Below are 55,826 nucleotides of genomic sequence, written 5' to 3'. Positions count from 1 at the left end.
TGATAAAGTTCCTCGTGCAGGGTTTCGGCATCGCCGTCTTCGGTGTCGTGCTTATGCGGCGGATAGCCCGACCAGCAGCCCTCGCCGGCATAGAGCTCGCTCACCAGCAGATTGCCGCAGCGCCCGTTCTGCCCTTGGCCGAGCAGATGGACGATCCGCCGCTGGCTGTGCGTATCGGGCGAGCCGACATTGACCGCGTCGACCTCCTCGGGCGTGACGCGGAACGGGGCGTAGCGCCTGTCGCAGATGCCGCCGGCAATCGCGACTTCGGCCGGGCCGCCACGAGCCGATACCCGGACGTTGGCGTTGACGGGCGCGTAAACCGAGTCCGCATCGCCTTCCCAGATATCGGCTCGCCGGCCCACCGCCCCGAAGCTGACGTCATCCACCTCGATATCCACCTGCCCCGACAGCACGACGTAGAGGCTTTCGTGCAAGGGCAGCCGCCGCGTCTCCCGGCCATCCAACGGAAGCGCGAGGAGATCGAAGTAGATGAGATCGAGCGTCCTGGAGGAGGTATCCACAATGGGACGCTGCTCGGAGCGTGGAATGAATTCGGGCATCAATTGAACTCCGGAACGATACGGTCGGCAAAGGGATTGAGCGACAGGGATTCGGCGTAGTGACAGGCGGCCGCGTGCCCATCGGCCGTCACGGCGCGCAGCGCCGGCACCTCCTGCCTGCAAAGCTCGGTTGCGTAGCGGCAGCGCGGATGAAATGCGCAGCCGGGAGGCGGATGAGCGGGGTCGGCGACCTCGCCCGCCAGTCGGATGCGCTTGCCGTGACGGCGCATCCTCGGATCGGCGATCGGCACGGCCGAAAGCAGCGCTTCGGTATAGGGATGGCGCGGGCGAGAAAAGATCTGCTCCGTCGGCGCCTTTTCGACGAGGCGGCCGACATACATGACGGCAATATTGTCCGAGATGTGCCGAACGACCGAGAGGTCGTGGGCGACGAAAAGATAGGTCAGGCCGAACTGTTCCTGCAGATCCTGCAACAGGTTAATGGTCTGGGCCTGCACGCTGACATCGAGCGCCGAGACCGCCTCATCGGCGATGACAAGGCGCGGGTTGGACGCCAGCGCCCGGGCAATCCCGATGCGCTGGCGTTCGCCGCCCGAAAAAGCATGCGGGTAGCGGCGCATATATTCGGGCCGCAGGCCCACACTCTGCATCAGCTCGGCGACCCGGTGCTCGAGTTCCCGGCCCTTGGCGATGCCGTTGACGCTCAATACCTCGCCGATAATGTCGATGACGGGAAGACGCGGATTGAGCGAGGATTGCGGATCCTGGAACACGATGCGCAGGTCACGATGGACTTCATCGAGGGCGGGACCGGAGAGGGCCGCGAGATCCACCGTGCCGCCGCTGCGATCGCGATAGCGGATCTCGCCGCTGGTCGGCTGGTAGATGCGCAGCACGGTGCGGGCGAGTGTGGACTTGCCGCAGCCGGATTCACCGACAATGCCAAGCGTCTCGCCGTCATCGACGCGAAGCGAAACGCCGTCGACCGCCTTGACGTGGCCGACGACCCGTCGGAACGCGCCCTTGCGGATGGGGAAATGCATCCTGAGATCGTTCAGTTCGAGCAGCGGGCTTGGCTGCGTCATGGGATCGGCCATCATTGTCTTCCCTCGTAAAGCAGGCAGCTGGCGACGTGCCCGTCACCGATGACGACGGATCCGGGGTCTTTCTGATCGCACAACCCCGCCCTCGCCTGCCTGCATCGGGGATGAAAGCTGCAGCCTTCGGGCCGGTCGAAACGCGAGGGCACCATGCCCTCGATGGTCGCGAGCCGTTCGGTCGGTTGCCCGTGCATGCGCGGCACCGATTGCAGCAGGGCCTTGGTGTAGGGATGAACGGGCGCATGGAAGATCGTGTCGACGTTACCTGCTTCCACCACCCGGCCGACATACATGACGACGACCTCGTCGGCGATTTCGGCCACCACGCCGAGATCATGGGTGACGAACAGTACCGAAAGCCCGAATTCGGCCTGCAGCGAGGCGAGGAGATCGAGGATATTGGCCTGGGTGGTCACATCAAGCGCCGTGGTCGGCTCGTCGGCGATCAAGAGTTTCGGGCGGCAGGCGAGAGCCAGCGCGATGCAGACGCGCTGGCGCATGCCGCCGGAAAACTGGAAGGCATAGCTTTCCATGCGTTCGGCCGGCCGGGGAATGCCGACGAGAGCCAGCGTCTCGATCGCATGCTCGCGCGCTTCCTTCTTTCCCATTTTCAGATGCAGGCGGATCACCTCGATCATCTGGTTGCCGATCGTATGGACCGGTGAAAGAGCTGCCATCGGCTCCTGGCTGATCAGGCCGATCTGGGCACCGCGGATCGCCCGCATATCGCGGCCGCGCGGGTCGAGCGCCGCGAGATCGATCGCGGGGGCTGCCGGATCGGGCCGGTAGCGGATCGCGCCCGAGACGATCCGCCCGCCGCGCGGGACCTGGTTGAGGATCGAGCGACCGGTGATGCTCTTGCCCGAGCCGGATTCGCCGACGACGCAGACCGTCCTGCCACGCGGGATGGAGAAGGAGACGCCGTCGACCGCCCTCACCGTGCCCGCGCCGCCGAAGAAATGGGTCCTGAGCTCGTCGACCTCGATCAGCGGGTCGCGATCCCCCTGCCGGCTGCCGGCCGCGGCGAAATTGGCGTCAGTATTCATAGGGATCTGCAGCATCGCGTAATCCATCACCAAGGAAATTGAGGGCAAGCACCGTGACGATCACCGCCAAGCCCGGAAGAAACAGCCAGGGTGCGCTCGTGACGGCGAGAATGTTCTGCGCCTCCTGCAGAAGCACGCCCCAGCTGACCACCGGCGGGCGGAGGCCGATGCCGAGGAAGGAGAGAGCGGTTTCGGCAAGGATCATCGTCGGGATGGCGAGCGTGACCGAGGCGATGATGTGGCTCATGAAGGACGGGACCATGTGCCGCCAGATGATGCGCATCCTGGAGCAGCCATCGAGATGGGCGGCAATGACGAAGTCTTCGGTCTTCAGCGACAGGAAACGGCCGCGCACCACACGTGCCAGGTCGGTCCAGCCGATCAGCGACAGGATGATCGTGATCCAGAGATAGACCAGGATCGGATCGGCGCTGATCGGCACGGCAGCCGCAAGCCCCATCCACAGCGGGATGGTCGGGATCGAGTTGATGAGCTCGATCGAACGCTGAATGACATCGTCCACCCAGCCGCCGTAAAGACCGGAAATACCCCCCAGGATGATGCCGAGGACGAGGCTGATCGCCACGCCGATCAGCCCGACGGACATGGAAACTCGCGTGCCATGCACCGTTCGGCTGAAGACGTCGCGCCCCAGCCGGTCGGCGCCGAACAGGTAGAAGGGTTTGCCCGCCTCGATCGGGCCGATCAGATGCCGGTCGAAATCGAACAGTCCCCAGAACCGATAGGGCTCACCTTTGACGAAGAAGCCGACGGGAATGACGACGGCCGGATCAGCGACGTAATTGCGGCTGAGCGCGATCGGATCGACCTTCATCGAATAGCCGTTGACATAGAGCGGATGAAACTGGCCGGCCGCGTCGTAGCCGGCGACTTTGAGCCGCTGGGGCGGCGCATAAGTGTAGCGGGAATCGTAGGTCTGCGATGAAACGGGAGCGATAACCTCGGCAAACAGGGCGACTAGGTAAATCAGCAGGATGACGACGCCAGCCCCAAGCGCCAGCCGGTGGCGGCGGAAGCGGCGCCAGATGAGTTTCCACTGGCCGGCGACCGCATCGAAATTGCGAACACGTTCAGGTATCAGTGCGATGGCTTGATCGGTCATTGGTATCGTTCCTCAGCCATTGCGAATGCGTGGATCGAGCCAGGCGAGCAGCAGGTCTGAGATCAGCGTGCCGATCAGCGTCAGCATGCTCATCAGCAGGATGAAGGTGCCGGCGAGATACATGTCCTGGGCAAACAGGGCGTTGAGAAGTAGCGGCCCCGTGATCGGCAGGCTGAGGACGATGGAGACCACCACCGAGCCCGAAACGAGGTGCGGCAGCACCCAGCCGACTGTGGAGACGAAAGGATTGAGCGCCACCCGCACCGGATATTTGAGCAGCAGCCGGATTTCGCTCAGGCCCCGGGCGCGCGCCATGTCGACATAGGGCTTGTTGAGCTCGTCGAGCAGGTTGGCACGCATGATGCGGATCAGCGCCGCCGTCGCCCCGGTGCCGAGTACGACGACCGGGATCCACATATGCGAAATGAGATCCCCGAGCTTGGCCCAGCTCCAGGCAGCGTTGATATAGAGGGGCGAAAACAGCCCGCCGACGCTTTGGCCGAAATACTGCGCCGAGACAAACATCAGCACCAGCGCCAGCAGGAAGTTCGGGATGGCGAGACCGAGAAAGCCGAAGAAGGTGGCGAAGTAGTCGCCGAGCGAATATTGCCGCACGGCCGAATAGATGCCGATCGGAAAGGCAACCGACCAGACGAAGAGCAGCGTGGTGACCGAGACCACCATGGTCAGGCCCATGCGCGCCCAGATCAGCTCGCTGACCGGCTTGTTCCAATCGAGGGACTGGCCGAAATCGCCATGCAGCAGGATGCCGCTGATCCATTTCCAGTATTGCACCGCCCAGGGCTGATCGAGGCCATAGCGTTCGCGCAGTCCGGCGATGACGCTGGGATCGATGGTTTCGTTCTGCGAGGCGAGACGCGCGGTCATCGCAGTCAGGAAGTCGCCCGGTGGCAGCTGAATGATGATGAAGGTCACGACCGAGATCGCGAACATCATCGGGATCATGTAAAGCAGACGTCTGATGATGAAGCCGGCCATGTTCAAGCTCCTTCAACCGGTGATCGCCGGTCGCAATGGGTGATTGGGGCGGGGCTGTGCCTTGCTTTGGGAACGGCGCCCAGGGACGCCATTCCGCCGATCACGTGGCTTTACTGCTGGTAGTAGAAAGTCTCGGGCTTCGCCGGTCCCGGCGTCATGTAGAATGACGTGCTGGGGATGACCTTCGGAACGTTGTGCATGTTGGTCTTGACGATGCCGACACGATCCGGCTCCAGGTTCGTGCCGATCACGTAGAACTCGTCACGGGTGATCGCCAGCAGTTCTCTCATGGCGGCGAGCTGCTTTTCGAGCGTCGGCGCTTCCTGCACCTGCCGGTAAAGATCCATCTGCTTCTTGGCGGCAGCGCTTGGCTCCTGCGCGTTCGGATCCTTGGGGTTCTGGTAATAAAGGCCCCAAGCGGTGGCGAAGCTCGATTCAAATTCGTGCGGAAAATACCATTTGGGATCGAGCAGGCCGAGGAAGTCGTAGCCGCCGCCGCCGACCCATCCGAGGCCATCATTGTCGTTGTTCTGCAGGCGCGAGAAGATCAGCGAGCGTTCGGCTGGGCGCGGCTGCATGTCGATGCCGACGGTCCGCCAGTAGCGCTGGATCATCTCGAGGGCGTCGACCTGGATCGGGCTTCCGGTCAAGGCGTCGATGGCAAAAGTGATCCGCTTGCCGTCCTGGCCGAGACGAAAACCTTCGGCGTCGCGTTTGGTCAGGCCCGCCTTGTCGAGATATTGATTGGCGAGATCGACGTTATAGTCCAGATATTGCGTCGCCATCTTCTCGTCGTAGAGCGCTGATCCTTCCCGGGGTGCGGCCTGATAGGGCTTGGCCTGCCCGGCATAGATCAGCTGGTTGAGCTCCTCGCGGTTGATGGCGTGGCTGAGGCCGATGCGGAAATCCTTGTTGGAGAAGGCCGCGCGCAACGCCGGGTTCTTGTGGGTCTGGTTCAGCGTGATCAGCAGCGCGTTCGACCATGCCGGCCGGGCGATGAACAGTCCGTAGCCGCCCTTCTGCTGGTTCTGCACAATGACCGTGCGGGCGTCCGTCGTCTCGATGAAGCGGTTCTGCATGTCGATTTCGCCGCTGATCGCCTTCAGGATGATCGCCTGGGTATCCTGCATCACGTCGATGGTGATGCGATCGAAATAAGGCAGCTGATTTCCCGCGGTATCGACCTTGGCATAATAGGGATTGCGTTCGGCAACGACCTGGGTGGTGCCGTTATAGGGCGCCGTCAATACCCAGGCATCAAGCGTCGGGCGGCCGAGATCGCGCCAGCGACCGGGAAATCCGATCTTGTTGTTGAAGAGCTGGACCCAGTCTGTCGCGCCTGCCGCTTTGACCAGGGCGTCGATGCCGTCGGGATTGAAATCCTTGTGGAACTGCTTGAGGTAGTGCGCGGGTGCCGCAGCCAGAATATCGGAGCCGCGCACCGTCGCCATATTCATCAGGAACAGGCCGTTCGGCGCGGCGAATTTGAAGACCACCTTGTCGTCGCCGATCTTCTCGACCCTGACGGTCTGACCACCCGCGGTCAGCCAGTTCGGCGCAGCGGGCGTGATCTTGGTGTTGCGAAGCACGTTCTCGTTCCACCAGACCAGATCGTCGGCAGTAAAGGGTTTGCCGTCCGACCAGCGCGTGCCTTGCCGCAGAGTGAACGTATATTCTGTGGCATTCGCATTGACTTCGACGCTCTTGGCAATGTCTGGGATCACCTCGGTCCATTCCGGGTTCCAGCGGACAAGCCTAGTATAACCGATCGAACGTTCGATCTCGCTGTCCCCACCGCCGAAGGTGGCCGTGCGCCAGGTGCCGCCATAGGCGCCGACCGATTCAAGCGGCGTGAGCACCAGCGGCTCCTTGGGCAGCCGCTGGTCAACCGGCGGCAACTTGCCGGCATCGACGAGTGCCTTGAGTTCCGGCGCTTCCTGAAAACCGAGCGCGGCGCCGGCCCAGCCCGCACCGATGAGGATGGCAGCGGCAACGGTCGAGACGACCTGCCGTCGTAGAGTTCTTGTTATTGCATTTTCTCCTCCCAAGGATCTCGCCGTAGGTTATCGTTAACGTAATCTCCTCTTCTGGTTACGTTAACGTTACCGCTCAATCTTGTCAAAAAGATTCTCGGTATCGGATAATCAGCCGGAGGATCCTTGGATTTTCCCGAGGTTATGATAGTTATCGTTATCGCAAATTATCGCCCCCACTTATGAGACAGCCCCTGTGAGCCGCCCCAAAGAGCCAGAATTCAAGATAACCATTGCCGATGTCGCGCGCGCCGCAGGCGTGTCGCCGATGACCGTGTCGCGCGTGCTCAACGACCAGGGGGGAGCCAGCGCGGAAACCACCCAGCGAATTCTTTCGGCGGCGAGCCAGCTCAACTACCGACCTAATCCTTTCGCGCGCGGATTGCGGTCCGATCGCTCGAAGACCATTGGCCTTCTCGTTCCTGACATCACCAATCCGTTTTTTCCCGAAGTCATACGGGGGGCGGAGGATGCGGCGAGCGCGGCCGGCTACAATTTGCTTCTGTCCAATGTCGTCGAGAACAGCAAGCGGGAGGAAGAACTCATCGAGGCATTGCTCAGGCATAGGGTCGACGGGATCATCGTCTGCAGCCCGCGGCTGCCAGACGCCGCACTGCACAAGGCGCTGGCGCCGCACCGCGCCGTCGTGCTCATCAACCGCGAGGCTCCAAACGAGATCGCGGGAACCATCGTTACGGACTATGAGATCGGCGCATCGCGCGCCATCGACCATCTGGTAGAGCGCGGACGGCGCAAGATCGCGATCATCGCCGGGCCGCGCAGCTCGTTCGGCGGCAAGAGCCGTCTTATCGGTTTCCGCAAGACACTGGCCGCCCACGGAATTGAGGCGCAGGCGATCGTCCATTGCGACCCGACCGCGGCCGGCGGGCAGACGGCCGCCGCGCAATTGCTGGCAGAAATCCCCGGCATCGATGCCCTGATCTGCTACAACGACCTCAACGCTATCGGCGCCATGAAGGCCTGCCGGGCTGCCGGCATTTCCATTCCCGAACAAATCGCGCTGATCGGCTTCGACGACATCCCGGCGGCCGAATTGCTGTCTCCGGCGCTGACGACGCTGCGGGTGCATAAGCGGGAAATGGGCGAGGAAGCCGTGCGCCTGCTGCTCAGCCGCATCGCCACCAAGAACCGTCAGCACGGCATCGTCATCGTGCCCGAACTCATCATCCGCGAAACGACCTGAAGAACAGGAGGAGTATCCGATGGATGCCGACAATCTGCAGGCACTGGCCCTGCCCGAGGAGAAGAAGGCCTGGTTCGTTCATGACCGTTTCGGCATGTTCGTGCATTGGGGGCTCTATGCCCTGCCGGCGCGGCATGAATGGGTCAAAAGCCGCGAAGAGCTTGATGACGCCGACTATCGGAGATATTTCGATCATTTCGACCCCGATCTCTACGACCCGCGCGAATGGGTAAGACGCGCCAAAGCCGCGGGCATGAAATATGTCGTGCTGACGACCAAGCACCATGAAGGCTTCTGCCTCTGGGACACCAAGGCCACTGACTTCAAGGTGACCAACACGCCTTATGGAAAGGATCTGCTGCACCCCTTCGTCGACGCCTTCCGCGCCGAAGGCCTGAGGATCGGCTTCTACTACTCACTGATCGACTGGCATCATCCCGATTTCACCGTCGATCCGCGCCACCCGCAGCGCAATCATCCCGATGCGGCGAAAATCAACGAAGGCCGGGACATGCAGCGTTATGCCGCCTTCATGCGCGAGCAGGTGCGCGAACTGCTGACCGAGTTCGGACGGATCGACATCATGTGGTTCGACTTCAGCTACCCGCAGTGGAAGCTCGGCGAACTTGTGGGAAAGGGCCATCGGGACTGGGAAAGCGAGAAGCTCGTGCGCCTGGTGCGCGAGCTTGCCCCCGATATCATCATCAACAACCGGCTCGATCTTGCCGGCCTGCAGCCCGACATCGTCACGCCGGAGCAATATATGCCACGCGCCTGGCCGAAACGCGACGGCCGGCGCGTCGTCTGGGAAGCCTGCCAGACGCTCAGCGGTTCCTGGGGCTATCATCGCGACGAGGACACCTGGAAAAGCACGGAGCAGCTGGTGCAGATGCTGATCGGCACTGTTGCGATCGGCGGCAATCTGCTGATGAATGTCGGGCCGACGGCACGCGGCACGCTCGACCACCGTGCGATATCAGCCCTTGCCGCTTATGAGGAATGGATGGCGCTGCACGAACGCAGCATCATCGGCTGCACCCAGTCCAACTTCACCGCTCCGCCCGATTGCCGCCTGACCCAGAATGGCGACCGCCTCTACATCCACCTGTTCAACTGGCCCTATAGGCATCTGCATTTCGATGCGCTGGCGGGCAAGATCGAATATGCGCAATTCCTGCATGACGCCAGCGAGGTCACCTGGCTGCGCCGCTCCGCCAATACCCTATGGGCAAACACTCAGTTCCCCGTGGCCGAAAATGAACTGACCTTCGTGCTGCCCGTGCGCCGCCCCAAGGTCATCGAGGTCAAGCTCAAGGCAGGGAGTGCTGCTGGCCTTCAGGATTGATGCGTGCGTTCTGTCCTGATCGGTGCCTCAAGATAGGCTGATCGCCACCGGCCGGTCGAGGTCGCGGGCAATATAGTCCTGGATCTGCCGGACGATTTGGCCGGCATGAGCGATCGCCAGCCGATCGGCGCGATCGGCGTCGCCAGCCTCAATCGCGGCGATGATTTCCTCATGTTCATCGACATACTGACGCGGCAGGCGGTCGTCGAAGGTCGAATAATAAAGGCGAAGGATGCGCCGGCCTTCATCAAGGAGCCTGGCGAAGAAGGCCGTGTAATAGGGATTGCCGGCAAGCTCGGCGATCGCCACGTGAAATTCGCGGTTCGCCTCGATCATCGCATAGGCGTCGCGCGCCGCGACGGCATCAGCAAAATCCTTCTGATGCTGGCGGATCATCTTCATGATTTCGCCGTTCCGCCTCGCAGCCGCCCCGCGCGTCGTGACCCGGTACATCAGCGTCAGGGCTTCGAAATAGGTAGGCAGGCTGGGAAAATCGATCGGCGCGACGATCGTGTTCCGGTTCGGCAGGGTCGTAACCAGTCCGTCTGCGGCAAGCCGCAACAGCGCCTCGCGGATGGGGGTGCGCGACATGCCGAAACGCTCCGACAGCCGCACCTCATCGAGCGGACTGCCCGGCTCCAGCGCCATCGACAGGATTTCCCGGCGCAGCGCCGCATAGACGCTCTGCGTGCCGGAACCACGCACCCGCACATTTTCAGCCTCGTTCTGCATCCGTCCCTCCCCTTCATGAGAGCCTTGTATTGCGTTTCGATCGGTTTCTGCAACGGTCTGATAAAGCCGGTTGAGTTATGTCGACAGTTTGTATATAACGATCCTAACTTCAACGGGGTTCAAGCGATGACGACAGGATGGAAGGGCGTATTTCCCGCCGTAACGACACAGTTCAACGAAGATCTTTCCGTGGATCTGCCTGCGACCCAGCGCGTCCAGGACGCGCTCGTCAATGACGGCGTCAATGGGCTGATCGTCATGGGCACATGCGGCGAGAACAATTCGCTCGATCCCGATGAAAAGCGCACGATCCTCAAAGCCGCCGTCGAGGTCGTCAACGGCCGCGTCCCGGTTGTAACAGGCGTTTCCGAATTCGACACGCGCCGCGCTGTCGCCTATGCCCGTGACGCCGAAAAGCTCGGCGCCGACGGGCTGATGCTGCTGCCGGCCATGGTCTATGTGCCGAAGCCAGAAGAGCTGATCGCGCATTTCCGCACCGTCGCCGAAGCGACCTCGCTGCCGATCATGCTTTACAACAACCCGCCTGCCTATCGCGTCAATATCGGCGTCGACGTGCTGAAGGTGCTGGCCGACGTGCCGAATATCAAGGCCGTCAAGGAAAGCGCGCCGGATCCGCGCCGTTTCACCGACCTCATCAATGCCTTCGGGGATCGTTTCGATATTTTCGCCGGCCTCGATGACGTCGCGCTCGAGGGGCTGATGCTCGGTGCCAAGGGGTGGGTGTCGGGCCTCACCAGCGCCTTTCCGGAGGAATCCGTGCAGCTTGTCGCCGCCGCCGAGCACGGCGATTGGGAGACAGCCCGCGAGATCTACCGCTGGTTCATGCCGCTTCTGCATCTCGATGCCGAACATGACCTCGTGCAGTCGATCAAGCTCGCCGAACAGATCATGGGCCGCGGCTCCGAACGCGTCCGCATGCCCCGACTGCCGCTTTCGGGCGCACGCCGCGCCGAGGTTACCGCCATGGTCGAGAAGGCAGCGGCCACACGTCCCTCGAAACTCGGCAAGGCCGCCTGAGATTGCGAGGCCGGCAAGCGCACAGCGGCTGCCGGCCTCCCATATCTTCTAAGTGACCGGAGCGTTGGAGCGGGTCAGGCTGTTGCGGCTGACCAGCGACGGTATCTGAAAAATATGCTCGGCGCCGATGCGACCCTCTATTCTCGAAATCAATGTCCGGGTGGCGACCTGACCGAGTTCCCTGCCCGACTGATCGATGCTTGCGAGATTAACGAGGCCGAGCGCTGCTGTCGACGAATTGTCATAGCCGATGACGGCAAGATCCTCGGGCACACGCACACCCATTTCCATCGCCAGGCTCAGAAGGGTGATGGCGTCGAGATCGCTCCAGCAGAACACGGCGCGCGGCCTGTTCTTCCTTGACAGGAACTTTCGCATCGTTTCCTCCCGTTTGGGCGGCGCTATCGGAATTTTAGTGATCGGCGCAGACGATCCGGGCCCGGCGCGCTGCATTGCTCGGCGGAATCCGATCTCACGTTGGCGAACGACGGAGACCTGATGTCCCTCGCGCTCGCCGAGGCTCAGCATTTCGATATCGCGATAGCCGCAGGCAAGCAGCGCCTCCACCGCGATCTCCGCGCCCCGCTGGTCGTCCGCATTCACCGTATCGAAGGCCGTGGCGCCGGCATCGTGATAGCCGACCGCGACGATCGGTATCTGAGCTGCGAATTTTGCTATGATTTCCGAGGGCAGGCGCGGCGCAACCAGGATCAGCCCGTCCATCTTGTAGTCGATCATCGACTCGATCAGCGACGTCTCCAGCTGCACGCGCGCATCGCTGACGCCAATCATCGCCTGATAATGCGAAGGCGCCAGCACACCGTTCACGCCGGCGATCACTTCCGGCAGAAAGGGATTGCGGATGTCGATCAAAAGCACGCCGATGGTGAAACTGCGGCCGCGAAGGCCCCGCGCCGCCCGTGAGGGGCGATAGCCAAGCGCTTCAATAGCTTCGGTCACCCTCGCCCGCAGCGCCTCACTGACACCGTAAGCGTTTCGCATCACTTTGGAGACCGCAGCCACCGATACGCCTGCGTGCTTTGCCACCGTGCGGATCGTCACGCGATCGTTTCGTTGCGGTTTTTGTTTCTCTTCGATCGACATGAAATCTCTGGGATTACTCTGCAGGCCGTCACAATCGCCCGCAAAACACCATGGCAGACTGGCGACGAAATTTCTATTGCGCTTCCTAAAAAAATGTAGAACGTTATATGGAGAACGTTCTACATTATCGAGGAGGTGTTGATGAACTTTCAGCCGGCAGCCATCAGCGGCGATCGCGTTTCGCGCGCTTGGTCTGGAGACATGATCGCACCACTGTCGGACCGCGGCCAGGGAACGGCCGCAAGCTTCGTCTCCAAGACCTTCGATCACGAAGGTGCCGGCCTTCCGATCGAACTCTTCATCTCGGCGCTCGGCCTTTATCGCTGCTTCATCAACGGCACCCGCGTCGGGAACGACGTGCTGACGCCCGGCTGGACGAATTACGACGACCGCATTGCCTATCAGCGCTATGACATCTCGAAACTGTTGAAACCCGGCCGCAACCGGATAGAAATCTGGCTTGCGGACGGATGGTACCGCTCGCCCATCATGTGGGGCGCCAAGGCTATTCCCAACTGCTGGGGCGACAGGATCGGCGCCATTGCGGATTTGGTCGGCCCTAGCGGTCCCCTACTTTCCACCGATACGACCTGGCAAAGCGGTCCTCTGCCGATACTGAAGTCGGGGATTTATTTCGGCGAGATTTTCGACGCACGTCTCGAAAACGCCGCGGAAACGCATGGGGTCGAGCGATTGCCGTTCGACAAAGGACTGCTCGTCGCGCATGAGACGGCAGCGGTGCGGGAGTTACAGCCGCTCGCCCCGATCGACAGCTGGAGCGATGATGAAGGCAGGACGATCTATGACTTCGGCCAGAATGCCGGCGGCTATGTCAGGTACAGGGTCCGCGGCGCAGGCGGCGCCGAAGTGCGGGTGGAGCATGCGGAAGTCCTCGGCCCCGATCGCCATTTCGACAATCGCAACTATCGTGCGGCCGCAGCGCACACCCTCTATACGCTGCGCGGAGACGGCGACGAGACCTATGCGCCGCATTTCACCTTCCACGGCTTCCGTTATGCGCGGGTCACGATCAACGGCAATGCAAAAATCGTCGAAATCGCGTCGATCCCGATCTCGTCGGTGCCGGAACCCGCCGGTGGCTTCACTTCAGGCAATTCTCTCGTCAATCGCCTGGTGCAGAACACCATCTGGTCGCAGCGCGCCAATTTCGTCGAGGTACCCACAGATTGCCCGCAGCGCGACGAACGCCTGGGCTGGACGGGCGACGCGCAGGTCTTTGCCGCAACCGCGTGCTGGCTGAGCGACAGCCAGTCCTTCCTCAGCAAATATCTGCGCGACGTGATGGTCGACCAGCGCGAGGACGGGGCCGTATCACATTTCTCGCCGGATCCCACTCGCCTGCATCCCGCCGACTTCCCGGGCTATGCCGGCTCGACCGGCTGGGGCGACGCGATCGTCGTCATCCCCTGGGTGCTCTACACCCACTACGGCAATCGGGCCGTTCTTTCGGAATGCCTGGATCCCATGGTGCGCTGGGTCGATTTCGTCTGGTCCATTTCGGATGGTCCGATCGTGCGTCCGCCGTCGCACTGGGGTGCGCGCGGCTTCACTTTCGGCGACTGGCTGCAACCGGTCGGCGACAACAGAAAGCCGCGCCCGACGATCGCCGACGATTGTGCGGCCACCATCTACCACTTCATCTCGACAGATCTTCTGGCAAGGATCGCCGCCGTTCTCGGCGAAGAGGCGCTTGAAGAGCAGATGAAGCGGCGCGCCGGAGAAATCAGGCTGGCCTTTGCCAACGAGTTCATCACGCCGGCGGGACGGCTCGCTCACAACGACCAGACCTCCTATGCGCTCGCTTTCCTCTACGATCTGATACCGGCTGAGCACAGGCAAGCCGCACAGCAACATTTCCGCAAGGTCATCATCGATGCCGACTACAAGATCGGCACCGGCTTCATCGGCACCCCTGCCCTTTTGCCGGCGCTGACGAAGCTCGGAATGGACGATCTGGCCGAAAAGGTCTTCCTGCAGGAAGACGTGCCGGGCTGGCTCTATCAGGTCTCGAAGGGAGCGACGACGATCTGGGAGCGCTGGGATTCGATGGCGCCCGACGGTACCATCTACGAGCCAGACATGAACAGCTACAATCATTACGCCTATGGGGCGGTCTGCCAATGGCTGTTCGAATGCGTCGCCGGCATTTCGCCGAGCCCGGAAGCGCCAGGATTTGCAGAAGTGATTGTCGATCCCGCGCCGATCCCGTCGCTTTCCCCGGTTTCAGCCTATCACGATATCAGCCAGGGGCGCATAGAGGCCGGTTGGCACTGCACCGGCAGCGAGATCACCTATGTGCTGACGCTCCCGGAGGGTTGCGTCGGCCGCTTCCGGCCCGGCCGGCGGCACCAGAACCTGACGCTCAATGGGGAGCCTGTCTTCGAGGATGCGGTTCTTCCCCCGGGCACGCACCGGCTGGTCTTTTCCCTACCCGATTCCTGAGGAGCATACAGGTCACATCGTTCAGAGGAGGAACGTCATGACACATCGGATAAGGCTCATTCTCGCCGGCGCATCCACGCTTCTGGCGCTGGCAGCGGCCAACCCGTCGCATGCGGAAGTCACCCTGTCATTCCTGATCGACAACAGTCCCGATACGGTTGCAGCCGCCGAAGCACTGGTTGCCGCCTACCAGGCCAAGGCGCCTGATGTAACAATCGAAATCGAACAAAGGCCGGGCGGCGGCGAAGGTGACAACATCGTCAAGACGCGTCTAGCGACAGGCGAGATGCCAGACGTGTTCCTCTATAATTCCGGCTCGCTGCTGCAGGCGCTGAAGCCTGCTCAGACGCTTGTCGATCTCAGCGGCCTTCCCTCGCAGGCAAAGGTGGATGACGGTTTCAAATCCGTCGTCCGCGCCGGTGACAAGCTTTACGGCGTTCCCTTCGGCACAGCGATGGCGGGCGGGATTCTCTATAACAGAAAGATCTATCAGGATCTCGGCCTCTCCGTTCCGAAGACATGGGCGGACTTCATGGCGAACAACGAAAAGGTCAAGGCTGCGGGCAAGGTCGCCGTCGCGCAGACCTATCGTGACACCTGGACCTCGCAGCTCTTCGTTCTGGCCGATTATTACAATCTGCATGCCGCCGTGCCGAATTTCGCCGCCGACTATACCGCCAACAAGGCGAAATATGCCGAGACGCCGGAGGCCATGAAAGGCTTCGAGCGGTTGAAGGATGTTCACGACGCCGGCCTGATGAACGACGACTTCGGCGCGGCAAGCTATGACGACGGCCTGAAAATGGTAGCGACCGGCGAGGCGGCGCATTACCCAATGCTGAGCTTCGCAGTCGGCGTGCTCAAGCAGAACTATCCGGAAAACCTCGGGGATGTCGGTTTCTTTGCGCAGCCGAGCGACGACGCCGCTGTCAATGGCCTGACGGTGTGGATGCCACCTGCCCTCTACATTCCCGCCGCCAGCCAGCATATCGAAGAAGCGAAGAAGTTCGTCGACTTCGCCGGAGGCGTCGAGGGCTGCAAGATCATGGTCGAGACCAACACAGTTCAGGGGCCCTCGCTGGTCGATGGTTGCGATCTGCCTGCCGATGTGCCCCCTGTCGTCAAGGACATGCTCCCCTACTTCGAGACCGCGGGCAAAACGACGCCGGCGCTGGAATTCGTATCACCGGTCAAGGGACCGTCACTGGAGCAGATCACCGTCGAAGTCGGCTCCGGCATTCGCCAGCCCGTCGATGCGGCGAAACTCTATGACGACGATGTGCGCAAACAGGCCAAGCAGCTCGGTCTGCCTAACTGGTAGCGGTCTTTCGGGCCATATAACCTCGCTTCCGATGGGGCGAGGTTCCACCCGATCGAAGAGGTAGTCATGACCGAGACACGCCCCCGCTCGCGCAAATCGCCCTACCCGCTGTGGTTTTTCATTCCGGCTGCCATCATATACGGCGTGCTGTTTCTGGTTCCCACGGTCTCGTCTCTCTGGTTCAGCCTGACGCGCTGGGATCTTTCGACGGCCGAATTCATCGGGTTCGAAAATTTTCAGCAGTTCTTCTCCGAGCCGTTCCTGATCAAGGGACTGATCAACACCCTGATCTATGCCGTGACGACATCCGGGCTGAAGACGGTCTGCGGGTTGCTGCTGGCCGTGCTCCTGACCGGCAATATCTTCGCCCGCGGCTTTTTGAGAACGCTGGTCTTCTTTCCTGTCCTGGTCTCGACGATCGGAATCGGCATTACCTTCGCGGTGATGATGCATCCAACGAAGGGCATCATGAACGTCACGCTCGAGACGCTCGGCATTCCTGGGCCGGGATGGCTGACCAATCCAGCGCTCGCGCTCTTCTCCGTGGCCTTGGTCGACGTCTGGAAGGGTGTCGGTCTTGCCACGCTGATCTTCATCGCCGGTCTTGCTGCGATCAGCCCTGACTATTATGAGGCCGCCAGGATCGATGGCGCCACGCGGCTCCAGCAATTTCTCCGGATCACCCTGCCGCTCGTGCGCCCGGCCACCGTCATCGTCGTGACATTGTCGCTGATTGGCGGGCTCCGTTCATTCGACCTCATATGGGCCATGACCCGCGGGGGGCCGGGTTTCTCCTCCGATGTGATCGCCTCGGTCATCTACAAACAGTACCAAGCTGGTTTCTATGGTCTGTCGACGGCCGGAAACGTCATTCTGTTCGCGCTGATTGCCGTGATCATCCTGCCAATCACCCTGTGGTTTAACCGGCGCGAGGTCGAGGAATGAGAAGCGTCCGCCCCTATGTAACGGGCGCCATAGCCCTTGCCTTTGCGGCAGTCATCTTCGTCATGCCTTTCGTTTTTGTCGCTCTCCAGGCGGTCAAATCCAAATCCGAAGCGTCCCGCCTCGATTTCGAACTCCCTGAGCATTGGCTGTTCTGGGATAATCTCGTCGCGGTCTTCAAGGCGCGCGACTATCAGCTCGTGCTCGCCTATTTCAATTCGACGCTGATTACGGTCGTTTCCGTTACCATCCTCATCCTGCTTTCGGCGATGGTCGGTTACGTCATGCAGCGCCGCAATACCGCCTGGAACCGTGTGGCCTTTGCTGCGCTTTTCATGGGCCTGATGATGCCGCCGGCCGTTGTCCCCACAATAGGCCTCTTGCAGGATATCGGTCTCTTCAAGACCATGACAGGGATGGTCCTGATCCAGGTCGCCTATAACCTCTCCTTTTCGATATTGCTCTACCGCTCGTTCATCTCGACTATCCCGCGCGATCTCGACGAGGCGGCGCTGATCGACGGCGCCAAGCCCCGGCAGATCTTCTTCCGGGTGGTCCTGCCGCTTCTGAAGCCGGTAACGGTGACCAATATCGTCGTGCAATCGATCGCGATCTTCAACGATTTCACTAACCCTCTCTACTACTTGCCGGGCAAGGAGAATGTGACGGTGCAGCTGACGCTCTATAATTTCCAGAGCATGTATTCGAGCCAGTACAATCTCCTCTTCATGAACATTCTCCTCGTGACGATCCCGCCGCTGATCGTCTTCATCTTCTTCAACCGCCAGATCGTCGCCGGCATGACGTCAGGCGGAGTAAAAGGGTAGCAGAATGGCTGAGCTCACTCTCAAACAGGTTCGCAAGAGCTTCGGCGCCCTTGAGGTCATCAAGGGGGTCGATCTGGAGGTTGCCTCCGGCGAGTTCGTCGTTTTCGTCGGCCCGTCGGGATGCGGAAAGTCGACGCTGCTACGCATCATCGCCGGCCTGGAGGAGACGACGTCAGGCATGCTGACCATCGGCGGCAAGGACGTAACCCATGCCGAACCCTCCGAGCGCGGCATTGCCATGGTGTTCCAGAGCTATGCGCTCTACCCGCATATGACAGTCGCCGAGAATATCGGCTTCGGCCTTTCGCTCGCCCGCCGGTCGAAGGTGGAAATCGCCGCCAAAGTCGCGGCGACAGCGGAAACGCTGCAGCTCACGCATCTGCTGCAGAGAAAGCCGAAAGCGCTCTCCGGCGGCCAGCGGCAGCGCGTTGCCATCGGCCGGGCGATCATCCGCAATCCCAGGGTGTTCCTGTTCGACGAGCCGCTTTCCAATCTGGACGCGTCGCTCAGAGCCCAGATGCGCCTGGAGATCTCCGACCTCCACGCCCGGCTGAAATCGACGATGATCTATGTCACCCACGACCAGGTCGAAGCGATGACGATGGCCGACAAGATCGTCGTGCTGAACGGCGGAGCGGTCGAGCAGATCGGCAGCCCGATGGAGCTCTATCGCAATCCCGCCACCCCCTTCGTCGCCGGCTTCATCGGCAGCCCGAAGATGAACCTCTATGGTGGTGAGACGGCGCGGCGAATGAATTGCACGATCTACGGCATCCGTCCGGAACATATCCGCCTTTCGGCAGATGCCGGGCAATGGCAGGGCAGAGTCCGCCACATCGAAAGGCTCGGCGCCGATGCAATCCTCTATCTCGATGCCGCCGATCTCGGCGAAATGGTCGTGCGCACCAATGGCGAGACACCGTTTGCGCCTGGGATGACGGTCTGGGCAGATCCGATTGAGGGTGCAGAACACAGGTTCTGAAAATGGAGAAGCGAGCCATCGTCCCGCGCTGCCTTTTGGCGGCGCGCATGTTGCCCAGCGCTTTACGCCGGAATTATCTTGAATCACTGTAATCCAATTAATATGCAATCAGATCAATGGAGATGGATATGGCAAGCATGACCATCCATGGTCTGGACGATGGGCTGATACAGAGGTTGCGCATGCGCGCCGCAGCACACGGCCACTCCATGGAGGATGAAGCGAGGCATATTTTGCGCACCGCGCTTGCGTCCAGCGAGCCAGTGGCCCGCAATCTCGCAGATGCCATTCGCACCCGCTTGCTCTCGGTCGGCGTCGTCGAACTCGACATCCCGTCCCGAGAGCCAATCCGTGAGCTTCGGGACTTCACCCCGTGATCGTTCTCGATAGGAATGTTATTTCGGAGCTGCTCACCCCCGCTTCGAATGCGTCATCATCGACTGGCTCGCAACAGCATCCTTCTTTGAGGGTCGTGCCGACGCGATCTGGAGGCAGCAAATTTCCGATTCAGCGAGGACGGGGGCGCCTGCCATTCACGGCTGCTTGCGTGAGAGAGCCGCCAAGTCCTCTTTCAGCCGGAGAGACAGATTCATCCGTTCGTAAAGAATGCTGATGATGCCGAGATCACCATTCTCGAATCCCGCCAGACGTTGTGGAAGTTGTCGCCAGTCGATCCCCGCATAGGCGCTGCAAATAAGCATGCAACCCGAGAATGTAAGCGTCCGCCTGCTTTTGTCCCCATGCTTCGAAGGTATCGCGCCAAATCTTGTCTTGCGCGGCTTCGGCGCGCGGATAAAATCGATAAGCCCGCATGACTATCGGCGCTTGTTGCGGCGGATGACGTCTTCAGCCGAAACGGCGACAAACTCGCTGCCGTCGGCCCGCATCGCGGGCGCAAGCTCTTTCTGCAGCATATCCCACGCCTGCAAGTCGCGCCGGATCAGAGCACGAATGTATTCGCTGGCATTTTCATAGAGGCCCTCGTCGCCGATCTGCTGCTGGATATGATCCTGCAACTGCCCACTGACGTTCACATGAATGCTACCCGAGGCCATCGGCAATGCCTTTTCGTTCCCCTCATGGCTAGCGTAGCAAATATTGTCAATATTCATCACATTCTGCCCTCGGACAACGGAGCTGCCAGAGGCCGGGTAACAGCGTTTCAGGCACCCCGTGAGGCCGGCGTCCAGAAGGTAATGCCGGGGAAATGGCCAGAGTTCGACCGTCCGTCCGGGAACGGCGGGGATGTCAGAAAGATAGCAATACTCACGAGAGGCATGCCGATCTTTCATTGCCCCTGCGCGAGCGCTAGCCTCCCGTCTGAAAGACCGGCGGCGCTGGAACGCAAAGGTTGAAGGTCAGGCTATACCGCCCAAGCATACATATTTGAGCTCGGTATATTCGTCCAACCCGTGCCTGGATCCTTCGCGGCCGAGGCCGGACATCTTGACGCCGCCAAACGGCGCCTCCGCGGTGGAGACGAGACCGGTGTTGACCCCGACCATTCCATATTCAAGCGCTTCGGCCACGCGGAAGACCCGCGACAGATCGCGCGCATAAAAATAGGAAGCAAGGCCGAACTCGGTGTCATTTGCCTGCTCGATGACGTCCTGCTCGTCCCGGAACCGGAAAAGCGGTGCAAGGGGGCCAAAGGTTTCTTCACGCGCGACCTGCATACCGGCAGCAACGTCACGCAGAATGGTCGGCTCGAAGAAATGGCCGCCGAGCGCGTGGCGCTTGCCTCCCGTTACGATCCCGGCGCCCTTTGCCAGAGCGTCCTGAATATGGCTTTCGACCTTGGCAACGGCATTGTCGTCGATGAGCGGGCCAAGCACGACGTCACGCTCCAGACCGTTGCCGACCTTCAACTTCGAAACGGCCTCGGCGAGCTTGCCGGCAAATGCCTCGTAGACGCCGTCCTGGACATAAAGCCGGTTGGCGCAGACACAGGTCTGGCCGTTATTGCGGAATTTGGCGATGATGGCGCCTTCGACCGCCGCGTCGAGATCGGCGTCGTCGAATACGATGAAGGGTGCATTGCCGCCGAGCTCGAGACCGAGCTTCTTGATCGTCGGCGCACATTGCCGGTAAAGCAGCTCGCCCGTCCGGGTGGAGCCGGTGAAGGTCAGGACCCGGACGTCGCGGCTGGCAGTCAGCGCCCCGCCGATTGCGGCTGCGTCACCGGTGACAATGTTGAGGAGCCCCGGCGGCAGGCCGGCGCGCTCAGCGAGGACGGCGATCGCGATGGCGGAGAACGGTGTCTGCAGCGCCGGCTTGAGAACGACGGCACAGCCGGCAGCAAGCGCGGGGCCGATCTTGCGCGTGATCATCGCGTTTGGAAAATTCCAGGGCGTGATTGCCGCCACGACGCCGGCCGGCTGGCGCAGCACGAGGATACGTTTGTCGGGTTGATGCCCCGGTACGATCTCGCCGTTGATGCGCCGTGCCTCTTCGGCAAACCATTCGATGAAACTCGCACCATAGGTGATTTCCCCCTTGGCTTCGGCCAAGGGCTTTCCCTGCTCCAGCGTCAGGATCATCGCCAGATCGTCACGGTTTTCGATCATCAGGCGATGCCACGTCTTGAGCACGGTTGCGCGCTCGCCGGCGGTCTTCTTCGCCCAAAGCTTCTGGGCGACGACGGCGGCCCGGATGGCATCTTCCGTTTCCGCCGCGCTGAGGTCAGGGACCGCACCCAGCACTTCACCTGTCGCCGGATTGCGGACCATGGCCGATGCGCGACCTTCCGCTTCGATCCAGCGATCGGCGATGGGACATGCCTGACGGAACAGCGAGGGATCATTGAGTTTCATGGGACAACTTTCAACAGAATACGTGAGCGGCGCCGGGATCGAAATCGAGATGGACTATATCTCCACGATTGAGCCCGGCAATAGCCTCATGACCGAACGGCAAGCGAACCGAAAGCGCCTCGCCTGTCGCCGTCTCCGTGGAGACGTGGATGTTGTTGCCGAGAAAGGTAATGTCGCTGACAGTCGCGGCAAGACCTGCGCCCGCGGCTCCTGCGCGCGACAGCCGAATGCGCTCCGGCCTCAGCATCAGCGCCGCCCTTGCGCCGGAGGTCCCTTTTCCATGCACCGGAATCTGGTTGAAAATGGTTCCGCCTCCGAGCGCGATGGTGGCCTGTCCGCCGGAGGACGACACCAGGTCGCATGAAATGAAGTCGCTGTCGCCGACGAATTCGGCAACGAAACGCGTCTTGGGATTTGCGTAGAGCTCCGGGCCCGTCCCGATCTGATCGATGACGCCCTTGGAAAAGACGGCAATGCGGTCGGAGAGCCGCAGCGCCTCCTCCTGGTCGTGCGTGACGTAAAGGATCGTCACTTCGGTCTGCTGATGGATGCGGCGGATCTCGTGCTGGATTTCCTCGCGCAGCTTCTTGTCGAGCGCCGACAGCGGTTCGTCCATCAAAAGCACCGGCGGATCATAGGCTAGGGCCCTGGCAAGAGCGACACGCTGCTGCTGGCCGCCGGACATCTGCGCCGGTTTGCGATCCTCGAAGCCTTCAAGCCGGACGAGGCGGAGCATCTCCTTCACCTTGCTGTCAATCTCGGCCTTCGATTTACGCCGCACTTTCAGCGGAAAGGCGATGTTTTCACCGACGGTCAGATGCGGAAAGAGGGTGTATCGCTGGAATACCATGCCGATGTTGCGCTTGTGCGACGGCGTGGCGAGCAGCGTCTTGCCCTCGAGCGTGATGTCGCCTTTCGTCGGGTTTTCAAAGCCGGCCAGGATGTAGAGCGTCGTGCTCTTGCCGGATCCGGAGGGGCCGAGGAAAGTCAGGAATTCACCGCGCCGGACATCGAGATTGACGTCGTGCACGGCGACGACAGGGCCGTATTCCTTGCGTATTCCGCGGATCTGAAGGAATGCATCGTTCATTGTTTCAGTACCTTACGCACGACGGCAACCAGCGCCATCAAGATGATCGTCAAAATGATGAGAAGGGTCGATGCGGCAGCGACAACAGGCGTCAGGTCTTGCCGCAGCGTCGCCCATACCTTTACCGGCAGCGTCTGCAGGGTCGGGCTGGACATGAAGATCGCCACCACGACCTCATCCCAGGATGTCAGGAACGAAAAGACGGCGGCAGAAAACAGCCCATGGCTGATCGCCGGAAGAGTGACCCTGATCTTCGCTTCTAAAGGCGAGGCGCCGCAGAGCACGGCCGCGTCCTCGATCGACTTGTCGAAGCCTTCCAGCGCGCTTGATATGGATAGGATCGAGAAGGGCAGCGCCAGCACGAGGTGCGAAATGACGAAGCCCGTCAGGGTGCCGCCAAGGCCGATCCGGAGGAAGAAGGCGTAGAGGGCAACGGCCAGAACGACGACCGGCAGGATCATCGGCGTCAGAAACAGCGCCTTCAGCGCATCGCGGAACATGAAGGAACCGCGCACCAATCCGAAGGAGGTTACCAGTCCGAGCAGCACCGACAGGATGGTGACGATGACCGCGATCTTCAAGCTCGTCAAAGCCGATTCCAGCCAGCGCGGGTCGGCGAAGAGTTCATTGTACCATTGGAAGGTCCAGCCCGGCGGCGGAAAGATCAGCCATTGCGAGGAGCCGAAGGACAGGGCCGCGATGAAGACGATCGGCAGCAGCAGAAAGGCCGCGGTCAGAAGCGTGATCGCGAGCAGGACGTATTTCCACCAGCCGAGACGATCGAAATTGAGCAGCATAATCAACGTCCTCCCGGGTTCGGGTTGCCGAAGAAACGCAGCTGCACGGCATAAAGCGACAGCGTCACCACCAGGAGCACCAACGCCGCTGCACCGCCCATTCCCCAATTGACCAGCGACTGCACGAATTGCGCGATCAGCTCCGCGAGCATCATGTTGGCGGTACCGCCGAGAAGCGACGGCGTGACGAAGTAGCCGAGCGACATGACGAAGACCATGAGTGCGCCGGCCGCCATGCCGGGCATGGCGAGCGGCAGGAGAACACGCGTCAGGCACTGCCAGCGGTTGGCGCCGCAAAGGGCTGCCGCCTGCAGCGTCGACGGGTCGATCTTCTTGATCACGCCGTAGAGCGGCAGGATGATGAAAGGCAGCATGATATAGGTCATGCCGATCGTCACGCCGGTCAGATTGTTGACGAGCGCCAGTGGCTGGTCGATCAGCCCCATGCCCATCAGCATCTTGTTGATGAGGCCGGTGCGTTGCAGAAGCACCATCCAGGCATAGGTGCGGGCCAAAAGGTTGGTCCACATCGAGAGCAGCAGGATCGCAAAGATCACCGTGCTCAGCCGACCGGGCATGATCGCCAGCGCCCAGGCGACGGGAAATCCGATCGCAAGCGAAATCACGGTGACGAGGCCTGAGACGATGAAGGTATTGGCGAAAATCTTGAGATAGGTGGCAGAGCCGATCAGCTGGGCATAGTTTCCAAGGCCCGGAACGGGCTCCAATACGCTGCGCAGCAGCAGTATCGCCACCGGCGCGACGAAAAAGATGCCCACGAAGGCAAGAGCCGGAACAACCCCGCCAAGTCCTGTTGCCCTGCGTATCTTTGGCAGAGGCATGATTGCGCCGGAGGCGTCGCTATACGTCGACATGACAGTCCTTCCCACCCGTCAATTTCCGCAGCGGCGAGGTCCAATGGACGGGTACCGCCGCTGCAGGAGACACGGCGAATTTTCGCCGTGCCCGTTCATCTCCAGTTTCGGACTATTTCGCCTGCCAGGCGTACCACTTCTCGCCGATGGCATCGCGATTATCAGCCCAGTAGTTCATGTCGGCATTGACCTGGCTTGCGGTCTGCTGATCCGGCAGGGTCTTGGCGGTTTCCGGGTCCATCAGCTTGGCCGAGTCAAGATTGATCGGCGCGTACCCCGTAGCCTTTGCAAGGGCAGCCTGCGGTTCGGCCGAGGTTGCCAGCGCGATGAACTTCATCGCCGCCTCGGCATTCGGCGCGCCCTTCGGCACGACGAGCGCATCGGCAGCCGTGATGTTCTGCTCCCAGGAGGTTTCAACCTTGATGCCGGTCGCCGCAAGCGCCGTCATGCGGCCGTTCCAGACGCTGCCGAAGGGCGCTTCGGCGGAGGCCAGCAGCTGCTGCGACTGGGCGCCGCCCGACCACCAGATGATATCCGACTTGATGGTATCGAGCTTCTTGAAGGCGCGGTCGAGATCGAGCGGATAAAGCTTGTCGGCAGGCACGCCGTCGGCAAGCAGTGCGGCTTCGATCACGCCGGGAGCCGACCACTTGTAGAATGTGCGCTTGCCGGGAAACTTCGTCGTGTCGAACAGGTCGGCCCATGTCTTCGGGCAGGCTTTGACGGCATCGACATTGCAGCCGATGACGAAGGAATAATAGAAGCTGCCGACCGAATAGTCGGTGACGAAGCGCGGATCGAGCTTGGATTTGTCGATGACGGAAAAGTCGAGTTTTTCGAGCTGGCCGTTCTTGCCGGCCTGGGCGGCATAGTCGCCTTCGACGTCGACGACATCCCAGTTGACTTCGCCGGCCTCGACCATGGCCTTGAGCTTGCCGTAGTCGGTCGGGCCGTCCTGGACGACGGTGATGCCGGTTTTCTCGGTGAACGGGCTTGCCCATGCCGCCTTCTGCGCATCCTGGGTCGTTCCGCCCCAGCTCGAGAAGACCATGCTGTCGGCGTGCGCCGGCGCGGAGACCGCCACGAATGCGGCAACCGCCGCGAAAGCAAATGTGGTTTTCATGTTCCCTTATCCCTGTTGTGGTTTGTCCTACGGGTTATGCCTTATGTCGTCAGCGCGCCTCGCTCGGGGAGAGAAGCTTGCCGGCTTCATAATCTTGTTTTCCGCCACCTCGATGAGGTCGCGGATCTTGGGCAGGAAGGCCTGCCACCGGGGATCGGCCAGAAGCCGCTGGCGTCTCGCCTCCCGGTCGTCCAGGCTCGTAAAGGCCCAGATGTGGACGATTTCGTTGATCGTGCCGATCTCCGAGAAGAAGTAGCCGACCAGCGCGCCGAGATGGCTCTTCTGGATTTCGATCCCTTCTTCCTCGACGACCTTGAGATATTGCGGGATCGTTCCGTTCTTCAGCCGATAAGTGCGGATTTCGTAAAACATCGCGTCACCTCATCACGAAAGGATCGGGGATCGGATCGTCCGAGGTCCGGAGCCAGATCGTCTTGGTGCGGGTATAATCGAGCGCCGCGGCCATGCCGCCTTCCCTGCCGTGGCCCGACAGGCCGAAGCCGCCGAAGGGCGCGATCGGCGAGACGGCGCGGTAGGTGTTGACCCAGACGATGCCGGCGCGGATGCCCTTCATCAGCCGGTGCGCCCGGGTGAGGTTCTGGGTGAAGATGCCGGAGGCGAGGCCATAGCGGGTATCGTTGGCAAGCCGCAGCGCCTCGGCTTCGGTCTCGAAGGACACGACGGAGAGGACCGGCCCGAAGAATTCCTCGATCAGCGACGGCGAAGCGACATCATCGCAATCGAGGATCGTCGGCGGGAAATAATAGCCTTCGCCGTCGATCTTGCGGCCGCCGGTGACGAGGCGGGCGCCGCTTGCGATCGATCTCTCGACGAGGGCGCCGATATTGTCCTGCTGGCGCTTGGTGGCAAGCGGCCCGACTTCGGTCGCCATATCGAGCGGCGCGCCGATCCGGATCGCTTCCGCCTTCTGGCACAGCAGGGCAACGAACCTGTCCTTGACGCTGCGCTCGACGATCAGGCGCGAGCCGGCAACGCAGCTCTGTCCGGTCGCCGCGAAGATGCCCGCGACCTGGGCGTTGGCGGCACTTTCGAGGTCGGCGTCGGCAAAGACGATGAAGGGCGACTTGCCGCCGAGTTCGAGCGAGGTGGAAGCGAGGTTTTCGGCCGAGTTGCGCACGACGTGCCGGGCGGTTTCGGGTCCGCCGGTAAAGGCGACATGCGCGACCTTCGGGTGGCGGCCGAGGGCCGCGCCGCAGGAGGCGCCGAAACCGGTGATGATGTTGACGACACCGGCGGGAAAGCCCGCCTCATGCACCAGGCGGGCGAATTCGAGCAAGGGCGCCGGCCCGTCTTCCGAGGCCTTGACCACCATCGTGCAGCCGGCTGCGAGCGCCGGGCCGATCTTGACAGCCGACAGGAAGAGCTGGCTGTTCCACGGCACGACCATGGCGACGACGCCGATCGGCTCGCGGCGAAGCCAGACATCCATGTCAGGCTTGTCGATCGGCAGGTAAGAGCCTTCGATCTTGTCTGATATCCCGGCATAATAGCGATAATATTCGGCGACATAGGCGATCTGCGCTGACGTTTCGCGGATGATCTTGCCGGTGTCGCGTGTCTCCAATTCAGCGAGGACCTGGGCGTTGGCGGCAACCAGGTCGGCGAGCTTGTAAAGCAGCTTGCTGCGTTGGGTGGCCGTCATCTTTGCCCAGGGGCCTTCGTAGAGCGCCCTTTCGGCAGCGTTGACAGCTCGATCGACATCATTCTCGCGCGCCTCGGGCATTTCCGCCCAGACCGTGCCGGAAGCCGGATCGATGCTCGGATAGGAAGCCTCGCCATCCGAGAATTCGCCGTCGATATAATGCTGGAAACGCCGCATGGTCCTACTCCTGAAATGCCGGCATGACTTCGGCGATGAAACGCTCGAGCGACGCCTTCTTGCGCTCGAAACTCATGCCGGTGTCGATCCAGAAGGAATATTCGTCATAGCCGAGGGCTTCATAGGCCTTGAGCCGGTCGATGACGGTCTGCACGTTACCAACGACGTTGTTGGTGCGCATGACCTCGTCCGAAAGCATCGCGTTTGCGCGGATCTGCTCCTCCGGGATCCGCTCGATCAGGCCTTGCCTGATCGGTTTCTCGTTCTTGAACCAGGCGAAGAAGTAGTTGTAGTAAACGCTGAGTTCATGCGCGGCCTGGGCGACGTCTTCTTCCGAGGAGCCGACATAGGTGTGGCGCAGCAGCATGATCTTCGGCCGTTCAACATCGGGGTTCTTAGCGCAGGCATCGTTGAAGCGGTCCATCAGCGACTGGACCTCGTCATCACCCTGCCAGAGCGGCGTGACCTGAACGTTGCAGCCGTTGGCGACGGCAAATTCGTGCGAGTTCGGGTCGCGCGCCGCAACCCAGATCGGCGGGTTCGGCTGCTGCAGCGGCTTCGGCGCCGAGGTGGTCGCGGGGAATTTGAAGAACTCCCCTTCATGGGCGTAGTCGCCGGCCCATATACCCTTGACCGCGGGAATGAGCTCGCGCATGCGCTGGCCGGCGCCCCAGGCATCGAGCCCGGGCAGCAGACGCTCATATTCGAAGGAATAGGCGCCGCGGGCAATGCCGATATCGAGCCTTCCATCGCAGATGATGTCGGTCATCGCCGCTTCGCCGGCAAGCTTGATCGGATGCCAGAAGGGGGCGATCACCGTTCCCGTCCCGAGCCTTGCCCGCGACGTGCGGCGGGCGAGATCGGCAATGGTCACGAACGGATTGGGGGCAATGGTGAAATCCATGCCATGATGCTCGCCCGTCCAGATCGCATGCATGCCGCCCTTGTCGGCGATCTCGCAGAGCGCGACGAATTCCTCATAGAGGCTCTTGTGGCTCTGGCTGGCGTCGAGCCGCTCCATATGGACGAAGAGGGAGAATTTCATGCTTTTGCGCCCTTGGCTGGAATGGGATGAATTTTGCCGCCGGTCTCGTCGCCGAAATAGACGCCGAAATTGCCGATCGAGCTTTCCATCGCGAAGCGGTTGACGATATCGGCGGTCGAGCTGGTCTTGAACTTTGCTGCAGCCAAGGCGTCAGGTTTTACGAACCTGCCGCCGGCTGGCTCGCCCTCGCCGGCAACGGCGTGATAGACAATGTGCTGCTTGCCGTCGCTCTTGCCCTCATAGACCGAATAGAGAAAGCCGATGCTGACCTTCAGCCCGGTGAGCGTCTCCAGATATTCTTGCAAAGCATCGGTCGGGTTGCCGTCATGGGCGTCGACGCTTGGCAGGGAGAGTACATCCTCGCCCAGCAGCAGAACTTCTCCGCGGCGCTCGACGACGGCCGCAAGTTCGATATTGCCCTCAGCTGCCGCGGAAACCGCCTTGCTTGCGAGCGTCGGCGTGAAATAGCCGCCGCGCGCATAGCCGAGACCGTTGCGGCCGCTATTATCGAAAGCCTCGATGCGCCCCATCAGGATGACATGGTCGCCGGCCTCGATGACCTGTTCCATGGCGCATTCGAACCAGGCCGCGACGTTCGAGAATATCGGGCAGCCGGCCGATCCCTTGGCCCATTCGACCGCCGCGAACCTGTCTTCGACCGGCCGCGCAAAGGTGTTCGACACGTCCTTTTGCGTTTCCGAGAGCACGTTGATCGCAAAATGCGGCGCTCCGGTCATGATCGCGAAATTGCGCGAGGTCTTGGCAAGGCAGACGAGCAGCAGCGGCGGATTGAGCGAGACCGAGGTGAAGGAGTTCGCGGTGAAACCGATCGGATTCCCCTCCCCGTCGCAGGCGGTGACGACGGTCACGCCTGTGGGAAAAGCACCGAATGCATCTCGCAATGCCCTTGGGTCGACAGTCTGGATTGTCATCGTTCATCCTCCCCGAACGACAGCCACTCGGCGAGCAGCGAATTGACGATATCAGGCGCGGTCAGGTTCACCATGTGACGATGGCCTTCGACGATGCGGACCCAGCCCTTGGGCGCGAGCGCCGCCATCTGCTCCGCCATCAGGGGCGTCGAATTCGGATCATCGGACCCCGTCAGGAACAGGGCCGGACCCGCCACGTCTTTCCAGCGATCGGCATAGGTCTCGTCGCCGCCGGCGAAGGCGGCGTAAGCGACAGCATAACTCTGGGGATCGACGAGGTTGAGCCATTTCCGCGTCAATTCCCGCGCAACAACGCTGTCTGCATCATCGCCGAACCAGCGCGCCAGGGGACCTTCCTTGTCGACGCCCGTCACCGGAATGGCCGCGGCCCGTGCGAGCACGGCAGCCTTTGCTTGCTGGTCGCGCCTGTAGACGCCGTTGAGGTAAGCGACACGGCTGATCCGGTCGCCGAACGTCGCCGCCGCGCCTCCCGATACCAGCGCCCCCATCGAGTGGCCGGCAACATTCACCCTATCGATCGCCATCTCGTCGAGAAAGCAGCCGAACCAGGTGACGAACTCCTCAAGACGGCTGCCCGCCGGCAGCTGCGCGCTCTCGCCATGTCCCGGCATGTCGACGGCGATGACGCGATGGCCGGCCGACAAAAAGGCGATCTGCGGCGCCCAGGCCTCGAGCCGCATGCCGACACCATGAATGAGGACCAGCGGCTCACCGCTGCCGGCCTCGTGATAGGCCGTTCCGCCTGCCGTCTTCTTTCGCGGCAAGTCACCGGCGGCGCTCTTTGCTGCAGCGGCGCCTGAGATCGATCCGGCTGTCAGCATCTCAGCGCCCACCCTTTCAAACGCCCGCAGGGTTGGCGACGTCCTGCCCGAGATCTTTCAGATCCTGGTAGCGGTCGCCGATGCGGTGATGAGGACGCCCGCCCACCGAAGCGCCAAGAGCCACGACGATCTCGTCGGCGGCAGGCGCGTCGGGGATTGCCGTTTGGATGGTCAGATAATGTGAACGGCGGCCTTCATCGTTCTTGTCCATCAGCGGGATCATGATCGGCGCGTTGGCGGGGCCGCGGGTGTTGCAGAAGGCGAGATAGGACTTGGCACCGACGGCCTGGCGATAAAAATTGCCGAAGCGCAGCGTGTGGATGAGCGCGGAGGCATGTTCGATCTCGCCATCCAAACCGACGACGGCGGCCTTGCCGTAACCTTCAACCGCATCGCCGGAACCGACCGCATCGATGATCATCCTGGTCAGCAATTCGCCGAGAACCGGAGCGCCGGCGTGAATCTCGGGCTTGAGATCTTCGACAAAGCCGCGGCCCGCCCAAGGGTTCTTCACCACCGCGAAGGCAGTAATCAGCTTCAGCGGCACCGCTGCGGCCTTGCCGCCTTCGATCAGCGTCGTTTCGATCTGCAGTCCCGTCTTGCGAATTTGGATGGCCATGGAACACCTCATCTCTCTATTTTGTATTATGGTATACCATAATATCTCGGTGTCAAGTTTGTTTCTGCGTTGGCGCAGTTGAGTTCGATCCTCGAAAACTCCCAATTGGCAGGGCTCCTGATCGCTCGGAAGCGCGTTCATTTGTCGTGTCGCTTGGAGCCAGTCGGCAACCGCCTCCCCAGCAATGCGGCACCCGGTCCATATTCGCCTATATTACTGATTATGGCATACCATCACATCGAGCGAAGACGGATGTCAAGCTAGAGCGGGCGCTGGTCGTGGAACGGGCGAAAGTCGGGCTCAAGCGGCTCGTGCGACCCTTTAAGATGACACCGCCTGCGCCTTGGCCCCGCTGCAATAGGACTGCCGGCGACGAGGGTCGTCAATCGTTACGAAGACCTCGGCGTGACCAGGCAAACGCTGTCTAGATTGGCCCAAAAACGCGAATTTCGAGCCAATGGTTAAAAAATGCTCGCCCGTCACTAGCGTGGAGTTTGAGTCATGCGGGACAGAGAACTTCGCGCCTTCTCCGGCCGCTCCCGACCCGGGGCGAACTGAAGTCGTCAGTGTCAACGGCAGGTTTGCGCCCTCTCGGGCCGTTATCTACGCTGCGGAAGTTCTTGAGCGCGCGATCTGCTCAGTCGCCGTAAGGCATTGAGGCAACGATCCAGTACATTGCCACAGCTTCCTCATTCAAATAGCGGCTTCTCGCGATGGCCATGCTCCGCCTACAAAGTCGGCATGGATTACGAGAGATCGCGCCTAGCATCAACGCGTGCTCCGACGAAACGCCGCTTGTTCCTATGACGGCCGAAGGCGACATCGATTGGCCATTCGGCCCAGACTTCGTATCACGTAGCTAAGCGCTGCGGGGTTGCCAGCCCTTCCACCAGAGTGGCAAGGGCTGCCTCCAGCGGTGCAGATCCGACCTTTTCCGGCACCAGAAGTCCATCGATTGCGAGCATGGTGATGCCGTGAATGAGCGCCCATGCGGCCGCGGCCTGTCCCCTGACTGGCCGCTTGCGAATGCTCCCTGTAGCCTGACCGCGCCCGAGCATTTCAAGCACTACGTCGAATACCGCGAGTGCCCTTTCGTCGAGATGCATCCCTACGGCCTGTCCCTCCTCCGCGCTGAACATCAAACGATATAAGGCCGGGTTATCGGTTCCGAACGCGACATATGCACGAGATATCGGAGTAATTTCCTCGATCAGAGATGGTGGCGCTTCGGGTTTCGCCTGCGCCAGTGCCTCGCGCAGACGGTCAAAACCTATCAAGGCGAGTTCGACAAGCAGAGCAGTTTTATCCGAAAAGTGCTTGTAGGGCGCAGCGTGGCTGACGCCAGCCCGCCGAGCGACTTCCCGCAACGTAAACTGCCAGTTCTTGTCATCTCGGAGCATGTTCAGCGCAGTTTCAATAATCGTGCGGCGGAGATCACCGTGATGATAGGGGCGGTTTTGGACGTCTGTCATGGCGATAAAGTTTCTCGTGGATACATTGTTGACAGTGACTACATTGCCGCCTATATAGACCTCAATGTTTCTTTTGTCTACATCGGAGTTTGTCATGAACGCTATAGCGAAAATTCCCGACGAGCAGGCACGGTGGAAGATCGTGAAACACTCACCGGACGCATCTTGAGCGTCCTGCTCCGGTGAAGGATCGATTCTGCACGGGCGAACAAGGCCGACATCTGTCAGCTCCGCCGAAACAGCCACGCAATTGAAAGGAAATCAGATGCAACACGTTGCCAACGCGGAAACGCAAACCTTCATAGGAAAATTGAACGGTGCCGCAGCGAAGCGGGCCCTGATCACCGGTGCCTCCAGTGGCATGGGTCTCGAATATGCCGAACTCTTGGCAGCGCAGAAGGTAAATCTCGTGCTCGCCGCTCGGCGGAGGGAGCCGATGGAGAAGCTCGCCATAGAGCTTCGACAGAAATATGGTGTCGAGATCGTTGTTGAACCGATCGATCTTGCAGTCCCTGGTGCTGCCGCTCGCTTGAAAAGCAGTCTGGACGATAAGTCGCTGCAGATCGATATTCTGGTGAACAATGCCGGGTATGGGTTGCATGGGGACTTTCTGGACACCCCGCTGGAGCGCACGACCGATATGATACAGCTCAACATCACGGCGGTAACGGAACTGAGCTTTATCTTCGGACAGGATATGGCAACCCGCGGGTCGGGACAGATACTTCTCATAGCGAGCATCCTGGCATTCCAACCCGTCCCTGGTTTTTCTGCCTATGCAGCAACGAAGTCTTACGTGCTGTCTTTTGGAGAAGCTTTGTACGACGAACTCAGCCCTCGAGGCGTGACCGTCACCTGCCTTTGCCCAGGACACACCGAAACCGGATTCGATTCGGCCGCCAGCGCCCCTGTCTCGCGCATGCTGCGTATTCTGACGATGAAGCCCCGTCCGGTCGCCGAAAGCGGTCTCCGCGCGCTGTCACAGGGCAAGGCCTCCGTAGTTGCCGGGTTCATGAACAAGATAATTATATTTTCAAATCGCCTGACCCCGCGTTCGATGCAGCGAGCCGTCATGAAAAGCGTTACGGGGGGATAGAGTTGCAGTCGACCGGCGACGGAAACGTCCGTTGCCGGCCGGTCTAGCTTGCCGGCGGTCGCCCAGCGGTCGTTAGCGAATTGAATGAGACGCGTTTAAGGAATTATTCAGCAGGTTTCTGGGCGGACAGTACCGCTTCGGCAATTGCGCTGGCGGCTGCGACATGATCCATCGCCGCCTGCTGGGCTCCCTCACCGTCGCCGCGGCGGATGGCGTCGACGATCTTCGACATCTGTGCCGGGCCCTCGATGCTGCGCCGTTCCGTCTTGATCGTCATTGAGCGCAGATGGTTGATGCGTACGGTGAGCAGGTTGACGACGCCCCAGGCGACATGCCGGTCGACCATGGTGAACAGTGTTTGATAGAAGGAAGAAGTATTGGCCAGCACGCCGGCCATATCGTTGTCGCGATAGCTGTTGCGGATTGCGCTCAGGGATTCCTCGAGCGCGGCGACGATCTCCGGGCTGCCGCGTTCTGCGCACAGCCGCGCCGCCATGCCTTCGAGCGCACCGCGAATTTCATAGATCTGTTTGGCTTCCTCGATATCCAGCTGGGCGACGATCGGTCCCTTGTTCGGCAGATTGGCGACCAGCCCTTCCGATTCCAGATGTCTCAGTACCTCGCGCACGACCGTCCGGCTGACGCCGAGCTGGGCGCAGAGGTCGCGCTCAACAAGCCGGTCTCCCGGACGGAAATATCCGTTCACGATGGCCTCGCGGACCTTGTCGAGCGCCAGTTCCCGCAATGTCTTCGCAGGACGCTCGACCCTGATTGCTGCGTCCTTCAGAGCACCGCTCATGCTGTACCTCAGTGTTGGATTGACTTCGCAGGCTCAAGCTTTGCTGCGGCAGCCGAATTCAGGAATCGTATTATGGCCTACCAAATACTGTAGCTGTCGGCGGCCAGCAATTCAACAGCACCGTGCCGGTCCCAAGTTTGTCAGCCTAAGCGCCGGAGGCGGGCCTCGCTTTGACGATCTCTTCGGCCACAGCCTTCGCCTGCACCCGGATGTCGGGGACGGCGGTGATCTCCCAGAATTGTCCCGCCGTCAAGGCGCCGACGGCAAACAGCCGCGCGGGCGAGATCCGGGACGGAGCCGTCACTTCTGAAGCCGCATTCACCTGGATGCCGAGGCCGAGAGGATCGGGGACGATCAGCTGAAAGCGGCTCATTTCCTTCAGAAGCGGCGAATGGCTGATCCCGGCGCGCTCCATTCCCGTGCAGTTGACCAGCCAGTCCGCCCTGATCTCGGCGATCTCACGCTTGGCCCTGACCCTGTAGCCGGCAATGAGCCTGCCTTCCCTGGCCTCGAGCGATTTCAGGAAGCCCGCGTGGAAGCGAACGATTCCGTCTAAGACCAATTTCTCAAAGCCGGCGAACACGTCGGGCGCGACCCGGTGCCGGTGGATATTCCACCAGGGAAGCGCATGCCTGAGGAATCGTGCCCGCTCCTCGTGCGAAAGCCGCTGCCAGAGAGCCTGCGTGACCGGCCTCAGGCCGTCCATCACGCTCCGCCAGTCGGCGACCGACCTGGTCTTTTCCCGCAAGATCTTCAACAGCCCGCTGATCGTAGCGGGAAGCGTGTGAACGTTGATCGGCAGCGGCGCCGGCGGCGTCCTTGCATGGCCGAGCGGTGCCAGGCCGCGCCGCGAAAGCACGTCGATCCTGCCTCTGTGGCCATGGGCGCGAAGTGCCAGAACCTGATCGATCATCGTCAGGCCGGAACCGAGGATGCAGACCGCATCGGATGGTGCGACACGCCTCAGCCATGAAAGCCGCCACGGGTTCTCGACGATCCGCGATCGCAAAAATGGCGGGATGCCGGACGGATCGACCGGAAGGTTCGCGTTTCCGACGCCAAGACAGAGCACCACATTCTTTCCGGCAATCTCGTCGCCATTGCCGAGATGGAAGGCGAGCGTGCTGGTGTAGCGCTCCACGCATCCGGCCGCCTTGGCCCTGATGAAGTCGACCCGGCACCGGCCATCCCGCTTTCGAAGCAGCCGCGCAAGCGTATCCCTGACATAAAGGCCGTAATCGCTGCGCGAGGCGAAATCGCCGGCCTGCATAGGGCGTCCATGGGCTTTCAGCCAGTCAACGAAGTCGTCGGGATGATGGGGCAGCAGGCTCATGCGGCCGGCGGGAACGTTGAGGCGATGGAGGTAGAGCTCTGTCCTATATGCCGTCCCGCGTCCGAATCCGGCATCGTCGCCGACGACCGCAATCTTCGCTGAAGCGGGAAGCAGCTCGACGAGATTGCAGGTCACAGCGATCGCTGAAAAACCGGAACCAACGACGATCACATCGTATGTCAAACCATTCTCCCTGAAGCTCAGGTAACGCCGCATCTTGTCACTCACCGCCGCGGAGATGGCACAAGCGGCAGAATCACGGAAACAAATATCTCCATAGTCTATAAATATAGTTTGTTATTCCTCCCGCCAGCCCCTTCTCGGCGATTACCCTTTTGCAGGTGAGATCAAGGGGCCGGGTGGCCCTCGAACAAAGGGGCTCAAGATGAATTTCAGAAATTTGCTTGCCGCAATCGCCGTCGGCGTCGGCACTCTCGCAACGGCGATCGCCGCCGAGGCGGCGGACAAGAAGGTCGTCGTCGGCTATCAAACCGACGCCCTTCCGTCTTCCGTGGCAATCGCCAACGGCGAATTCGCCAAGAAGACCGGGTATGACATCGACTTCCGCAGGTTCAATTCCGGCGCCGAGATATTCGCGGCCATCGCCTCGGGCGACGTTCAGGTCGGCTATGTCGGCTCCAGCCCGTTTGCGGCTGCGGTATCGCGCGGGCTCGAGGTCAAGGCTTTCTACCTCGCCTCCATCTCGGGCATCGACGAGGCTCTCGTCGTCCGCAACGGCTCGGGCATCGAAAGCCTGAACGATCTGAAAGGCAAGAAGCTTGCCGCCGCGCCCGTCTCCACGGACCACTATCAGCTTCTGGCGCTGATCAAATCGCTTGGCCTGACCGAGAAGGACGTCCAGGTCTTCGCAATCCCCCAGCCTGAGATCGTGGCGAGCTATAACCGCGGCGATATTGACGGCGGTTTCGTCTGGGATCCGGCGCTCACCGAACTCAAGAAGAACGGCAAGGTTCTGGTGACCTCCAAGGATGTGGCGGACAAGGGTGCGCCGACATTCTCCGCCTGGGTCGCCACCTCGAAGTTCGCGACCGAGAACCCGGAATTCCTGAAGGGCTTCGCCTCGGTCGTCACCAAATACTATGCGTCCTTCGCCTCGGACAAGGCCGCCTGGGGGCCTGACAGCGACAATGCCAAGTCGCTTGCCAAGCTGCTCGGCGGCACCGCCGAGCAGCAGGCCTCGGCTCTGAAGAACCTGACGCTGCTTACCCCCGAAGTGCAGGCATCAGACGCCTGGCTCGGCGGCGGCGAAAAGGCCGGCGCCGGCAAGATTCTCAAGGACACGGCATCGTTCCTGAAGGAACAGGGCAAGGTGTCCGACGTGCTGGCAAATTACGGCGCCTTCGTCACCGCCGACGCGCTTACCAGCGTCAGCAACTGATCCTCCCCGATGCCGGCGCTACACTTTCGCGCCGGCATCGAACTTGCGAGCGGCACTATGCTTAAAGTCGATCATGCGAGCGTTTTCTTTGCAGCCCGCGACGGGCGGACCGTCCACGCGCTCGATCGCGTTTCCTTAGATATCCCCGAGCGGGGTTTCGTGGTCGCGCTCGGCGCGTCGGGATGCGGCAAATCAACCCTTCTCAATGCGATTGCCGGTTTTCTTCCGTTGTCGGATGGCCGGATCACGCTCGATGGCCGCGCCGTCGAACGGCCGGGTGCTGATCGCGGCGTCGTCTTTCAGAAAGATTCGCTGCTGCCCTGGAAATCGGTGGCCGACAATGTCGCGCTCGGCCTGAAATTTGCCGGCGTCAACCGCAAGGAGCGGCAATCGCGCGCGCTCGAGCTGCTGCGGCTCGTCGGTCTCGACGAATTCGCCAATGCGTTTCCCTATGAGCTGTCGGGCGGCATGCGCCAGCGGGTCGGTATCGCCCGGGCTCTTGCGACCAATCCGGATATCCTGCTGATGGACGAGCCTTTCGGCGCGCTCGACAGCCTGACACGGGAGCAGATGCAGGAACTGCTGGTTTCCGTCTGGAACAAGACGGCGAAGAAGGCTTTCTTCATCACCCATTCGATCGAAGAGGCGCTGTTTCTCGGCACGCAGGTGCTCGTCATGTCGCCTCGGCCGGGGCGCGTCGTTGCCCGCTTCGATCTCGATTTTATCAGACGCTTCGCCGAAACCGGCGACGCACGATCGATCAAGGCCTCGCCGCAATTTGCCGAGCTGCGTGAGGAGATCCGCGCCATTCTCCACAGCAGCGAAGATTTGAGGAGCGCCGCATGAGCGATGTAATGCAGTCCTCGCCGGCTGCGGCGCAGAGAGAGAACCGCCAGGTCAAGCTGGTGAAGATGGCCGGCTTCGGCGCCGGCGAGAGATCAACGGTCGCCATCAGTGTTGCCACTGCCCTGGCAATTCTGCTGCTGTGGTGGCTCGTCGCGGCCCTTGGCATAGTCCCTCACCTTTTCCTGCCGCGGCCCGATGAGGTGCTGACGCAGATCGGCGTCATCTATCGCGATGGTTACGCCGGTGCGTCGCTTTCTGAACACGTCGCTGCAAGTCTGTTCCGCATCGTCGTCGCAGCGCTGATCGCCATCTCTGCCGGTATTCCGCTCGGATTGCTCATGGGCCTGAACCGCTGGGCCAAAGGGGTGCTCGATGCGCCGATCGAGTTCTACTGGCCGCTTCCGCCGCTCTCCTACCTGCCGCTGATGATCATCTGGCTCGGGATCGGCGAAACCTCGAAGATCACGCTGCTGGTGCTGGCGATGTTTGCGCCGATCTGCCTTTCGGCCCAGGCGGGCGTTCGTTCGCTGCCGATCGAGCGCGTCAATGCCGCCCGTTCGCTGGGTGCCAACCGGCTACAGCTCTTCATCGACATCGTCCTGCCGTCGGCCCTGCCCGAAATCCTCACCGGCGTCCGCATTGCGCTCGGCGTCGGCTGGAGCACGCTGGTTGCGGCCGAATTGATCGCCTCTACGCGCGGGATCGGTTTCATGATCATGTCGGCGTCGCAGTTCCTGGCAACCGACGTTGTCTTTGTCGGCATTGCCATCATCGCGGTCTGCGCCTTCACCTTCTCGGCCGCCATCCGTTTCCTGGAGACCTACCTTGTACCCTGGAAGGGCAAGCTCTGAGGGAACATGCAAGCAATTCAAAACGTCAAAGCGCCGCGGGTCTGAAGAGACGCAACGGCGCTTAACGGCTTTGCGTGATGTCGTTAAGGCCATGGATCGACAGGAGTTCGGCTGCGACGAGCTTCTGGAGGCGCCATAAATTGCGATCACGAATGCCGCGTTCTTCCAGATGCTTCACCGTCAGATAGAGATATTCGGCGCAAGAGCCCACGTGTCCGCAGGCCCTGGCAAGCACGCGCGCCACCGTCTCCAAGGGCAATTTCCGCGAAACGCGCTCCCCCTTCGGGCCAGCCCAAAAAACCAACGCGCGCACGAAGCCATGTCGGGTCTCGACAGGAATCCAGCGAACCGTCGCCGCATCTTCGATCGTGCCGACCTCACGGCGGATCAAGCGTCGAATCTGGCCAAGGCGATCTTCATCGGCAAGTCTGAACAGGATGCCGTTGCATCGTCCGCCCCGATCAAGAGCCATCATGAGGCCAGGCTGAGCCTGGGTTCCCCGCCATCGTGTCATCTTCAGGCAAAAGGACCGATGCCAACCCCTGGCTGCGCCGCGCTGCCACTCGACCGCATCGAAATCCGGCTTCCATATTAATGATCCATAGGCAAAAACCCAGAGCGGCGCGCCGGCGGATTCCTGCAGCAGCCGCCTGGCGAACGTCTCCACCTCCATCTCGGTCAGCGGTGTCCGGTGCGGCTCGGGACCGGGATCAAGCTCGGGGCGAAGGCTGAGCGACACGAGCTCGTTCGTGAGAGCCATGCCGGTTGCGCCGAACATCCGGACCTCGCTTCGCCGCATCAAAGCCTGCCTATGCTCGGTGAAATCCCTCGCCTTTCAATGCACCGTAAATCTGGCCGCATCGGCCTGGCGCCGCTGCAGGCTGCGGATCAACATCGCGGCCTCCCTGACGATTGCCGCAAATGTCGTATCGTCAGCCTCGGCGATCCTGCCAGTCATGTCGTGGATGATCGTCGTCAAATGAATGATCGAATGGCGATGTTGCGCCTCGTCAGGCCCAATTTCAGCATCGGCCATGGCAAGCAGCGTCTGCACCAGGCGCTCCATGGTTTGCCGGCGCCTGCTCCTCGGGTCGGCATTCGGATCTTCGCTGAGGCGCAGGAGATCGTCGATGATATCGGACATTCCGCTTCCATTCACATCGCAAAAGCCGGCCGCGCGAAAACGTTGCGCCTTCGATCGCCAGCGCGCATCTTCAAGGCATCCAGCAGCCGGTAGCCGGTTCGCCAGCGGCCAAAACCGCTGGCGATATTGATGTGGCCGGCAAGGCCGATATTCCTGGTCTCGGCTTTCCACAGGCGGCCAAACAAGGTCAGCCGATCGACTGTCATGTAGGCGTCGTTCATGCTGCCGACGACGATGCTCGGAAATGGCAGAGGCGCCGTCGGCATGCCGCCGAAGGCGATATGCCCGGGATGCAGATTTTCCGTGGCCGGGAGATCGCAGGGCGCAACGAGCAATGCTCCCTTCACGCGGCGGGCAGCGCTTCGTCCGGCCAGCCTGGCGGCGAGCAGGCATCCGAGACTATGGGCAACCAGATAGGCTTCGCCAGCCTCTTCAAGCGCTTCTTCCAATCGCGGCAGCCAGCTGTCGAGGGTGGGATGATCCCAATCCTCCTGAGCGACAAAATGGCTGCCCGGCTGATCCTGCAGCCAGTGCTGTTGCCAATGCCCCTCTCCCGAGCCGAACAATCCGGGAAGAATGAGGACTTCGCTCATTGGATCAGCCCGATTACCAGCGCGAAGAGGAAGGTGAAGGAACCGACGATCGTGCATATTCCGGCCGCATGCCTGAGCTGCGATATGAGGTTTCCTGTTGCTCTTCTGGTGTCGTGCCGACTGACGCCGGTCTCAACAGCAATCGCCATCCCGCCACCCTCCTCAATACCAAAGTCCAGGCATCGAGCCCCAATAGTGAAGCTCGTATTCGCGCGCCGACCGGTCCTGCTGCTCGTCGCGGGTGACCATTGCGTCGGCAGGCTTTCGCAGCTGGCGCTGGAAGCGGGCGATCGCAGCCTTCAGCCAGAGATGGAAATCAAGCTTCATGCGAACCTCCTGTCAGGAACTGGTAGGTTGGGGAATCAACGAATGACGTTGCGCATTGGCGAGAAGATCGCGCAGCGATGCAGTCGGCCCGTAGAGCATAAGCAGGCGGTTCTCCTCGCGCTTGGCCAGCCGATATCGGCGGGCAAAGTCAAAGACACTCCAGATTTGCTCGCTTGATCCCGGCGGGCCTGCATCATCCATCGCTGCCTCCTGAGAACGAAGTTCGTGACGCGCCTTATTCGGCCGCCGCAACTGCCGGTCTTGTCTCTGGAAAGAAGGCCGACAATTCGCCGACCACTTCGCCGATGCGGTTCGAAAGCGCATCGGATGAAACCGCGTAATCCGCAAAATCACGGTCGGACGCATAGACGGCAGTCGGCAGCGTATGGGCCATGAAGAAACCGAACAGCGGCCGAAGCTGATGCTCGACCATCAAGGCATGCCGGTCGCCGCCGCCGGTTGCCGTAATGATGATCGGCTTCGCGCGAAGCTCCTGTGGATCGATGAGATCGATGAGGTGTTTGAAAAGGCCGGGGTAGGAGCCCTTGTAAGTCGGCGAACCAATAATCAACACGTCGGCCCTTACGATCTCGTCGACAACTCGCCTGGCCTGCTCGTCGAGGTCCTTGCGCCACAAGGCGCCGCCCAGCGACGGACCGACATCGTGCAGATCATAGGTTTTGCTCGAAAAGCCGTATCTGATGCTGGCGCGTTCGGCGACATGCCGGACGAGCGCCAATGTCTTCGATGGGCGGTTGAAGCTGCCGGCAATGCCGACGAGTTTGAAACCTGACATGGTTTTTCCTCTCTATGGTTGCTTCAAATATTGTCTATAAAATTACTCGATTAAAGGAATGTGCATCTCTCCTTCGGGGTTCGATTGAAAAAAGATTCGCCTTTAAGTCTACGGTCTGTCGCCGCGCAGATGACGCTCGAGGAAGGGCAGGTTGTCCTGGCCCCAATAGAGCTCCCCGTCATAGATATAACTGGGAAAACCGAAGACGCCGCTGTCGCGCGCATGCACCCGGTCTGCCGACCACTTGTTCTGAACGTCGTCGTGGGCTTGGCGCCTGAGAAGCGCTACGCCATCGAAACCTGCTGATGTAACGATCGCCTCGCGTATATCAGCCTTGCCGATATCCCTGGCCTCGCTCCAAAAAGCATGCTGCAGGGCGCGGGCAATGCCAATCCAATCCTGCCCGTCGAGATAGGCGGCGATCACGAAGAGGGAGGCCGGCGTCGGATCGCTGAGCTCCGGCCGATGTTCCAGCCACAATTCCTTGCCACGCACGCGCGCCCAGCGTTTGAGGTCCCGCGTCCAATAGGCGCGGCGGATCTCCGGCCGGTTGCGCGAGAAGATGCCACCATTCTCCTCGACCACCGTCGTCAGATAAGGCGTGACGACGACGTCATTCTTCGCCGCCAGTTCGGTAAAGGCATCGAAGCCGATGTGGGACCAGGGCGAGCCGATCGAAAAGAAATATTCCACCGATTTGGTCACTGACGAATGCTCCTGCTAGGATGATTGTTTGATGGCGAATGGGTGACGTTGTCTGCCGACGGCCCCTCAGGAAGCGGCCCGAATTTCCGGCTGCGCTTTCCATCCGAGCTCCGGGGCGATTCTTGTGACGAAGTCGTGGAGGATCTGGCGGTATTCCTCGTGCTCGAACTCGTAAGGGAGCTCCAGCCGCAACTCGCTGACCTCGGGCAGGATCGGATCGGCGAAAAGCTGCTCCAAGATTTCTTCCGATGTGCCGACGATATCGCGGGCGAACAAGGTACGCCGCTCGCCCTGCGGCGAAAGCGTCCGCTGATGGCGGCCGTCGGCATAATCGCGGTAGCGGCGCCGCGTTGCCGCATCGGCGCTGTCGAAAGGCACGATGACGCGGCCGAGCGCGACGCGGCGCGGCGTTCCAGAGTCGCGATAGGTTTTAATCAGCCTGGATTGGGCAACGAAGAAATCGTCGGTCCCCTCCCCCGTTATCACATTCCCGGTCAACAGGTTGAAGCCGTTGCGGCCGGCCCAGCCGGCCGAACGCTGCGACCCGCCGCCATACCAGATTCGGTCAATCAGTCCTTTGGCATAGGGCTGCAGGCGCGGCCGCTGCGGGCCAAGGGGCGTCTTGATAAAGGTCTCGTCGTCGCCGAGATAGGTGCCGCGCAGATTGTCGGCAAAACGCAGCACGCGGTCATGCGAGAAATCGTAGCTCGTCCAGTCACCGTCGAAGGCGAGCGGGCCGATCAGCTCGGCATGCAGCGGCCGGCCGGCGCTGACGCCGATATTCAGCCGTCCGCGTGAGAGGACATCAACCGTGGCAAGGTCCTCGGCCAACCGGTAGGGGCTCTCATAGCCGATCGGAATGACCGCCGTTCCGAGCTCGATCCGGCTGGTGCGCTGGGTGGCCGCCGCAAGAAAGGCGCTGGCGGAGGAGATCCCCGGCTCCAGGTGCCGCTGGCGGACCCAGGCGCTGTCGAAGCCGAGTTTCTCGCCATAATGCAGTTCCTGGAGCGCCTGCTCCAGTCCCGACAAGGGATCATCGCCGGAATAGTTGCCGGGGGTGAGGAAGCCGATATGGCTGATCGATATATCGCCGCCGCTCATGTCATGTCTTCCGCTGATCAATATTTCGGCAGGCCGGGCGGATTGGTCTCGGATGCCGGCAAGGCTTCTTCGGAAAGATGCCAATGGTCGAGAATTCTTGCATAGGTGCCGTCCTTAATGAGGCCATTGGTGGCGATGGTCAGCGCATCGGCGAGCCCGCTTCCCTTGCGGGTGGCGATGGCGACATCCGATCGATCCGGCCAGCCGGCGCTCAGGGTGCCCACCCGCTTGATGTTCTTGTCGCGCGTCGCGATGAAAACGAGTTGGGCATGCGGCTGGACGATGACATCGGCGCGACCCGAACGCAGCGCAAGAAGGCTCGCCGCCTCGTCGTCGTAATATTGCAGTTCGATTGGCTTCAGGCCTGCGGCGACGTCCTCTTCGCTCCACTTAACCAGGATACGCTCCTGGTTGGTGCCGGCGCCGACGATGATCCTCAGACCCGCCGCATCCTTCGGTTCCTTGATCGAGGTGATGGGATTGTCAGATTTCACGAAGAAACCATGCAGGCCCTGGCGGTAGGTGGAGAAATCAAACTTCTCCTTGCGCTGCTCGGTTACGCCGACATTGGAGATCACGGCATCATATTTGCCCGATGTAAGGCCGAGCGGCCAGTCGATCCAGGCGACCGGGACGATCTCCAGCGTCAGGCCGAGGCTGTCGGCAATGGCATAGGCGTAATCGGGATCGGCGCCGACCACGGTCTTGGCATCGGTGGCGTAAGTCGCAAGCGGCGGGCCGCCAGGGCTGACGGCGATGGTGAACTTGCCTGGCGTAACGAACTTGAATTCCTTGGGAATCGCGGCGATCGCCGCATCGTTCCTGGCTGCAGGAAGCCTGCCCGGCTGTTGCGGGCTCAGGTCAAAATCATCGGCCGCATGGGCGGCACCGAGGCCAGTCAAGGCTGCCGTCAGCGCCGCGAAGAAAAAGCTGCGGATATCAAGAAAACTCGCCACGTTCGATATGTCTCCGTTTGCAATGGAAGGCAGGGACGGACCAGCTCAAACGGCCGTCCGTCCCGTAAACATTACGAACCGCTCTTCGGCAGGCCGGGCGGGTTGGTCTGGGCCTTGTCGATCGCCTCCGGACCGAGATTCCAGGTGTCGAGGATCTTCTTGTAAGCGCCGCTGGCGATCAGATCGTTGACGACATTGGTGACGGGCGCCGCCAGACCGCTGCCCTTGCGCGTGGTGACGGCGATTTCGGCGGTGATCGGCCAGCCGCCGCTGACTGTGCCGACAAGTTTGGTCTTGCCGTTGATCCCCGCCGCATAGGCTTGGGTGGCGTTGACGCTGAAGACGGCATCGGCCCTGTCGGACTGGACGGCGAGGTCCTTCACCGCATCGTCGTCGTAATATTGGACCTCGATCGGCTTCAGGCCGGCCGCGACGTTCTGGCGGTCCCATTCGAGCAGGATCTTCTCTTGGTTGGTGCCGGCATCGGTAATGACCTTCAGGCCAGCAATATCCTTCGGCGCCTTGATCGATGTGATCGGGTTCTCGGCCCTGACGTAGAAACCGAGCTCATCCTTGCGGTAGGTCGAGAAATCGAACTTTTGCTTGCGCTCTTCCGTCACCGTGACGTTCGAGATCACAGCATCGAACTTGCCGGAGGTGAGTCCCAGCGGCCAATCGGCCCAAGCGACGGAAACGAGATTGAGCTTCAGGCCCAGGCTGTCGGCAATCGCCTGGGCGAGATCGACGTCATAACCGATGACGGTCTTGGAATCGGAGGCATAGTCGTGCAGGGGCAGATTGCCGCTCGAGCTGATGCCGACGGTGAAGACTCCGTTTTCAACAAACTTGAAGTCCTTGATTTCAGCGATGCGCTTCTCGTTCTTCTCCACCCGCAGCCGGTTCGGCTGTTCGGGGCTGAGATCGAACTTCTGCTGCGCCTGAGCGGAACCTAAACCGATCGCTCCAATGGCGATGGCTCCCGCTATGAGAAGCCTAACTCTATCTGTAAATGCCATGCCCCTTCTCCATTTCATCTTAAGGTTGTGGTTATTGTCATTCGACCCGAGCAGCCCGTCGCGGCCCGGCATTTCGCCAGCGCTGTCAGGCGCTAGAGAACCTTGGCGAGGAATTCGCGTGTCCGCGGGTGCTCCGCTTGCGTGAAAACACGTGCCGGCGGACCGGCCTCCAGAATGCGGCCGCTGTCCATGAAGACGACGGTATCGGCGACTTCGCGGGCAAAGCCGATTTCATGGGTGACGATGACGAGCGTCGTTCCGGTGCGGGCGAGCTCCTTGATGACGTCGAGCACCTCGCCGACGAGTTCCGGATCGAGTGCGGACGTCGGCTCATCGAAGAGCAGCACCTTTGGGCGGAGCGCCAGCGCCCGGGCGATCGCGACACGCTGCTGCTGGCCGCCGGAGAGCTGACGCGGATAGGCATTGATCTTGTCGCTGAGACCGACGCGTGCCAGCAGCTCCTGCGCCAGCTGCACGGCTTCCTTACGGCCGACGCCGCGAACTTCGATCGGCGCCTCGACCAAGTTTTCGAGTACGGTCAGGTGCGGGAAGAGATTGAAGCTCTGGAAGACCATGCCGATATCGGCGCGGCGCTTGAGGATCTCTTTCTCCTTGAGCTCATAGAGTGTGTCGCCCTTCCTGCTGTAGCCAACAAACTCGCCGTCGACGGAGATGAAGCCCTCGTCGACACGCTCCAGGTGATTGATCGACCGCAGCAGCGTCGACTTACCCGAACCGGAGGGGCCGAGAATGGCGGTCACGCTGCCGGCCGGCAGGTTGAGCTCGACACGGTCGAGCACCTTCAGCGAGCCGAAGCTTTTCGAGATGCCGTGGATGCGCACCGCACCGCCTGCCCGCAGAGCCCCCGCATCATGGAAACCGAGATTACGCGCCTTGTCGGCCACACTCTCGAGAACCGGCAGCGGGCGGCGGAAGCGTTCGAAAAATGCCTGGAAAGGCAGCGGTGTTGGATTGCGAACGGCGCCCTTGGAGAAGTAGCGCTCGATATAGTGCTGGGCGACCGACAGCACGGTCATGATGATCAGATACCATACCGTCGCGACCATCAGCAGCGGAATGACTTCGAGATTGCGGCGGTAGATCACTTGGACGGTGTAGAACAGCTCCGGCAGCGCCAGCACATAGACGACCGACGTGCTTTTCGCCAATCCGATGAGCTCGTTGAACCCGGTCGGCAGGATGGAGCGCATCGCCTGCGGCAGCACGATGCGGAAGGCCTGGCGGCGGCGCGGCAGACCGAGCGCGGCAGCTGCTTCCAGCTGCCCATGATCGACAGAGAGAATGCCGCCGCGGACGATCTCGGCGAAGAAGGCCGATTGGTTGAGCGTGAGGCCAAGGAAGGCGGCGGCGAAAGGCGTCAGCAACTGCACGGTCGGATAGTCGAACAAGACCGTGTCGGTGAACGGGACGCCGATCCTGATCGTTTCGTAGAGATAGCCGAGATTGTTCAATATCAGCAGCAGCACGATCATCGGGATCGAGCGCAGCAGCCAGATATAGCCCCAGGAAAGTCCCGATAGCAGCGGCGACCTGGAGACGCGGGCGAGCGCCAGGGCTGTTCCGAGGATGGAGCCCGATATGGCGGCAAGCGCGGTCAGCAGCAATGTCCTGCCAAGGCCGACCAGCACCGGTTCGGCGAAGAACCATTCGGCAAAGACGCCCCAGCCCCAACGCGGATTGGTGAAGGTGGAATAGAGCACGGCGACGATGACGACAGCGGCGAAGATCGTGCCCGCCAGCCTTTCGGGATGGCGCGCCGGCACGATGCGGAAACGGGAATGATCCTGCTTCGGTTCTGCCGTTCTGCTGCCGGGCTCAATGCCGGCGAAATCCGTCGTCAGTGCCATTCTTGCTTCCCTTTTATGATTATCGTCGTGTCGCGTTCAGAGATTTGCACCGGCCACGCGCAGGCGAGGTTCGGCCGCCTCGGCTCCGAAGACCGGCGGAACGATATGGGTGATGTCCTTCTCGAACGGCAGGCTCTTGTAGATCTCGGGGTCGGCTGACGTGTCGAAGAGAGCGGTGTAGCCATCATTCAGGTAGAGGCCGACGGCCTCGGGCTGGCGGAAGCCGGTGGTCAGATAGATCCTCGTATATCCCTGGCGGGCCGCCTGAGCTTCCAGCTCCATCAGCACTTTGCGGGCAAGGCCCTGGCGGCGCAGGTCCGAGCGTGTCCAGATGCGTTTGAACTCGGCGGTACGATCGTCGTAATGCTTGAAGGCGCCGCCGCCGATGGTTTCGCCATTGCGGATCAGCAGGAGAAAATTGCCGTGAGGCGGCGCGAAGGCTTCGGGGGGGTAGCGGTTCAATTCAGCTGCAGCGCCTTCGGCATTGAAATAGGTGCCGTAGCGGCTGTCATATTCGTGGATCAATTCATCGATCAGCGGCTTGGCGCGGGGATCGAGGGGGCTCGTATAGAGAAACGTATCGCTCATATCGTTCGTCACCCATTGTCTTCAGTGAGGAATGTTTCGGCGAGCCGGACCCAGTAGCGGGCTGCCGGCGCGATGATCGCGTCGTTGAAATCGTAGTGGGCGCTGTGGAGAGGCGCACTGTCGCCGTTGCCGACGAAGAGGTAGCTGCCTGGATTGGCCTGCAGCATGAAGGCGAAATCTTCGCTCGCGGTTCGCGGTCGGAAATCCTTCTCGATCGCCGCAAGGCCGAGCGTGTCATAGGCGACATCGCGGGCAAAGGCCGTCTCCTTGGGATGATTGACCAGCGCCGGAAAACCGAGCCGGTAGTTGACATCAGCCGCCGCGCCGAAGCTTTCGGCCTGGGCACGCGCAAGGGCTGGAATGCGCTCCTGCAGCAGCTGGCGAACCTCCTCGCTGAAGGCCCGCATGGTCAGTTTCATCTCCACGCTCTCGGGGATGACATTCGAGGCGGAGCCGGCATGGATCGAGCCGACAGTGGCGACCGCCATATCCTGCGGATCGACATTGCGCGAGACGACGCTCTGCAGGGCCGTGATGAAAGAGGCCGAAGCCAGCACCGGATCGACGGCGCGGTGCGGCTCGGCGCCGTGGCCGCCTTTTCCGACGATCCTGATGACCGCCTGGTCTACAGACGCCATGGCCGGGCCGGTGACGAAGCCGAACTGGCCCGCCGGCACGCCCGGCCAGTTGTGCAGTCCGAAGACCGCATCGACAGGAAAGCGCTCGAACAGGCCCTCGGCGATCATCTTGCGGGCGCCGGCGCCGATTTCCTCGGCGGGCTGGAAGATCAGCCTGAGCGTGCCGCTGAAATTGCCGCTTTCGGCGAGATAGCGGGCGGCGGCGAGCAGGATCGACGTATGCCCGTCATGGCCGCAGGCATGCATGACGCCGGGATTGCTGCTGGCATAGGCAAGGTCGCTCGCCTCCTCGATCGGCAGCGCGTCCATGTCGGCGCGGATGCCGATCCGCTTCCGGCCTTCGCCGCGTCTGAGGGTGGCGACGATGCCGGTGCCGGCAATGCCCGTCGCCACCTCATAGCCCCAGGAGGAAAGGCGGGACGCCACAATCTTGCTGGTCCTGAGCTCCTGGAAGGCAAGCTCCGGATATTGGTGCAGATCGTGGCGAAGCGCGATGATCTCATCGAGATAAGCGGCGATGCCCTTCTCGATCGGATCGTTGCTGCGCGTGTTCAGAGCGATGGTGTCCATGGCGGTTCGCTCGGCGCCTCAGGCGCCGATAGCCTTTCCGGGCTCGAGCTGATCGGCGCCGGCCGCATACCGGCTTTCCCGGAAGGGCAGGCCCAGATGATCGCGCAGCGTCTCGCCCTTCAGAACCGGATCGAAATAGCCGCGCGCAGTCAGGATCGGCAGGACGTGCTCGGCGAAGTCGTCGAAGCCTTCGGCGATGACGGGGAAGCCGAGAATGAAGCCGTCGGCGGCGCCATAATCCACCCAACGGATGATCTCATCGGCGATATGCTCCCCCGTGCCGATGAAGGCGGTGCGCGGTGTCGCCGAATCCAGCGCGACCTGGCGGAGCGTCAGCCCCTTCTCCCGCGCTGTTCGTTTGATCCGGTCGGTGGTGGCGCGGAAATTGTTCCTGCCGATATCACCGAGCTCGGGGAACGCTTCATCGAGCGGGTAGACGCTGAAATCGTGATGATCGAAGAACCGGCCGAGATAGAGAAGCGCCTCCTCGATCGTGACGAGATCGCGGATCGCCTGATACTTGGCTTCCGCCTCCTCGGCTGTCCTGCCGACGATGGGGCCAATGCCGGGATAGACGCCGACTTCGGCCGCGGGCCGTCCATGCGCGATGACGCTATCCTTGAGCTGACGATAGAAGCCTCGCGCCTCTTCGAACGGCCCGCCATTGGTGAAGACGGCATCGGCATGCTTGCCGGCAAGCCTGATGCCGGAATCCGAAGCGCCCGCCTGGAAGACGACGGGCTGGCCCTGCTTCGAGCGGCCAATATTGAGCGGTCCTTCGATGCGGAAGAACCGGCCCTTATGGTTGAGGCGATGCATCTTCGCCTTGTCGACAAAGACGCCGGTCTCGCGATTGCGCACGAAAGCATCATCGTCCCAGGAATCCCATAGACCCTTTAGCGCGTCGATATAATCCTCGGCGATCTCGTAGCGGAGCTCGTGCTCGGGATGTTCACGGCTGTAATTCCTGCCAGAACCCTCGAGCGGCGAGGTCACCGCATTCCACCCTGCCCTGCCGCCGCTGATGAGATCGATCGAGGCAAACTGGCGGGCAATGGTGAAGGGATCGCTGTAGGAAGTCGAGACCGTGCCAACGAGGCCGATCTTCGAGGTGGAAGCGGCCAGCGCCGAGAGAATGGCGATCGGCTCGAACCGGTTGAGGAAATGCGGGATCGACTGCTCGTTGATGTAAAGCCCGTCGGCGACGAAGGCGAAAGCGATGCCGGCCGCCTCAGCCTTGCGTGCCGTCCTCACGAAGAAGTCGAAATTGACGCTGGCATCGGCCGGTCCGCTTGGATGTTTCCAGGCATTCATATGGCCGCCGGGACCCTGCAGCATGATGCCGAACGTGACGTGTTTCTGAGCCATGGGATCGATCCTCCTTGGAAAGGGTCAGGCGACGAGGGAAAGCCGCTCGGCGGCGAGCAGCTCGATGGAGGCAAGGCGGTCGGCGGTTGAAAGCGCCGGCGTGTCGAGCACGAATTCCTTGACGCCGTAGCGGCGATGCAGCTCGTCCAGTTCCTTGCGGATCTGCTGTGCCGTGCCGTGCAGCACACTCGGCACCTTCTCCTCGATGCGGTAATCGGTGACGCCGGCCTGGCGGGCAAATTCGGCAGCCTGCTCCGCGCTGCCGACATTGACGGTCTGACCGTTCGGCAGGAACACTTTGACGATGCGCAGCTTGCCGACACGCTCGCGGGCATAATCCGCGCTTTCGGCGGCAAAGGCTGCGAGCGCCAGGATGGGTCGTTTGCCGCCGGATGCCCGCTCGTAGGCCTCGAAGGTACTGCGCAGATTGTCAGGATCACCGTTCAGGTGACCGGCAAAGACCAGTTCCCAGCCCTTCTCGGCCGCGAGTTTGGCGCTCTCGACGCTGGCCCCGAGCAGGAAACGCTCCGGAGCCGTCGGCGGGAAAGGAGTAGCCTGCGCGCCTTGGTAACTGGGGTCGGCCGCGAGATAGGTGTTGAGATCGGAAAGCTGGCTCGCAAAATCCGGCTTCCTGGACGGATCGACGGCAAGCTGCAAGGCGCGCGTCGACAGCGGAAAGCCGCCGGGTGCCTTGCCGACGCCGAGATCGACGCGGCCAGGCGCAAGCGATGCCAGGAGATTGAAGGTCTCAGCAACCTTATAGGCGCTGTAGTGCTGCAGCATCACGCCGCCGGAGCCAACCCGGATCCTCGATGTTTTCGCGAGAAGATAGGCTATCAGCGCTTCCGGCGCGGAACTCGCCAGGTTGGACATGTTGTGATGTTCGGCGACCCAGAAACGGTGATATCCGAGTTCCTCGGCCCGGGCGGCAATCTTGACCGTCGCCCGCAGCGCATCCGCTCCGGTGAGGCCCTGTTCGATCGGGCTTTTGTCGAGAAGGCTGAGGAGGTAGGTCATAACGCCACGATCCACTCACTAGTTGCAATATGTATTCTATAAAATCAGTAGACAATTATGATTATAAGAAATCACATTCTGTTTCGAGGACATTGGGAGGAAAAAAGCAGCCGTAGCCGAGACGGAAATTCGAATTCGGGAATGCGCTCCGCCATTCTCGTGATCTTCCAATCGACCGTTCAATGACCTAAATCCTGGTCAAAATGGAGTAGTCGCAATGAAGCTGTCAGGACAGGTCAAACTGATCAGCTATCTCAAGGCGCATGCGTCAGAGATTATCCGAGCGCCGAAGGACAATCCGCAGCCCGTCGTCATTACCTTTCACGGCGAGGCCAAAGCGATCCCTCAGGATGTCGCCCAATATGAAGAAACGCAGGAGACGGTGGCGCTGCTGAAGGTGCTGGCGCTCACCAATCGACAGGTCGAGGAAGGCAAGCTGCGCCCTGCATCGGAATCCTTCGCCCGCATCCGCAAACGTCTGGCCGCCAACCAGTCCTGATGCGTTATCGAGTTCTCTCGCCGAGGACGCGGAACGCGCCGTCGAGGATCTTTATCGCCTCATGCAGCCCGCGACGGCGCCGAGACGGCAGAGCGCATCCTGAGCGAAATCGAAAGCGCCTGCCGACGTCGATGAATCAAGAAATATTCCGAAAGAGCTCACCACTATCTGCCCCACCGAATACCGCGAACTGCACCACAAGCCCTGGCGTATGATCTACCGTATCATCGGCACCGAGGTCGTCGTCTACTGCGTGGCGGACGGACGTCGCGACATGCAGACCTTCCTGGAACGAAGGCTCATCCTAACATTCGGCATATCCCCTCTCCTTCGGCATCGCCGCCGACGCTTATCCGAGCATGGATGACCCGGACGAACGCCGAAAACTATCCCGCCTTTCGGCCGGCCACCGCATTTGCCCGCAGGAGCGCCATGAGCATCGGGCCGATCGCGAACTCTCCCTTTTCACTTCGCCGCGTCAGGTCGCGGAGGTAGCCACCGGCCGAATTGATATGGCCGCCGCGCTCAAGGATGCATGCCATCACCGTCGCGGCATTTTCCGGTCCCATTGCGTTAGCAGCCTCCTCGTAGGCTGACGGACTGACGCCGAGCATCGATCGCACGGTCACAGCCGCGGTCATCAAGTCACGCCAGTTGCGGACTTCGCCGTCCGGACCGTAAGCAAGGATTTCAGGGCAGGCCTGCAGAACCAGGCCGAGCGGGAAGGATTTCAGCCCGCCGGCATCATCGCGCGTCCCCGGTCCTCGACCTTGCCTCTTCTCCTGCCGGCCCGGATGTGCAATCGCAGCCCTCCCCTCTTCCAGCGTCACGGCCCCTCGCCCATTGTCTTGCATCGGCGTCGCGCCCTGCTTCGTTTCGAAGCTTGGTTCAAGTTCAGAGATGGATTCGGGGTTTGAATTCTGTATGTGACGCTCGATATAATCGGCATTGCCGCGCTGTTTTGTCGATTTAACTCGATTTTCCAGCCGGTTAAGAATATCCGCCCTGAGCGCCGTCAATTCATCCAGTAATTGTTCGAGCTGTGCCGTCGTCGGCGATCGCGGCAGGCCTTCGATCAGAGCCCGAAACTCCTGATGAAGGACCTGCCAATCTCCCTGAACCTCCTCTTCGACGGCGGCTTCAATCAGCTTGGCGATATCGCGGCGGAAAAGCGTGATGCATTCGCGCAGGCGCTGGACGTGCAGTCTCTCGGCCATCACCTCGGCGGCCAGCTGTTCGATCTCCTCGGCGCGGGCAAGCAGCGGCGCCAGCGAGAAGCCGAAGGCGTCGTTGACCTCCCCCGCCCTGTCCCGGCGGGAATAACGCTTGCCGTTGGGACTGTCCTTGCGCAGCAGAAGGCCCGCCTCGACGAGTGCGGCAAGATGGCGCCGCACGGTCTGCTCGGCCATGCCGTGCGTTCTGAGCGAAAGCTGGACATTCGATGGGAATACGACCAACCCGTTTTCCTGGGTCAGCTCGTTCTTGGGATAAAAGCTTAAGAGCGCATTGAGCACGGCCAGTGCGCGATCGCTGATGCCAAGCAGCGGCTTTGCTTCGCACAGCGCACGAAACAGCTTCCATTTGTCGACCGATTGATCCGGCCTGATTTCACCTGCCATCACCTGGCTGGCGAGCATGCCAAGCGTCATCGACCGCCGCCCGAACGGCGTCGTTATACTTCCGGTTTCCATCTCTTCCACCTCGACGAGGCAAAAGAAATCCGCTCACCAAAACGGCGCCAAAAACTCTTGACAGCGATTCTCGGAAGTGCGATTCTCGGAGGTGTTCAGGACTACGAGGAAAGCTTCCGTGACGGTGACGTTCGGGGGCTTTTTTCTTTTGCGCGTTATCTCCTAATCCGAATTGTCAGCTGACAATCGGCTTAACTGCCTCATTTTCCTCTTCGAACTCGGTGGCGAGGCCTGCCAACCGCCGAGCGAGGAATTCTGAAAACGCCCCCGATTTGGCGGTGATGCGAAAGGTTTTTCCGGAGCGGGTTACTGAAGCCAGCTGCGCGCCGCCTTGGGTACGAAGCGTCTGCTCGCTCCGCTGCGGCGCGCTTTTTTCCTCAAGTGCCTTCCAGATGATGTCGAAACGGCTGTTGGTCTCCCGTGCATCGAATCCAGCGGTATGGATCGCGGCCTGTGCCTTTTTCTGTCCGCCGGCTTCCCTGTATTTCTCAGCAAAGGCCAACCAGCGCGGACGCCCGACCTTGGGAGCCGGGCCGATGGCCAGAATGATCTCGGGGTCAATCGTCTGCGCTACTTGCAGGAGCCTCGACGTTTCAGGCTTGTCCGTCGCCAGTGCCTTAGCAATCATATCGCGGTTGAAGCCGTGTTCGTCCATACGGCGCGCAAACAGCGCCCGTTCGATGAAGCTCAGATCGACACGGGGACCGTTTTCCTGGCCCTGTGCGAGGATCAGTTCTTCATCCGTGAGCTTGCGCACCACGGCCTTAACAGGAATTCCGATCTCCGCGGCTGCGCGCAGGCGCCTATGACCATAGGCTGCCTGGTAATGCCCAGCCTTGACCGGATCCGGGCGCACCAGAATCGGAACCTGCTGCCCGCTTCCCTGGATCGATTGCTTCAACCGCTCGAATTCGGGATCTTCATCGACCGGAATGCGGTCGCGAATAAAGGACATCTCGACGGCAGCCGGATCGATCTCCAGCACCTTGTCGCCGGAGGCCAGCGATTCCCGCAGCGCCTTGGCAGCCGCCGCTTCCTCACCTAGCCTCCCGAGCGACAGGTTCATCGCCTTGACCGCGCCTGAGGGCCGATGCGGCGGCGGCGCGCTTGGCGCCTCCGGGCGCGCCGGCTCCACGGCGCCAACCATGCTTTTCAGGATATCGCGACCTTTTGGGCTCATGTCCTGCTCCATGCACTTCGAATGAGTTGCTCGACCTCGGCATTGACATTGTCGACAGACTCGACGCCGCGGTCATAGGTCTGGCGATGCATCGTCTCGCGTCCCGCCTCGTAGATCGTCTGCTTGGACAGGCCCGCATCTGAAACCGCCGTTGACTTGACCATCATCGAGGTAAGTACACGCTCGCCGAACAGGCTGCGCAGGAAGGCGACGATCTGCGCCTGCGGTCCATCATTGGCCTCATAACGGGTGACCAGATAGCGCATCCAGTCATAATCGAGATTGCCGCCAGCCTGCTTGACCACGGACAGAAGGTCGGAGGTCATCGTCAGGAACTGGTTCATCGAGGCTACGTCGAGCATCTGCGGATGAACGGTGATGAGCACGGAGGTGGCGGCGCAGAGAGCCGACAGCGTCAGGAAGCCGAGGGTAGGTGGGCAATCGATGATGACGACGTCGTAGCTCTGCTCCAACGAATGCAGCGCATTGCCGACCCGCATGAAGAACATGTCCTTGTCGTCGCGGTTGGTATCGGCCAGCGCCCTTGGAGTATCGTGTTCGAACTCGTGCAGTTCTAGATTGCCAGGGATCAGGTCGAGACCGGGGAAATAGGTTTGGCGGACAATGTCAGCGACGTCGCGGCGTGTCTCGTCATACTTGATGGCGCCGTAAAGCGTCTCGTTTTCGCCGACATCGAACTCCGGCTGATATCCGAGCATGGCAGACATCGATGCCTGCGGGTCGAGGTCGACGGCCAGGACGCGGTAGCCGCGAAGCGCCAGGAACTGCGCCAGATGGATGGATGTCGTCGTCTTGCCGGAGCCACCCTTGAAATTGGTAACTGCGATCACCTGCAGATGATCGCCCGGTCGGCGCATCGGCAGGTAGGATGGTTTGGTGCGCCCGAGATGCTGGCGCATCGCATGGATTTCCTCGAGCGAGAACACCCGGCGGCCGGTCGCTGTTTTTTCGGGATTGATGCTCTCCACCTGGGCGGCGAGGTGGCGAACATAGCTGTCGGTGACGCCGAGCAGTTTGGCTGCCTCGGTGCTGCTGAACCGCCGCAGCGACTTTCGGGCATGGGGCGAAAACAGCCGCTCGAACAGCACTTGCAGCTGGCTGCTGAGCATCATCGAGTCTTGTGCAATGGTCTCATCGATCGAGACCTGACTCGCTCTTTTGGCTTTTTCAACAATCGCGGCCTTGGTCGGCAT

At 61.2% G+C, this 55,826-nt stretch carries 56 protein-coding genes and 2 pseudogenes (1 of these 58 running past the window's edge); 15 read left to right on the top strand and 43 right to left on the bottom strand.

Annotated features, from left to right (window positions below; all coding sequences use genetic code 11):
• The 6 genes from N2597_RS22310 to N2597_RS22285 all read right to left on the bottom strand — a co-directional run.
• Window positions 1-563, bottom strand: partial view of a 5-deoxy-glucuronate isomerase gene (locus N2597_RS22310; protein ID WP_010033052.1) — the 5' portion only. The gene continues 271 nt to the left of window position 1, outside the view; 563 of the gene's 834 nt are visible here — the first part of the coding sequence; it begins with the start codon at window positions 561-563; the stop codon falls past the left edge of the window.
• Window positions 563-1,621 (bottom strand): ABC transporter ATP-binding protein, encoded by a 1,059-nt coding sequence (locus N2597_RS22305; RefSeq protein ID WP_183596115.1) that lies wholly within the window; start codon window positions 1,619-1,621, stop codon window positions 563-565. The genes N2597_RS22310 and N2597_RS22305 overlap by 1 nt, the downstream gene beginning before the upstream one ends.
• On the bottom strand, window positions 1,621-2,685 hold the full coding sequence (locus N2597_RS22300; protein WP_183596113.1) for an ABC transporter ATP-binding protein: 1,065 nt from the start codon (window positions 2,683-2,685) through the stop codon (window positions 1,621-1,623). The genes N2597_RS22305 and N2597_RS22300 overlap by 1 nt, the downstream gene beginning before the upstream one ends.
• Window positions 2,660-3,793 (bottom strand): ABC transporter permease, encoded by a 1,134-nt coding sequence (locus N2597_RS22295; RefSeq protein WP_183596111.1) that lies wholly within the window; start codon window positions 3,791-3,793, stop codon window positions 2,660-2,662. The genes N2597_RS22300 and N2597_RS22295 overlap by 26 nt, the downstream gene beginning before the upstream one ends.
• A 12-nt stretch (window positions 3,794-3,805) precedes the next feature.
• The gene (locus N2597_RS22290) at window positions 3,806-4,792 is read right to left on the bottom strand and encodes an ABC transporter permease (RefSeq protein WP_183596109.1); all 987 of its coding nucleotides are present in this window, start codon (window positions 4,790-4,792) and stop codon (window positions 3,806-3,808) included.
• 110 nt (window positions 4,793-4,902) lie between these two features.
• Window positions 4,903-6,822: an ABC transporter substrate-binding protein gene (locus N2597_RS22285; protein ID WP_183596246.1), complete on the bottom strand. Its 1,920-nt coding sequence runs from the start codon at window positions 6,820-6,822 to the stop codon at window positions 4,903-4,905.
• A gap of 199 nt (window positions 6,823-7,021) precedes the next feature.
• Here N2597_RS22285 and N2597_RS22280 point away from each other — a divergent pair, with 199 nt between their 5' ends.
• Window positions 7,022-8,029: a LacI family DNA-binding transcriptional regulator gene (locus tag N2597_RS22280; protein ID WP_077994493.1), complete on the top strand. Its 1,008-nt coding sequence runs from the start codon at window positions 7,022-7,024 to the stop codon at window positions 8,027-8,029.
• Window positions 8,030-8,048: 19 nt separating this feature from the next.
• Window positions 8,049-9,374 (top strand): alpha-L-fucosidase, encoded by a 1,326-nt coding sequence (locus N2597_RS22275; protein ID WP_183596107.1) that lies wholly within the window; start codon window positions 8,049-8,051, stop codon window positions 9,372-9,374.
• A gap of 27 nt (window positions 9,375-9,401) precedes the next feature.
• Here N2597_RS22275 and N2597_RS22270 read toward each other — a convergent pair whose 3' ends face one another.
• The gene (locus N2597_RS22270) at window positions 9,402-10,106 is read right to left on the bottom strand and encodes a GntR family transcriptional regulator (protein WP_040112622.1); all 705 of its coding nucleotides are present in this window, start codon (window positions 10,104-10,106) and stop codon (window positions 9,402-9,404) included.
• 126 nt (window positions 10,107-10,232) lie between these two features.
• On the opposite strand from N2597_RS22270, the gene N2597_RS22265 reads away from it, so the two are divergent.
• The gene (locus tag N2597_RS22265) at window positions 10,233-11,144 is read left to right on the top strand and encodes a dihydrodipicolinate synthase family protein (protein ID WP_183596105.1); all 912 of its coding nucleotides are present in this window, start codon (window positions 10,233-10,235) and stop codon (window positions 11,142-11,144) included.
• A 48-nt stretch (window positions 11,145-11,192) separates the two neighbouring features.
• Here N2597_RS22265 and N2597_RS22260 read toward each other — a convergent pair whose 3' ends face one another.
• Entirely contained in the window at window positions 11,193-12,248 is a 1,056-nt protein-coding gene (locus N2597_RS22260; RefSeq protein WP_086156645.1) for a LacI family DNA-binding transcriptional regulator, read from the bottom strand.
• 141 nt (window positions 12,249-12,389) lie between these two features.
• On the opposite strand from N2597_RS22260, the gene N2597_RS22255 reads away from it, so the two are divergent.
• From N2597_RS22255 to N2597_RS22230, 6 genes are all read left to right on the top strand, one after another.
• Window positions 12,390-14,711, top strand: coding sequence for a family 78 glycoside hydrolase catalytic domain (locus N2597_RS22255; RefSeq protein ID WP_183596102.1), 2,322 nt, complete (start codon window positions 12,390-12,392; stop codon window positions 14,709-14,711).
• 37 nt (window positions 14,712-14,748) lie between these two features.
• On the top strand, window positions 14,749-16,032 hold the full coding sequence (locus N2597_RS22250) for an ABC transporter substrate-binding protein (protein ID WP_096764463.1): 1,284 nt from the start codon (window positions 14,749-14,751) through the stop codon (window positions 16,030-16,032).
• A 66-nt stretch (window positions 16,033-16,098) separates the two neighbouring features.
• Window positions 16,099-16,977 (top strand): carbohydrate ABC transporter permease, encoded by an 879-nt coding sequence (locus N2597_RS22245; RefSeq protein WP_009990302.1) that lies wholly within the window; start codon window positions 16,099-16,101, stop codon window positions 16,975-16,977.
• A complete protein-coding gene (locus N2597_RS22240; RefSeq protein ID WP_040112617.1) occupies window positions 16,974-17,801 on the top strand; it encodes a carbohydrate ABC transporter permease in 828 nt (275 codons plus the stop codon). Before N2597_RS22245 ends, N2597_RS22240 begins: the two co-directional genes overlap by 4 nt.
• A 4-nt stretch (window positions 17,802-17,805) precedes the next feature.
• Window positions 17,806-18,783, top strand: coding sequence for an ABC transporter ATP-binding protein (locus N2597_RS22235; RefSeq protein WP_040112616.1), 978 nt, complete (start codon window positions 17,806-17,808; stop codon window positions 18,781-18,783).
• A 128-nt stretch (window positions 18,784-18,911) separates the two neighbouring features.
• A complete protein-coding gene (locus tag N2597_RS22230) occupies window positions 18,912-19,160 on the top strand; it encodes a FitA-like ribbon-helix-helix domain-containing protein (RefSeq protein ID WP_077994474.1) in 249 nt (82 codons plus the stop codon).
• A 156-nt stretch (window positions 19,161-19,316) separates the two neighbouring features.
• Here the strand turns inward: N2597_RS22230 and N2597_RS22225 are convergent.
• The 14 genes and pseudogenes from N2597_RS22225 to N2597_RS22160 all read right to left on the bottom strand — a co-directional run bounded on the left by N2597_RS22225 (window position 19,317) and on the right by N2597_RS22160 (window position 32,231).
• A pseudogene (locus N2597_RS22225) lies at window positions 19,317-19,596 on the bottom strand (type II toxin-antitoxin system RelE/ParE family toxin).
• Window positions 19,597-19,598: 2 nt separating this feature from the next.
• Window positions 19,599-19,838, bottom strand: coding sequence for a ribbon-helix-helix domain-containing protein (locus N2597_RS22220; RefSeq protein WP_040113124.1), 240 nt, complete (start codon window positions 19,836-19,838; stop codon window positions 19,599-19,601).
• Window positions 19,839-20,141: 303 nt separating this feature from the next.
• On the bottom strand, window positions 20,142-21,596 hold the full coding sequence (locus N2597_RS22215; protein ID WP_183596100.1) for an NAD-dependent succinate-semialdehyde dehydrogenase: 1,455 nt from the start codon (window positions 21,594-21,596) through the stop codon (window positions 20,142-20,144).
• A gap of 10 nt (window positions 21,597-21,606) precedes the next feature.
• Window positions 21,607-22,686, bottom strand: a complete 1,080-nt coding sequence (locus N2597_RS22210) for an ABC transporter ATP-binding protein (RefSeq protein ID WP_183596098.1) — start codon at window positions 22,684-22,686, stop codon at window positions 21,607-21,609.
• On the bottom strand, window positions 22,683-23,483 hold the full coding sequence (locus N2597_RS22205; RefSeq protein ID WP_183596096.1) for an ABC transporter permease: 801 nt from the start codon (window positions 23,481-23,483) through the stop codon (window positions 22,683-22,685). The genes N2597_RS22210 and N2597_RS22205 overlap by 4 nt, the downstream gene beginning before the upstream one ends.
• Window positions 23,484-23,485: 2 nt before the next feature.
• Complete coding sequence (locus N2597_RS22200) at window positions 23,486-24,358, bottom strand: ABC transporter permease (protein ID WP_183596094.1); 873 nt, start codon at window positions 24,356-24,358, stop codon at window positions 23,486-23,488.
• 112 nt (window positions 24,359-24,470) lie between these two features.
• Window positions 24,471-25,481 carry a polyamine ABC transporter substrate-binding protein gene (locus N2597_RS22195; protein ID WP_040112610.1) on the bottom strand — a complete coding sequence of 337 codons (1,011 nt, stop codon included), beginning with the start codon at window positions 25,479-25,481 and terminating at the stop codon, window positions 24,471-24,473.
• A 27-nt stretch (window positions 25,482-25,508) separates the two neighbouring features.
• A complete protein-coding gene (locus N2597_RS22190) occupies window positions 25,509-25,853 on the bottom strand; it encodes an NIPSNAP family protein (protein ID WP_009984598.1) in 345 nt (114 codons plus the stop codon).
• A 4-nt stretch (window positions 25,854-25,857) separates the two neighbouring features.
• Entirely contained in the window at window positions 25,858-27,321 is a 1,464-nt protein-coding gene (locus N2597_RS22185; RefSeq protein ID WP_040112609.1) for an aldehyde dehydrogenase, read from the bottom strand.
• 4 nt (window positions 27,322-27,325) lie between these two features.
• A complete protein-coding gene (locus N2597_RS22180; protein WP_183596092.1) occupies window positions 27,326-28,366 on the bottom strand; it encodes an LLM class flavin-dependent oxidoreductase in 1,041 nt (346 codons plus the stop codon).
• Window positions 28,363-29,298: a flavin reductase family protein gene (locus N2597_RS22175; RefSeq protein WP_183596089.1), complete on the bottom strand. Its 936-nt coding sequence runs from the start codon at window positions 29,296-29,298 to the stop codon at window positions 28,363-28,365. The genes N2597_RS22180 and N2597_RS22175 overlap by 4 nt, the downstream gene beginning before the upstream one ends.
• A complete protein-coding gene (locus N2597_RS22170; RefSeq protein WP_183596087.1) occupies window positions 29,295-30,140 on the bottom strand; it encodes an alpha/beta fold hydrolase in 846 nt (281 codons plus the stop codon). Before N2597_RS22170 ends, N2597_RS22175 begins: the two co-directional genes overlap by 4 nt.
• A 16-nt stretch (window positions 30,141-30,156) precedes the next feature.
• On the bottom strand, window positions 30,157-30,759 hold the full coding sequence (locus tag N2597_RS22165; RefSeq protein WP_040142525.1) for an amino acid synthesis family protein: 603 nt from the start codon (window positions 30,757-30,759) through the stop codon (window positions 30,157-30,159).
• Between the two features lie 851 nt (window positions 30,760-31,610).
• Window positions 31,611-32,231, bottom strand: coding sequence for a TetR/AcrR family transcriptional regulator (locus N2597_RS22160; protein ID WP_040113123.1), 621 nt, complete (start codon window positions 32,229-32,231; stop codon window positions 31,611-31,613).
• Window positions 32,232-32,496: 265 nt separating this feature from the next.
• Here N2597_RS22160 and N2597_RS22155 point away from each other — a divergent pair, with 265 nt between their 5' ends.
• Window positions 32,497-33,327, top strand: coding sequence for an SDR family NAD(P)-dependent oxidoreductase (locus N2597_RS22155; RefSeq protein WP_040112604.1), 831 nt, complete (start codon window positions 32,497-32,499; stop codon window positions 33,325-33,327).
• A 103-nt stretch (window positions 33,328-33,430) separates the two neighbouring features.
• Here the strand turns inward: N2597_RS22155 and N2597_RS22150 are convergent, their stop codons facing one another.
• The gene (locus N2597_RS22150; RefSeq protein ID WP_183596085.1) at window positions 33,431-34,126 is read right to left on the bottom strand and encodes a GntR family transcriptional regulator; all 696 of its coding nucleotides are present in this window, start codon (window positions 34,124-34,126) and stop codon (window positions 33,431-33,433) included.
• Between the two features lie 145 nt (window positions 34,127-34,271).
• Complete coding sequence (locus N2597_RS22145) at window positions 34,272-35,642, bottom strand: FAD/NAD(P)-binding protein (RefSeq protein WP_225881335.1); 1,371 nt, start codon at window positions 35,640-35,642, stop codon at window positions 34,272-34,274.
• Window positions 35,643-35,844: 202 nt separating this feature from the next.
• Between N2597_RS22145 and tauA the strand changes: the two genes are divergently transcribed.
• From tauA to N2597_RS22130, 3 genes are read left to right on the top strand one after another with little or no spacing between them, the layout of a single operon-like run.
• The gene (gene tauA, locus N2597_RS22140; protein ID WP_096764489.1) at window positions 35,845-36,858 is read left to right on the top strand and encodes a taurine ABC transporter substrate-binding protein; all 1,014 of its coding nucleotides are present in this window, start codon (window positions 35,845-35,847) and stop codon (window positions 36,856-36,858) included.
• 57 nt (window positions 36,859-36,915) lie between these two features.
• A complete protein-coding gene (locus N2597_RS22135) occupies window positions 36,916-37,704 on the top strand; it encodes a taurine ABC transporter ATP-binding protein (RefSeq protein ID WP_183596082.1) in 789 nt (262 codons plus the stop codon).
• Entirely contained in the window at window positions 37,701-38,555 is an 855-nt protein-coding gene (locus N2597_RS22130) for an ABC transporter permease subunit (RefSeq protein ID WP_183596080.1), read from the top strand. The genes N2597_RS22135 and N2597_RS22130 overlap by 4 nt, the downstream gene beginning before the upstream one ends.
• A gap of 61 nt (window positions 38,556-38,616) precedes the next feature.
• Here N2597_RS22130 and N2597_RS22125 read toward each other — a convergent pair whose 3' ends face one another.
• The 16 genes from N2597_RS22125 to N2597_RS22050 form a co-directional block, all read right to left on the bottom strand.
• Entirely contained in the window at window positions 38,617-39,333 is a 717-nt protein-coding gene (locus tag N2597_RS22125; protein ID WP_183596078.1) for a gamma-glutamylcyclotransferase, read from the bottom strand.
• Window positions 39,334-39,390: 57 nt separating this feature from the next.
• Window positions 39,391-39,699 (bottom strand): hypothetical protein, encoded by a 309-nt coding sequence (locus N2597_RS22120; RefSeq protein WP_040112598.1) that lies wholly within the window; start codon window positions 39,697-39,699, stop codon window positions 39,391-39,393.
• 11 nt (window positions 39,700-39,710) lie between these two features.
• A complete protein-coding gene (locus tag N2597_RS22115) occupies window positions 39,711-40,292 on the bottom strand; it encodes an RBBP9/YdeN family alpha/beta hydrolase (RefSeq protein ID WP_040112597.1) in 582 nt (193 codons plus the stop codon).
• Complete coding sequence (locus tag N2597_RS22110) at window positions 40,289-40,441, bottom strand: hypothetical protein (RefSeq protein ID WP_010055201.1); 153 nt, start codon at window positions 40,439-40,441, stop codon at window positions 40,289-40,291. The genes N2597_RS22115 and N2597_RS22110 overlap by 4 nt, the downstream gene beginning before the upstream one ends.
• 13 nt (window positions 40,442-40,454) lie before the next feature.
• Complete coding sequence (locus N2597_RS22105; protein WP_010055200.1) at window positions 40,455-40,619, bottom strand: hypothetical protein; 165 nt, start codon at window positions 40,617-40,619, stop codon at window positions 40,455-40,457.
• Window positions 40,620-40,631: 12 nt separating this feature from the next.
• Window positions 40,632-40,820, bottom strand: a complete 189-nt coding sequence (locus N2597_RS22100) for a hypothetical protein (RefSeq protein ID WP_010055199.1) — start codon at window positions 40,818-40,820, stop codon at window positions 40,632-40,634.
• Between the two features lie 34 nt (window positions 40,821-40,854).
• Entirely contained in the window at window positions 40,855-41,415 is a 561-nt protein-coding gene (msuE, locus tag N2597_RS22095; protein WP_040112595.1) for an FMN reductase, read from the bottom strand.
• A gap of 108 nt (window positions 41,416-41,523) precedes the next feature.
• Window positions 41,524-42,120 (bottom strand): 2-hydroxychromene-2-carboxylate isomerase, encoded by a 597-nt coding sequence (locus N2597_RS22090; RefSeq protein ID WP_183596076.1) that lies wholly within the window; start codon window positions 42,118-42,120, stop codon window positions 41,524-41,526.
• Window positions 42,121-42,186: 66 nt separating this feature from the next.
• Entirely contained in the window at window positions 42,187-43,221 is a 1,035-nt protein-coding gene (locus N2597_RS22085) for an LLM class flavin-dependent oxidoreductase (protein ID WP_183596074.1), read from the bottom strand.
• A 17-nt stretch (window positions 43,222-43,238) separates the two neighbouring features.
• Window positions 43,239-44,159, bottom strand: coding sequence for an ABC transporter substrate-binding protein (locus tag N2597_RS22080; protein WP_406549629.1), 921 nt, complete (start codon window positions 44,157-44,159; stop codon window positions 43,239-43,241).
• A gap of 89 nt (window positions 44,160-44,248) precedes the next feature.
• Window positions 44,249-45,193, bottom strand: coding sequence for an ABC transporter substrate-binding protein (locus N2597_RS22075; protein ID WP_183596070.1), 945 nt, complete (start codon window positions 45,191-45,193; stop codon window positions 44,249-44,251).
• 92 nt (window positions 45,194-45,285) lie between these two features.
• On the bottom strand, window positions 45,286-47,061 hold the full coding sequence (locus N2597_RS22070; protein WP_183596068.1) for an ATP-binding cassette domain-containing protein: 1,776 nt from the start codon (window positions 47,059-47,061) through the stop codon (window positions 45,286-45,288).
• Between the two features lie 36 nt (window positions 47,062-47,097).
• Window positions 47,098-47,649, bottom strand: a complete 552-nt coding sequence (locus N2597_RS22065; RefSeq protein ID WP_080711114.1) for a GNAT family N-acetyltransferase — start codon at window positions 47,647-47,649, stop codon at window positions 47,098-47,100.
• 8 nt (window positions 47,650-47,657) lie between these two features.
• On the bottom strand, window positions 47,658-48,857 hold the full coding sequence (locus N2597_RS22060) for a M20 aminoacylase family protein (RefSeq protein ID WP_040112589.1): 1,200 nt from the start codon (window positions 48,855-48,857) through the stop codon (window positions 47,658-47,660).
• An 18-nt stretch (window positions 48,858-48,875) separates the two neighbouring features.
• Window positions 48,876-50,225: an LLM class flavin-dependent oxidoreductase gene (locus tag N2597_RS22055; protein WP_040112588.1), complete on the bottom strand. Its 1,350-nt coding sequence runs from the start codon at window positions 50,223-50,225 to the stop codon at window positions 48,876-48,878.
• Window positions 50,226-50,249: 24 nt separating this feature from the next.
• Window positions 50,250-51,242, bottom strand: a complete 993-nt coding sequence (locus N2597_RS22050) for an MsnO8 family LLM class oxidoreductase (protein ID WP_040112587.1) — start codon at window positions 51,240-51,242, stop codon at window positions 50,250-50,252.
• 217 nt (window positions 51,243-51,459) lie between these two features.
• Between N2597_RS22050 and N2597_RS22045 the strand changes: the two genes are divergently transcribed.
• Window positions 51,460-51,741, top strand: a complete 282-nt coding sequence (locus tag N2597_RS22045; RefSeq protein ID WP_040112586.1) for a type II toxin-antitoxin system Phd/YefM family antitoxin — start codon at window positions 51,460-51,462, stop codon at window positions 51,739-51,741.
• Window positions 51,741-52,108, top strand: a pseudogene (locus N2597_RS22040) (type II toxin-antitoxin system RelE/ParE family toxin). The gene N2597_RS22045 and the pseudogene N2597_RS22040 overlap by 1 nt, the downstream one beginning before the upstream one ends.
• A 19-nt stretch (window positions 52,109-52,127) precedes the next feature.
• On the opposite strand, the gene repC reads toward N2597_RS22040, so the two are convergent.
• The 3 genes from repC to repA all read right to left on the bottom strand — a co-directional run bounded on the left by repC (window position 52,128) and on the right by repA (window position 55,826).
• Window positions 52,128-53,432: a plasmid replication protein RepC gene (repC, locus tag N2597_RS22035; RefSeq protein ID WP_183596066.1), complete on the bottom strand. Its 1,305-nt coding sequence runs from the start codon at window positions 53,430-53,432 to the stop codon at window positions 52,128-52,130.
• Window positions 53,433-53,607: 175 nt separating this feature from the next.
• Window positions 53,608-54,612 (bottom strand): plasmid partitioning protein RepB, encoded by a 1,005-nt coding sequence (gene repB / locus N2597_RS22030; protein ID WP_183596064.1) that lies wholly within the window; start codon window positions 54,610-54,612, stop codon window positions 53,608-53,610.
• Window positions 54,609-55,826, bottom strand: a complete 1,218-nt coding sequence (gene repA, locus N2597_RS22025; RefSeq protein WP_040143221.1) for a plasmid partitioning protein RepA — start codon at window positions 55,824-55,826, stop codon at window positions 54,609-54,611. Before repA ends, repB begins: the two co-directional genes overlap by 4 nt.

It is taken from the genome of Rhizobium sophoriradicis, assembly GCF_025200795.1.
GTDB classification, from domain to species: domain Bacteria; phylum Pseudomonadota; class Alphaproteobacteria; order Rhizobiales; family Rhizobiaceae; genus Rhizobium; species Rhizobium sophoriradicis.
Note: the sequence above shows the minus strand (reverse complement) of the source record. Positions and strands in the feature narration are given on the sequence as shown.

What these genes read in the sequence shown, in the direction of transcription:
- N2597_RS22045 (WP_040112586.1), top strand. Translation starts at nt 51,460, where the DNA reads ATGAAGCTGTCAGGACAGGTCAAACTGATCAGCTATCTCAAGGCGCAT.
- N2597_RS22075 (WP_183596070.1), bottom strand. Translation starts at nt 45,193, where the DNA reads ATGGCATTTACAGATAGAGTTAGGCTTCTCATAGCGGGAGCCATCGCC.
- N2597_RS22275 (WP_183596107.1), top strand. Translation starts at nt 8,049, where the DNA reads ATGGATGCCGACAATCTGCAGGCACTGGCCCTGCCCGAGGAGAAGAAG.
- N2597_RS22055 (WP_040112588.1), bottom strand. Translation starts at nt 50,225, where the DNA reads ATGGCTCAGAAACACGTCACGTTCGGCATCATGCTGCAGGGTCCCGGC.
- N2597_RS22070 (WP_183596068.1), bottom strand. Translation starts at nt 47,061, where the DNA reads ATGGCACTGACGACGGATTTCGCCGGCATTGAGCCCGGCAGCAGAACG.
- N2597_RS22085 (WP_183596074.1), bottom strand. Translation starts at nt 43,221, where the DNA reads ATGAGCGGCGGCGATATATCGATCAGCCATATCGGCTTCCTCACCCCC.
- N2597_RS22160 (WP_040113123.1), bottom strand. Translation starts at nt 32,231, where the DNA reads ATGACAGACGTCCAAAACCGCCCCTATCATCACGGTGATCTCCGCCGC.
- N2597_RS22155 (WP_040112604.1), top strand. Translation starts at nt 32,497, where the DNA reads ATGCAACACGTTGCCAACGCGGAAACGCAAACCTTCATAGGAAAATTG.
- N2597_RS22195 (WP_040112610.1), bottom strand. Translation starts at nt 25,481, where the DNA reads ATGAAAACCACATTTGCTTTCGCGGCGGTTGCCGCATTCGTGGCGGTC.
- N2597_RS22230 (WP_077994474.1), top strand. Translation starts at nt 18,912, where the DNA reads ATGGCAAGCATGACCATCCATGGTCTGGACGATGGGCTGATACAGAGG.
- N2597_RS22305 (WP_183596115.1), bottom strand. Translation starts at nt 1,621, where the DNA reads ATGGCCGATCCCATGACGCAGCCAAGCCCGCTGCTCGAACTGAACGAT.
- N2597_RS22105 (WP_010055200.1), bottom strand. Translation starts at nt 40,619, where the DNA reads ATGAAGCTTGATTTCCATCTCTGGCTGAAGGCTGCGATCGCCCGCTTC.
- N2597_RS22255 (WP_183596102.1), top strand. Translation starts at nt 12,390, where the DNA reads ATGAACTTTCAGCCGGCAGCCATCAGCGGCGATCGCGTTTCGCGCGCT.
- N2597_RS22215 (WP_183596100.1), bottom strand. Translation starts at nt 21,596, where the DNA reads ATGAAACTCAATGATCCCTCGCTGTTCCGTCAGGCATGTCCCATCGCC.
- N2597_RS22120 (WP_040112598.1), bottom strand. Translation starts at nt 39,699, where the DNA reads ATGTCCGATATCATCGACGATCTCCTGCGCCTCAGCGAAGATCCGAAT.
- msuE (WP_040112595.1), bottom strand. Translation starts at nt 41,415, where the DNA reads ATGTCAGGTTTCAAACTCGTCGGCATTGCCGGCAGCTTCAACCGCCCA.
- N2597_RS22295 (WP_183596111.1), bottom strand. Translation starts at nt 3,793, where the DNA reads ATGACCGATCAAGCCATCGCACTGATACCTGAACGTGTTCGCAATTTC.
- N2597_RS22210 (WP_183596098.1), bottom strand. Translation starts at nt 22,686, where the DNA reads ATGAACGATGCATTCCTTCAGATCCGCGGAATACGCAAGGAATACGGC.
- N2597_RS22235 (WP_040112616.1), top strand. Translation starts at nt 17,806, where the DNA reads ATGGCTGAGCTCACTCTCAAACAGGTTCGCAAGAGCTTCGGCGCCCTT.
- N2597_RS22290 (WP_183596109.1), bottom strand. Translation starts at nt 4,792, where the DNA reads ATGGCCGGCTTCATCATCAGACGTCTGCTTTACATGATCCCGATGATG.
- N2597_RS22065 (WP_080711114.1), bottom strand. Translation starts at nt 47,649, where the DNA reads ATGAGCGATACGTTTCTCTATACGAGCCCCCTCGATCCCCGCGCCAAG.
- N2597_RS22200 (WP_183596094.1), bottom strand. Translation starts at nt 24,358, where the DNA reads ATGTCGACGTATAGCGACGCCTCCGGCGCAATCATGCCTCTGCCAAAG.
- N2597_RS22245 (WP_009990302.1), top strand. Translation starts at nt 16,099, where the DNA reads ATGACCGAGACACGCCCCCGCTCGCGCAAATCGCCCTACCCGCTGTGG.
- tauA (WP_096764489.1), top strand. Translation starts at nt 35,845, where the DNA reads ATGAATTTCAGAAATTTGCTTGCCGCAATCGCCGTCGGCGTCGGCACT.
- N2597_RS22205 (WP_183596096.1), bottom strand. Translation starts at nt 23,483, where the DNA reads ATGCTGCTCAATTTCGATCGTCTCGGCTGGTGGAAATACGTCCTGCTC.
- N2597_RS22130 (WP_183596080.1), top strand. Translation starts at nt 37,701, where the DNA reads ATGAGCGATGTAATGCAGTCCTCGCCGGCTGCGGCGCAGAGAGAGAAC.
- N2597_RS22150 (WP_183596085.1), bottom strand. Translation starts at nt 34,126, where the DNA reads ATGAGCGGTGCTCTGAAGGACGCAGCAATCAGGGTCGAGCGTCCTGCG.
- N2597_RS22260 (WP_086156645.1), bottom strand. Translation starts at nt 12,248, where the DNA reads ATGTCGATCGAAGAGAAACAAAAACCGCAACGAAACGATCGCGTGACG.
- N2597_RS22125 (WP_183596078.1), bottom strand. Translation starts at nt 39,333, where the DNA reads ATGTTCGGCGCAACCGGCATGGCTCTCACGAACGAGCTCGTGTCGCTC.
- N2597_RS22265 (WP_183596105.1), top strand. Translation starts at nt 10,233, where the DNA reads ATGACGACAGGATGGAAGGGCGTATTTCCCGCCGTAACGACACAGTTC.
- N2597_RS22060 (WP_040112589.1), bottom strand. Translation starts at nt 48,857, where the DNA reads ATGGACACCATCGCTCTGAACACGCGCAGCAACGATCCGATCGAGAAG.
- N2597_RS22135 (WP_183596082.1), top strand. Translation starts at nt 36,916, where the DNA reads ATGCTTAAAGTCGATCATGCGAGCGTTTTCTTTGCAGCCCGCGACGGG.
- N2597_RS22250 (WP_096764463.1), top strand. Translation starts at nt 14,749, where the DNA reads ATGACACATCGGATAAGGCTCATTCTCGCCGGCGCATCCACGCTTCTG.
- N2597_RS22240 (WP_040112617.1), top strand. Translation starts at nt 16,974, where the DNA reads ATGAGAAGCGTCCGCCCCTATGTAACGGGCGCCATAGCCCTTGCCTTT.
- N2597_RS22190 (WP_009984598.1), bottom strand. Translation starts at nt 25,853, where the DNA reads ATGTTTTACGAAATCCGCACTTATCGGCTGAAGAACGGAACGATCCCG.
- N2597_RS22165 (WP_040142525.1), bottom strand. Translation starts at nt 30,759, where the DNA reads ATGGCCATCCAAATTCGCAAGACGGGACTGCAGATCGAAACGACGCTG.
- repA (WP_040143221.1), bottom strand. Translation starts at nt 55,826, where the DNA reads ATGCCGACCAAGGCCGCGATTGTTGAAAAAGCCAAAAGAGCGAGTCAG.
- N2597_RS22175 (WP_183596089.1), bottom strand. Translation starts at nt 29,298, where the DNA reads ATGACAATCCAGACTGTCGACCCAAGGGCATTGCGAGATGCATTCGGT.
- repB (WP_183596064.1), bottom strand. Translation starts at nt 54,612, where the DNA reads ATGAGCCCAAAAGGTCGCGATATCCTGAAAAGCATGGTTGGCGCCGTG.
- N2597_RS22300 (WP_183596113.1), bottom strand. Translation starts at nt 2,685, where the DNA reads ATGCTGCAGATCCCTATGAATACTGACGCCAATTTCGCCGCGGCCGGC.
- N2597_RS22270 (WP_040112622.1), bottom strand. Translation starts at nt 10,106, where the DNA reads ATGCAGAACGAGGCTGAAAATGTGCGGGTGCGTGGTTCCGGCACGCAG.
- N2597_RS22110 (WP_010055201.1), bottom strand. Translation starts at nt 40,441, where the DNA reads ATGGCGATTGCTGTTGAGACCGGCGTCAGTCGGCACGACACCAGAAGA.
- N2597_RS22180 (WP_183596092.1), bottom strand. Translation starts at nt 28,366, where the DNA reads ATGAAATTCTCCCTCTTCGTCCATATGGAGCGGCTCGACGCCAGCCAG.
- N2597_RS22115 (WP_040112597.1), bottom strand. Translation starts at nt 40,292, where the DNA reads ATGAGCGAAGTCCTCATTCTTCCCGGATTGTTCGGCTCGGGAGAGGGG.
- N2597_RS22220 (WP_040113124.1), bottom strand. Translation starts at nt 19,838, where the DNA reads ATGGCCTCGGGTAGCATTCATGTGAACGTCAGTGGGCAGTTGCAGGAT.
- N2597_RS22185 (WP_040112609.1), bottom strand. Translation starts at nt 27,321, where the DNA reads ATGCGGCGTTTCCAGCATTATATCGACGGCGAATTCTCGGATGGCGAG.
- N2597_RS22170 (WP_183596087.1), bottom strand. Translation starts at nt 30,140, where the DNA reads ATGCTGACAGCCGGATCGATCTCAGGCGCCGCTGCAGCAAAGAGCGCC.
- N2597_RS22050 (WP_040112587.1), bottom strand. Translation starts at nt 51,242, where the DNA reads ATGACCTACCTCCTCAGCCTTCTCGACAAAAGCCCGATCGAACAGGGC.
- repC (WP_183596066.1), bottom strand. Translation starts at nt 53,432, where the DNA reads ATGGAAACCGGAAGTATAACGACGCCGTTCGGGCGGCGGTCGATGACG.
- N2597_RS22100 (WP_010055199.1), bottom strand. Translation starts at nt 40,820, where the DNA reads ATGGATGATGCAGGCCCGCCGGGATCAAGCGAGCAAATCTGGAGTGTC.